Origin of the sequence: Streptomyces sp. NPDC058291 (assembly GCF_042880855.1) — a bacterium.
GTDB lineage: Bacteria > Actinomycetota > Actinomycetes > Streptomycetales > Streptomycetaceae > Streptomyces.
Genome location: NZ_JBHVYK010000033.1, coordinates 1 through 51,687, shown reverse-complemented (window position 1 = coordinate 51,687; position 51,687 = coordinate 1). Strand labels below are relative to the sequence as shown.

Genomic DNA, 51,687 nt, shown 5'->3' with positions numbered 1-51,687 from the left:
CTGCGGACCTGCGGACCGAACAGGGCTGACGCCGTTCGGGTCGGCGAGCCCCTCTACCCAGAGTCGTCGTGCCGGTCTCGACGGAGCCGGCGGGGCCGACGGACCTGCGGACCTGCGGACCGAACAGGGCTGACGCCGTTCGGGTCGGCGAGCCCCTCTCCCCAGAGTCGTCGTGCCGGTCGCGGGTCCCGTGCCCCCGCCTGCCGAACCGGTCGGGTCGGCTACCGGGGAACGGTGCCGGGGCACCTCGGGTCGACTCCCGGGGAACGGTGTCGGTGCCGGGGCCGCCGACCGGGCGGCCCCGGGCGGCGCGTCACGGCGTCATCAGGACCTTGACCGCCCCGTCCTGCTTGCGCTGGAACATCTCGTAGGCGTGCGGGGCGTCCGTCAGCGGCACGCGGTGAGTGGCGAAATCGTCGACGCCGAGGGGGTCCTCGTCGGTGAGGTACGGCAGGATCTCGTCGGTCCAGCGGCGCACATTGGCCTGACCCATGCGGATCTGGATCTGCTTGTCGAACAGCGTGAGCATCGGCAGCGGGTCGGCCATGCCGCCGTAGACGCCGACCAGGGAGAGGGTGCCGCCACGGCGCACCAGCTCGATGGCGGTGTACAGGGCGGCCAGACGGTCGACGCTGAAACGCTCCGCGAGCGGGCCGCTCAGCTTCCGCGGCAGCAGGGCCGAGGCGTTCTGGATCATGCGGGCGGCCGCGCTGCCGTGCGCCTCGGTGCCGACGGCGTCGATCACGGCGTCGGGGCCGCGGCCGTCGGTCTCGTCGCGGATCGCGGCGACGAGCTCCTTCTCGCTGTCGAAGCTGCGCAGGTCGAACGCCTCCACGCCCCGCGCGCGGGCCCGGCGCAGCCGGTCGCCCACGAGGTCCACGCCGAAGACCCGGCCCGCGCCGCGCAGCTGGGCGATCCGGCAGGCCATGTCGCCGATGGGTCCGAGGCCGAGCACGGCGACGCTGCCGCCCTCGGGGATGTCCGCGTAGGCGACCGCCTGCCAGGCGGTGGGAAGGACGTCGGAGAGGTACACGAACCGGTCGTCGGGCGGGCCCTCGGGCACCTTGATGGGGCCGAACTGGGCCTGCGGCACCCGCAGGTACTCGGCCTGCGCTCCGGGCACCGCGCCGTACAGGCGGGTGTAGCCGAAGAGGGCGGCGCCCATGCCCTCACCGGTGACCTGGGTCGTCTCGCACTGGGTGGGCAGCGCGTTCAGGCACATCCAGCAGGTGCCGCAGGCGATCTGGAACGGCACGACCACCCGGTCGCCGGCCCGGAGGTCGGGCACCCCGGCGCCGACCTCCTCGACGATGCCCATCGGCTCGTGACCGAGGATGTCGCCGGGCGTCATGAACGGGGTGAGCACCTCGTAGAGGTGCAGGTCGGAGCCGCACAGTCCGCTGGACGTGACGCGGATGACGGCGTCCGTCGGTTCCTGGATCGTCGGATCGGGAACGGTGTCCACCCGCACGTCGCGCTTGCCCTGCCAGGTCACTGCCTTCATCGCCGCGCTCCCTCCGCCGTCCGGCCGGTCCCGGCAGGTCCGGGGGTCCCGGATCGTCGCTGCGCCCCGGGTACCCGAGCGCCCGGTCCCGAACCCCCGGGCCCGCCGGACCGGCCACCGATGGCCACTCTCGAACGGACGAGCGCACAATCGAGACACGGAACGGGGGTGCCCATGACGGACACGAGTCGGTCGAGACGCGAGGCGCGCACGGGGCGCGCCCGACGTCAGCCCAGCACGACCACGGCGCTCGCCGCACTGGCCGCCGCACTGGCGGTATCCATCGCCGCCGCGGGCTGCACGTCGTCCGGCGGGTCCTCGCCGGACGACGGCCGCAGCGCGTCGCAGAGCCCGAGCCCGACGGGTACCGCTCCAGGCGCGGTCCCCGGCCCGGTGCTCGCGGTGAAGATCGACAACGCGCCGGACGCCCGGCCGCAGACGGGCCTCGACTCCGCGGACGTCGTGTACGCCGAGCAGGTCGAGGGCGGGCTGAGCCGTCTGATGGCGGTGTACGCGAGCCGACTGCCGAAGGCGGTGGGGCCGGTGCGCAGTGCCCGGGAGTCCGACCTGGAGCTGCTGCGCCAGTTCGACCGGCCGGTGCTCGCGTTCTCCGGGGCGCAGAGCAAGTTGCTGCCGCTGATCGACCGGGCGCCGCTGGACGCCGTGACGCCCGGGGACAAGTCCGACGCCTACTTCCGGGGCGGCGAGCGGCCCGCGCCGCACAACCTGTATCTGCGCCCGAGCCGTCTGCTGCCCGCCGCGCCGGGCGAGGAGGCGCTGACCACGGGGTTCCGCTTCGGTCCCGCGCCCTCCGGGGGCCGGACCGAGACCTCGCGGACCGTGCGCTACCCCGCGGCCCGCTTCACCTTCACCTGGTCCGCGGGCCCGGCCCGCTGGCTGGTCACGACGGACGGCGAGCCCACCGTGGCGACCGACGGCCGGCGGCTGGCCCCGGCCACGGTGGTCGTGCAGCACGTGCGGGTGCGCGCGTCGGGGTTCCACGACTTCCTCGGCAACAACACGCCGTACACCGAGACCGTGGGTTCGGGGAAGGCGGAGGTGCTGCGCGACGGGCGGGTCTACGACGTGCACTGGAAGCGGCCGACGGCCGCGGACGGCACGGAGTTCACCGCGGCCGACGGCCGGCCGGTCGCGTTCGCCGAGGGCCAGGTGTGGGTGGTGTTCACGGAATCCCCCTGAGCCGCCCCACCGGCCCCGCCCCGCCGCCGGGACGACGACGGCGACCGCGCCCGCACGACGTCGACTGCGCCGCACGACGTCGACCGCGCCCGCACGGCTTCGGCCGCCAGGACGGCCCGCGGTGGCGGTGCGGTCGCGGTGATGTCGGTGTCGGTATCGGTGTCGGTGTCGACGCCGGATCCGGGCGGGGCCGCCGCGCCGGATGGGGACCCCGGCGGCCGGATCCCCCGGTCAGCCCTGTCGGAACACGGGTTCGGCAGGGTTGCGCAGCCCCTCGGCCGCGTCCGACACCCGCTGGATCAGTTCGAGGAACACGGCCTGTTCGTCGGCCGACAGCGGGGACAGGAAGACCTGGTTCATCCGGGCCGTGCGCACCGTCAGCCTGCGGTGCGCGCGCAGCCCGTCCTCGGTGAGCGCCAGCAGGAAACGCCGTCCGTCCTGCGGGTCGCGGACCTTGTCCAGGAGTGCCCGCCGGATGAGCCGGCTGATCACCTCGGCGACGGTGGAACGGTCGAGCCCGACCCGCTCCCCCACCGTGCGCTGGTCGATGCCCGGCTCGGCTACGAGCGCGTTGAGGACCGCGAACTGCGGCGAGGTGATCTCTTCGGAGACCATCGTGTTCCACAGCAGGTAGTGCGCCTGCTGCAGCCGCCGGGCCAGATGCCCGGGGTGGCTGGTGAGATCCACCGCGGCCATGTGAACTCCTCCGCTGAGATCGATCGGTGCACTGAACGATACCCCGTGATCCCGGGTCCGTCCGGGCTTCGATTGACAGGCAAACGAGCAGCAGACTGGGCTCTTGACTGGCTCGATCGCCGATGGCAGCGTGGGGGAAGTCTGAACAGATACTCAGTGCCCTGACTATTTCCGCCCGGGGGCTGGTCGACGGGATCGGGGCGCGCCCGGAGAGGGGCTACACGGATGGACCAGGCGACGGCTCCCTCGGCCTCCCGCCCGGCACCATCGGAACCCGCCTCGCCCTGGGCCAGGGCCTCGTCCTCGACCTGGGCCAGTGCCAGTGCCAGGTCCTCGTCCTCGTCCTCGTCCTCGTCCTCGTCCTCGTCCTGGAACGATAGGAACCCGGGAACACCCATGACTCTCACGCAAGCCGACATCGACCAGGAGATCGCGGCCGCGCACGCCGCCTACGAGAAGCGGCTCGCCGACGGCGCCCCGGTCGAGCACCAGCCGCGCCGCGACTACGCGCCGTACCGCTCGTCCGTCCTGCGTCACCCGAAGCAGGCGCCGGTCACGGTCGAGGTCGGCCAGGATCCGGAGCTGGTGGAGCTGCACTCCCCCGCCTTCGGCGAGCGGGACGTCACCGAGACCGACAACGACCTCACCCGGCAGCACCACGGCGAGCCGATCGGCGAACGGATCACCGTCTCGGGCCGGCTGCTGGACCGCGAGGGCCGTCCGGTCCGCGGCCAGCTCGTCGAGATCTGGCAGGCCAACTCGGCCGGCCGGTACGCCCACCAGCGCGAGCAGCACGACGCGCCGCTGGACCCGAACTTCACCGGCGTCGGCCGCACGCTCACCGACGACACCGGTTCCTACCGGTTCACCACGATCCAGCCGGGCCCCTATCCGTGGCGTCAGCATCTGAACGCCTGGCGACCGGCCCACATCCACTTCTCCCTGTTCGGCACGGCCTTCACCCAGCGGCTCGTGACACAGATGTACTTCCCGAGCGACCCGCTCTTCCCCTACGACCCGATCATCCAGTCGGTGACGGACGACGCGGCCCGCCAGCGGCTGGTCGCCACCTACGACCACAGCCTGTCCGTCCCCGAGTTCTCGATGGGCTACCACTGGGACATCGTGCTCGACGGGCCGCAGGCCACCTGGATCGAAGAAGGACGCTGAGCCGCCATGACGAAGATCGACACGAGCCGTCCGCAGACCGTCCTCCCCACTCCGTCGCACACCGTCGGCCCCTTCTACGGCCACGCCCTGCCCTTCCCCGGCGGCGGCGACATCGCCCCGGTCGGCCACCCGGACGCCATCGCCGTGCAGGGGTACGTGTACGACGGCGCGGGCGTCCCGCTGCCGGACGCGTTCCTGGAACTGTGGGGAGCCGATCCCGAGGGCGAAGTGCCGCGGGTCGACGGGTCGATGCGGCGCGACCCGGCGTCCGGCGGCTTCCTCGGCCGTAACGGCGTGCAGTTCACCGGCTGGGGCCGGGTGCAGACGGACGCCGACGGGCACTGGTCCGCGCGGACCCTGCGACCCGGTGCGCGCGGGCGAAGCGCCCCGTACCTGAGCGTCTGCGTGTTCGCGCGCGGGCTGCTGGTGCACCTCTTCACCCGGATCTACCTGCCCGACGACGAAGCGGCGCTGGCCGCCGACCCACTGCTGCGGCGGGTGGACCCGGCGCGGCGCGACACGCTGATCGCGACGCGCGACCGGTCGGAGACCTACCGTTTCGACATCCGCCTTCAGGGCGAAGGCGAGACGGTCTTCCTGGAGTTCCAGTGACAACTGCTCAGCCCGACTCCGGTCTGCTCGCCCCGGGGTGGGCCGGCTCCCCCGCAGCCCGCGCGACCGGTGACGGCGCCTACCTGAGGGCGCTGCTGGACGCGGAGGCCGCGCTGACCCGCGCCCAGGAGGCCTTGGGCGCGGCCCCCGAGGGCGCCGGGGCGGCGGTCACCGCGGCCGCCCGTGGCGACTTCGACATCCGCTCCCTCGCCGAGCGCGCCCGCGGCGGCGGAAACCCGGTGATCCCGCTGGTCGCCGATCTGACCGAGGCGGCCGGTCCCCGGTACGGCCCGTACGTGCACCGGGGCGCGACCAGCCAGGACATCATGGACACGGCGACGATGCTGGTGGCGGCGCGGACGCTCGACCTGGTGCTGGCCGACCTCGATCGGGTCCAGCGGGCGCTGGCCCGGCTCGCCGCCGAGCACCGGAACTCGGCGATGCCCGGACGGACCCTCACCCAGCACGCCGTGCCGACCACCTTCGGGCTGAAGGCCGCCGGGTGGCGTTCCCTGGTGCTGGACGCCCGCGACCGCATCACGGCCGTACGGGACTCGCTGCCCGCCCAGCTCGGCGGCGCGGCCGGGACGGCGGCCGCCCTCATCGCGTACGGCGCCGAGGACGCGACCGCGCTGGCCGCCGCGTACGCCCGCGAACTCGGCCTGACCGCACCGCTGTTGCCGTGGCACACCCTGCGCACCCCCATCGCCGACCTCGCCTCGTGCCTGGCCTTCACGGCCGGCGCGCTGGGCAAGCCGGCGGCGGACGTCCTCACCCTGGCCCGCACCGAGATCGCCGAGGTCGCCGAGGGCGGCGGGGGCGGCTCCTCGGCCATGCCGCACAAGGCGAACCCGGTGCGCTCGACGCTGATCGCGGCGGCCGCCCGGCGGGCCCCGCAGCTCGCGGCGACGCTGTACGGCTCGCTGGTGGCCGAGGACGAGCGCCCCGCCGGGGCGTGGCACGCCGAGTGGGAGCCGCTCAGGGACCTGCTGCGGCTGGTCGGCGGGGCCGCCCGGGACGCGGCGGAACTGGCTGAGGAGCTGCGGGTGTACCCGGAACGGATGCGCTCCCACCTCGGTCTCACCCACGGGCTGATCGTCTCCGAGCGGCTCTCCGCCGAGCTGTCCGGCCTGCTCGGGCGAGCCCGCGCCAGGGAACTCCTCACCGAACTGGCCCGGCGCGCCTACGCCGAGGGCCGACCGCTGGGGGGACTCCTCGCCGAGCAGGCCGACGTGCGGGACGCCGACGTCGACCTGGGCGAACTCATCGACCCCGCCCGTTACACCGGCTCCGCCGGAGCCTTCACCGACCGTGCGCTGGAGCGACGTTGACCGAGAAACTGCTCAACCACCGTGTCGAGGGGCCGACTTGTGCGCCAGCGCTGCTGCTCGGCCCCTCACTGGGCGTGTCGTTCGCGCTGTGGGACGAGGTCGCGCCCGAACTGTCCCTCACCCACCGGGTGATCCGCTGGGACCTGCCCGGGCACGGCGGTTCGGCCGCCGACCTGATCGGGCCCGGCGCCACCGTCGGCGACCTGGCCGGCCTGGTGCTGACGCTGGCCGACTCCCTCGGCGTGGAGAGGTTCGCCTACGCGGGCGTGTCGCTGGGCGGCGCGGTGGGGCTGCATCTCGCGCTGCACCATCCCGAGCGGCTGTCGTCGCTGGCCGTGATCTGCTCCTCCGCCCACTTCGGCGGGTCGAAGCCGTGGCAGGAGCGGGCCGCGCTGGTCCGTCGCGGGGGGCTGGCGGAGCTCGCCGAGAACGCGAACGCCCGGTGGTTCACGCCGGGGTTCACCGCTCCGGAGCTGATCGCCGACCATCGCGCCGCCGATCCGCAGGCGTACGCGGCGTGCTGTGACGCGCTCGCCGGCTTCGATGTCCGCGAGCGGCTCCCGGAGATCGCCGTGCGCACCCTGGCGATCGCCGGCCGCCAGGATCCCGCGACGCCCCCGGCGCATCTGCGGGAGATCGCGGACGGAGTGGCGGACGCCACGCTGGTCGAGCTCCCGGGCGCCTCGCATCTCGCGCCGGCCGAGTGCCCCGAGGCCGTGCTGACCGTGCTGCGGGCCCATCTCGACGGCGAGGCCAAGCGGGGCATGCAGGTCAGGCGCGAGGTCCTCGGCGACGCGCACGTGGACCGGGCCCAGGCCCGGCAGACCGCGTTCACCGCCCGCTACCAGGACTTCATCTCCCGCTACGCCTGGGGGGAGATCTGGACCGACCCGACCCTCAGCCGCCGCGAGCGCAGCATGATCACCCTGACCGCGCTGGTGGCACACGGCCACCACGAGGAGCTGGCCATGCACGTGCGGGCGGCCCGACGCAACGGGCTGACCCCGGACGAGATCGGCGCCGTCCTCCTTCAGACGGCCGTCTACTGCGGAGTTCCGGCCGCCAACTCGGCGTTCGCCACAGCCCAGCGGGCCCTGGCCGACGAACCCGGGCCGGACGCCCCGGATGCCGCGCGGGACGGCGACGACTGAGCCGGGGTAGACGGTACCGGCCCCTGCCCGGCCGCTGGCCCGGAACCGGAGCGGCGGCCTGCCGGTGACCAGGGCGCCCGCTGCCGACCACGCCGGCACCGGGGCGCCTTACTCCGTCACCGGGGAGCGGGACACCGTCGCCGACGTCCGTCCGCCCGCCCGCGTCGACGTCACAGGCCCTCGTCGACGCGAGGTCGCCCCGGCCGCTCCGGCAGCAGCCCGTGGGGCGCCCCGGCCGCGGACCGCTGGAGGCGTCAGTCGTCAGGCGATCCCTCTCGGGGCGGGACCGGCGGGGACGGACGTTCCCTGGCAGGGCGGCCCGCCCGCCCCCTCGCGCTGCCCCCGCAGCCTCGCGCTCTCGCGCTGCTCCCGCGCCCTCGTGTCCCGCCCGCTCACGCTGCCCCCGCGCCCTCGCCTTCCGCCCCCTCGCGATGCTCCCGCGCCCTCGTGTTCCGTGCCCGCGTGCCCCCCTCGCTCCTCGTGCTTACCGGCGGGTCTGTCCGGGCACCAGGCCCGCCTGGGGAGCGCCCAGGCTCTGCAGGGCCTGCTGCGCCTTGGCGGTCAGGGCGTCCGCGCCGCAGGAACGCGCCAGCGTCAGGCCGCGGCTGAGCTCGGAGACGGAACGGGAGAGGATGCCGTACTCGACGCGGGCGGCCGCGTGTTCGTACTGGCAGGGCGAGGACTCCAGATAGGTGACCGCCTGCTGGGCGAGCCGCACCGCGCGCTGGCCGGTCTCCAGGGCGGCGGCGCAGCGCAGGGCCTCGCCGATCGCGGTGTCGGTGCCGAAGCGCTCGGCCTGGCGGCGCGCCTCGGTGGTGAGCCGGGCCGCGCGGGCCGGGTCCTGGACGGCCAGGGCGCGGGCGAGCTCGACGGCCCACGGGACCATCACCGGGTTGAGGTGGCCGCGCGCCGCGGCCGCCTTCTCGGCCTGCTCCAGTTCGTTGACGCCGTCCTGGACGCGGCCGACGGCCAGCAGCAGCCGGCCGCGCACCGAGCGGGGGTCGGGCAGCACGATGGTCGACGGGTAGGGCGGGACGAAGCCGTACTGTTCGGCCACCTCCCACGCCTTCCCGACATGGCCCCGCAGGAGCAGCGTGTCGACCAGGTTGCAGATGGCCGACCAGTACAGGGGCAGGCCGCGGCCGACGCGTTCGGCGAGTCGCACGGACTCCCGCAGGGACTCCTCCGCCTCCTTCAGACGACCCCGGCGACGCAGCCCCAGCCCGAGGTAGGCGTGGGCCAGCGCGAGGTGGCCGCCGCTCCAGCCGGCGGAGACGTAGGCGCGCAGCGCCTCGTTGAAGAGGGCGTCGGCGCGGTCGAGCCGGTCGGTGTAGGCGTAGGAGCTGGCGAGCATCATCAGCAGCTCGATGCCCCACTCCTGGTCGGTCCAGCCGAGCCCGGGGGCGAGGCGGCCGTTGACCAGGGCGCGGTCGCAGAACTCGACGACCTCCTCGGCGTTCTCGCCGTGGGTCATGGCGTCGAAGCCGCGCAGGATGAGCAGGGCGCGCTCGGCGTTGTCCCGGCCGGCGCAGGTGGCGGCGAGCGCGGCGAGCTTCTCCGAGCCGCGCGGCGAGGTCGGCTCGCCGGCGTTGACTCCCTCCCACATGAACTGCACGGCCTGCAGCCGCAGCCGCGCGGGCCCGGGGGCGAGCCGGGCGGCCTCCGCCTCGACCGTGCGGACGGCCTCCTCCAGCTGGTCGTTGTGCAGCAGCGCCTGGGAGAGGCGGTAGACGGCGTCGACGCGTTCGTCGCCGTCGAGGCCCTGCAGGGACAGGGCGGTGCGCAGGTGCTCGATGGTCTTGGCGGGCGCGGTGAGGAGAGTGGCGCAGCCCAGTTCGTGGAGCACTCGCGCGTGGACGTCGGGGACGGGCGGCTCGCGCAGGGCCCGTTCCAGACAACGGCGGGCCGCGTCGGGGGCGCCGACCGCCAGGTGCTCGCGGGCGGCCTCGCGCAGCTGCTCGACGAGTTCCTCGTCGCCCTCCGCATGGACCTGGAGCAGATGCCGGGAGGCGGCCGCCAGCCCCTTGCCGGCGTCGGTGACGACCTGGGCGGCGATGCCGTGCATCGCGGTGCGCAGACCGCCGGGGATCGAGTCGTAGACGGCGGTGGCGATCAGGGGGTGGACGAACTCCAGGTCGCCGTCGTCGGCGGGGACCGCGCCGGGGTCGGACTCGGTGAGGATGCGGGCGTTGCGCAGCAGTTCGGCGCAGCGCACCGCCTCGTCGCGGCCGAGGCCGGCGAGCCGGGCGGCCTGGGCGACGGAGATGTCGGCGCCGAGGATCGCGGCCGCCATGGCGAACTTGGTGGCGTCGACGCCCAGTTTCTCCAGGCGGTCGACGAGTCCGCCGCCCCGGGCGGCGCGGTTGAGGGGGCGCAGTTCGGTGGCGGAGGACTCGCTGGGCACCAGTTCGCTGTCGCGGACCTTGGCGAGGAGTTCGACGGTCTCGTACGGGTTGCCGTCGGTGACCGCCCACACCTCGCGGCAGAAGGCGGCGTCGGCGTGCGTGCCGAGGGTGGCGCGGGTGAGGCCGGCGACCGCGGCCGGCGTGAGCGCGCTGAGACTGGTGACGGCGCGGCCCGCGGCCTCGCCGATCGCGTCGAGGTGGTGGGCGGCGTCGCCCTTGACCTCGCCGGGCCTGCGGGCCACGACGACCAGGACGGAGAGCTCGTCGAGGCGTTCGGCGAACGCGGCGAGCCAGCGCAGGCTCTCCTGGTCGACCCAGTGCGCGTCGTCGATCAGCAGGACGAGCGGGTAGTCGCGGCGGGCCAGTCTGGTCACGGCGGCGACCAGGCCGTCGCACACGCCCTGCGGGTCGGCGTGGCCCTCGCCGGGCTCCGCGATGCCGAGGGCGGGGCCGGCGATGTCGTACCAGTCGCCGAGGTACTCGCGGGCCTCCTCGGGGTGCAGGGACAGCAGGGCGGGCTGCAGCAACTGGCGTACCACGTTGAAGGGGACGGACCGCAGCGTCTCACCGCCGCGGGCCGACCACACCGAGCAGCCGCGGGCCTCCGCGATGCGACGGGTCTCGGCCAGCAACGCGGTCTTGCCGAACCCGGCCTCGCCCCGGAGCACCAGCAGGTGACCCGAGGAGGACCGGTCGGCGCAGAGCGTCTCCACCGCCTGCCCGATGGCGGCGACTTCCTCGTCGCGCTCCCACAGGGAGGCCGAGGCGGCCGTCGTCGGCCTGACCTCCGTCATCCCGCTACCTCCCCAAGTCGCCCGAACGACGTACAGATGTCGAGCGTAGCCCTCCGCGGGTCCGTGTGGAGGGTGGTCCGGGCAGGTCCCGCTCGACGGGTGACGGGTGACGGGCCGGGTCGCCCCGGCGGGCCTGCGCACGAACCGCCCTGACGTCAACAGGGTGTGACGCACGCGTAATTGACGTCGAAATCACGCCATACGGACGATCGGCCTCCGCAAGCGGGTCCCCTTCGTCGGCCGCCCTCTCATCCGGCTTTCACCGACGCCTCATACGGTGGGGGCATGACGCAGGTGACTCCTCCCGGGTGGTACCCCGACCCGGGGCAGACGAATGACGGTCCCGCCACCGAACGCTGGTGGGACGGCAAGGCGTGGACGGACCAGACCCGTGCCGCGGGCTCGGCCGCCGCATGGGGTCCGCCGGCGCAGACCCCGGCCGACGCGACGCATCCCGCATACCCGGGCCAACCCGTGCATACGGGCCAGCCCGGTTTTCCCGGGTATCCGGGCTATCCGGGGCAGCCCGCGTCGCCGCCGGGCCCGGGCGGCCGGCGCGGGTTGCGCACAGGCATAGCCGTGGCCGTGGCCGTCGCGGTCCTGACCAGCATCGGGGTCGGCGTGTACGCGCTGGCCCGGGACGACGGCTCGGGCGGCGGCGGCACGGCCCAGGGGCCGGGCGGGCCCGGCGGCGCGGGCGGCCAAGGCGACGGCGGCCCCTTCGGCGGCTCGGGGGGCTCCGGCGGGCCGGGCGGGGGCTCCCCCTCTCCCGGGCAGTCCGAGGCTCCCAAGATCAAGAGCGGTTCGGTGACCGACGGGCTCAACGGCATCAGCATCCCCATCCCGGACGGCTGGACCGGCCAGGAGCTGAACGTGGGCGCGCAGGTCACCTCCGACTCCTCCTACAAGTGCCCGGGCGACGCCTCCAAGACCTGCACGAAGGGGGGTGTCTACTCGGCGCCCGTCGAGGTGCTGAAGACCAAGGGCGCGACGGCCGAGGAGGTCGCGAAGGCGGACATCGCGGCCAACGCCGAGGACTCCTACGGCGGCACGACCTACGGCGCGATCACCTCCCACCAGGTGCTCGCCTCGAAGGCGGTGACGGTGGCCGGGCAGAAGGGCTACCTGGTCCGCTGGAAGGCGGTCACCAGCAAGGGCGCGGACGGCTGGGTCGAGTCGCTGGCGTTCCCCGCCCCCGCCGACGCCAAGCGGCTGGTGGTGCTGCGCTTCGGCGTCGACGCCGACCAGAGCGCGTCCGTCATCGACACCATCACCCAGGGCATCAAGGTCTCGACGGGCGGCGGCAGCGGACAGCACGTCTGAGGCGGAACCCGGGACACGGCCGGGTCCCGGAACACGGTCGGGTCCCGGAACACCGCCGGGCCCGGGAACACGGTCGGCCGGGTGGGGCGCCCCTCCGCTCAAGGGGGGTCCCACCCGGCCGGGGGTGCGCGCCGCGCCCGTCCCCACGGTGCGGCGCGAGACAGGTCGCCGTCCGGTCATCCCGAGGACGGCGGCCTGAGTCCTGTGTCGGCCCGCGCGCGTCCGCGTCGGGCCTGCCGGTCCGCGCCGTTGCGCGCTGGTCTTCTTGTCGAGCCCGTGCGGACTCCGTCGCGCCTGCGGACTCCGTCGTGCCCCGGCCCGGTCCTCAGGTGAGGCCGAGCGCCGGCAGCACGGCGGCCTCCACGAAGCGGACCAGGTATTCCTGGTCGGCGTACTGCCCGTCCACGACGGGACGGGCCCGGATCACGCCGAACATCTGCGCCGGGACGTACTCCAGCGCGGGGTGGTCGCCCGCAACCTCGCCGCGTTCGACACCACGGCGCAGGATCTCGCGCAGTGCGGCGATCTCGGGGTCGATGAGAGCCTCGCGCAGGGCCTTCGCGAGCTCCTCGTCGCCGGTGACGGCGTGGCCGAGCGCCTGCAGCAGTTTGGAGTCGTGGGTCGACCAGCGGCCGGTGGCCCGTGCCGCCTCGCGCAGGTCCTCGGCGAGCGAGCCGGTGTCGATGCCGGCGAGCCGGGCCCGGCGGCGTGAGCGCAGGGCGGCGACCACGAACTGGGGCTTGGTCTTCCACTGCCGGTAGAGCGTGGACTTGCTGCAGCGGGTGCTGGCGGCGACGCCCTCCATGGTGACGGCCTCGTAGCCGCACTCGCGGACCTGGTTCAGGACGGCGTCGAAGAATTCCTGCTCACGCTCGGGCGTGAGCTTGGAGCGGCGCGTGGCGGCGACCGACTCCGGTCCGTCCGCGGCCTGCGACGTCATCTGCTCTTCCTCCCTGTTCCGCTTCCGCCCCGGCCTGTGCGCCGGGGGCCCGGGCGGGCCCGTCTCCAGTGTGGCGCACATCAATCGATACGCCAGTGTACCGGTACGCCTCCGTATCGGTACACTGGCGTATCGGTACGACATCGTATCGATGGTGCATGCACGCGTCACGCGTGCCTCAGCACCACCTCACCGCACCACCGTCAGCGAAGGGGCCGGGGGATGAATGCCCGCACCGAGCCTGCAGAAGCGGAGCCGGTCACACCGGCGCGGCCGCCGATAGTCCGCGAGCTCCTGCTTGTCGCAGGACTCTTCCTCGTCTACAAGTTCGGCCGGCAGCTCGTCGCCGGCCACACCGGCGAGGCCTTCCGCGACGCCCATGACGTGTGGCGCCTCGAACGGTGGCTGCGGCTGCCCGACGAAGGCACGGTGCAGTCACTGCTGCTGCACGGCGACGCCCTGGCCAAGGCCGCGAACACCTACTACGCGACCGTGCACTTCCCCGCCACGCTGGCGTTCCTGGTCTGGCTGTACCTGCGCCGGCCGGCGCACTACGTCTGGGCGCGCCGGGCGCTGGCCGCGGTCACCGCCGCCGCCCTGGTGCTGCACCTGGCGTTCCCGCTGGCCCCGCCTCGGATGCTGGCGGCGACCGGACTGGTCGACACCGCGCGCGTCTACGGGCCGTCGGTGTACGGCCCGCCGCGGACGGACCACCTGTCCAACCAGTTCGCGGCGATGCCCTCGCTGCACTTCGGCTGGGCCCTGATGGTCGCGATCGGACTGATCGTCGCCACCCGGTCACGCCGGCGTTGGCTGTGGCTGCTGCATCCGCTGCTGACCCTCCTGGTGATCGTGGGCACCGCGAACCACTACTGGCTCGACGCGATCGCAGCGGGCGTCCTGCTCGGCGCCGCGCTCACGCTGATCCACGCCCCCCGGCGCACGGCCACCACCGCCGGACGCGGGGCACGGGCCCTCGTCCCGGCCGAGGAGCCGCCGGTCCTGGTGGGAGCGGGCCGATGAACGCCAACCTGGTCGCCGTCGTCCTCTCCCTCTTCTCCGCCGTCGCCTACGCGGCCGCCGCCGTCGCCCAGGAGCGGCTGGCCTCCCGGCACCCCGGCGCCGGCCTGCTGCGGATGCTCGCCAACGGGGCCTGGTGGTGGTCGGTGGGGCTGAACGCCGCCGCCGCGCTGCTGCACGTCGTCGCCCTCAAGTACGGCCCGCTGACGGTGGTGCAGCCGCTCGGCGCGCTCACCCTGGTCGCGGCCGTGCCGATGGGCGCGCGGATGGCCGGACGCCGGGTCCTCGCCGCCGAGTGGCGGGGCACCGCCTTCACCCTGGCCGGACTGGCCGCGATCCTGGTCACCGCGTCGGGGCCGGCCCCACAGGACGTCCTGAGCATGCCGGAGGCGATCGCGGTGGCCGGGGCGACGGCGACGCTGATCGGGCTGCTGGCCCGGCGCGGCGCCAGGCCCGGGCTGCGGCACGCGACCGCGTCCGGCTTCGCCTCGGGCGTCGCCTCGGCGCTCACGCAGACGGTGACGGTGGCCGCGACGGACCGTTCGGGCTCGCTGCTGAGCGTGCAGGTGATCGGGGTGGCGCTGCTGGTCGCGGCCTTCGCCGCGGGCGGACTGCTGCTGTCGCAGACCGCCTACCGGGACGGTCTCGGCGCCCCGCTGGCGATGGTGACCCTGGCCAACCCGGTGGCCGCCGCGGCGATCGGGCTCGCGTTGCTGGGCGAACGCCTCCAGGGCGGGCCGGTCGGCGTGCTCCTCGCACTGGCCGGGGCGGGGCTGGCGGGCTGGGGCGTGGTGCTGCTGTCACGGGCCGCGCCGCACCCGGCGGCCCTCGACGACGAGGACCACCCGGTGGCGGCGGTGCTGGCCCTGCGTCCGGAGACGGCCTCGGCCGAACCGGCGCTGCTGCCCCGGCCGACGACCGGCCCGGAGCACCTGACGCCGCTGTGCCCGTGCGCGGCGGCTGCGCCTACGCCGGGACCGCGCACACCGCACCGACGGCCGCGTCCGTCAGGCCGGACCGCGTGTCAGTGCGGGCCGCGCGCGTCAGCCCAGTCCGCGCGCGTCCTGCTTGAGGGCGGTGTCCACGGTCAGGGCCGTGGCGAGGACCAGGCTCAGCAGCGGCTCGGGCAACTGGTAGTGGATCTGCAGCACATAGTTGTCCGCGGTGGTGAACATCGTCTTGGCGAGTCCCTCCCAGGTCTTGGTGATCCGGGCGACCTCGTTGTCGACGTGGTCGACGATCGCGAAGTTCCAGGCCCGCCAGTTCTCCGCCTTGATCGCGCCGACCTGTCGGCCGTCCGCGTTGATCGCGAAGTTGATCTTCCCGAAGACGTTCTGCTGGACGATCTCGCCGACCTGTTGTCCGTCCGGACGGGTCACCACCACGCGCGACTTGAGGATCTTCGCCGGGCGGGTCAGCAGCAGCACCGGCTGCCCCTGGGCGTCGCGGATCTCGAGCTTGTGCCTCAGGTACTGGTCGAAGTCGGAGAGGAAGCGCACGATCTTCCTGAGCACTCCCTGGCCGACCTGGACCACCGAGCCGAGCTGGTTGCCCTGCTGGTCCATGACCTTGTACTCGTTGGTCAGCTCGATGAGCTTGGCCTTCTGGTTCACCACCAGCACCGGCTCGCTGAACAACGTGCCGCCGCCGGGGCCGCTCGGTGCGACCCCGGCCTGCTGCTGCACCTGGTGCCGGACCCGCTGGTCCGGCCCCGGCTGCTGCGGAACCTGCGGCGCGTCCTGTCCCGTGCCCTCGGGCTGGGTCTGCTCGGTCCACTGGACGCCGTCCCAGTAGCGCATCGTCCGGGAAGCCCCGTGCGGATCCGGATACCAGCCTGCAGGTGTGTTCGATTGCGTGGTCACCGGGGCACACTATCCCGAGTCCACCGGGAGCTGGACAGCCCGCAAGCGCCGGTGCCGGACCGTGCGTTCACCGTCCTGACGGAGCCTGCGGGTCACTCCGTGACGATCGCCGGGTCGCTGACGCCGGGCCGCCCGTTCTCGACGTGTCCGGCGAACCGCCTGAGGAACGCCCGGTCGGCGCTGGAGGTGACCGTGAGGTCGTACCAGCGCCGGCTCGCGCGCAGGTCCACGGTGCGCTTGAGCACCGAGCCGGGCCGCAGCGTGACGGTCGTGGTCCGGCCGCCGTAGCCGTCGGACACCTTCAACTGCACCGTGCCCTTGCCCCGGTGCGTGAAGACCAGCTCGACGCCGTCGCCGACGTGCCGGGCGACCACCTCCGGTCCGGTCGTCCTTCCCGCCCCCTTGAACACGCGCAGGAAGCCGTTCGGGCCGTGCACGGTCAGATCGTGCGAGCCGCCGGAGTACGCCGAGTTCCAGGTGTCGGAGACGGTCGCGCCCGCTGCGGTCGTGTAACTCCACGGCCCGTCGGCGCGGTTGCCGGAGGTCACCAGGAAGGCGGCGCCGGCCTTGGCTCCTGAGGCGAAGGTGAGGGTCAGCTTCCCGGCCGTCGCGTCCACCGAACCGTCCACCTGGGGCGCGTACTTGAGCGGGCGGGTGGGGCGGGCGCCGCGCTCCTGCTTCGGCAGGACGGGCTGGGCCGGCGGGACGGGCACGTAGTCGGGGTGGCGTTCCCGGTCCGGCGGCCGGTAGCCGTCGGTGGCGGGCAGGGCGACCGGCCGCACGTCCGTGCGGGAGAAGTCGAACGCGGAGGTCAGATCGCCGCAGACCGCGCGCCGCCACGGCGAGATGTTCGGCTCGTGCACGCCGAAGCGGCGCTCCATGAACCGGATGACCGAACTGTGGTCGAGTGTCTCGGAGCAAACGTAACCGCCCTTGCTCCAGGGGGAGATGACCAGCATGGGCACCCGCTGCCCCAGTCCGTAGGGGCCCGCGGCGTGGCTGCTGTCGCCCGGGAAGAGGTCAGGCCCGACGTCGACGGTCGAACGGCCCTGTGCGGCCGAGCCCGGTGGGAACGGCGGGAGCAGGTGGTCGAAGAAGCCGTCGTTCTCGTCGTAGGTGACGAACAGGGCCGTCTTCGCCCACACCGCGGGGTCGGCGGTGAGCGCGTCCAGAACCTGGGAGACGTACCAGGCGCCGTAGTTGGCCGGCCAGTTGGGGTGCTCGGTGAATGCCTCGGGCGCGACGATCCAGGAGATCTGCGGCAGCCTGCCGCCCTTGACGTCCCGCTTCAGCTGCTCGAAGTAGCCCTCGCCGGTGCGGGCGTCGGTGCCGGTGCGGGCCTTGTCGTAGAGCGGGTCGCCGGGCACGGCGTTCTGGTACTGCTTGAAGTAGAGGAGCGAGTTGTCGCCGTAGTTGCCGCGGTAGGGGTCCTGGATCCAGCCCCAACCGCCCTTGGCGTCCAGACCGTCGCCGACGTCCTGGTAGATCTTCCAGGAGACCCCGGCCCGCTCCAGTCGCTCGGGGTACGTGGTCCAGCTGTAGCCGGCCTCGTCGTTGCCGAGGACCGGCCCGCCGCCCTGGCCGTCGTTCCCCGTGTACCCCGTCCACAGGTAGTAGCGATTGGGGTCGGTGGAGCCGATGAACGAGCAGTGGTAGGCGTCGCAGACGGTGAAGGCGTCGGCCAGCGCGTAGTGGAAGGGGATGTCCTCGCGGGTCAGGTACGCCATCGTGGTGGCGCTCTTGGCGGGCACCCACCGGTCGTACCTGCCGCCGTTGAAGGCCACATGGCCGTCGTTCCAGCCGTGCGGCAGGTCCTGCACGAACGCGAGGCCCAGGTCGTCGGCGTCGGGGCGGAAGGGGAGGACGTCCTTGCCGGCGGCGTCCGCCTGGTGCCAGACCGACCTGCCGTTCGCGAGGGTGACCGGACGCGGGTCGCCGAACCCTCTGACGCCCCGCAGCTTGCCGAAGTAGTGGTCGAAGGACCGGTTCTCCTGCATCAGGACGACGATGTGCTCGACGTCCTCGATCGACCCCGTGCGGTGGTTCGCGGGCAGCGCGGCAGCGCGTTCCACGCTGCTCGCCAGCGCGGTGAACGCCGTCGTGGCTCCCGCCAGTTGGAGAAAGCGTCGCCGGTTGACTTCGGGCATGGGTGAGGCACCTCTCGTGCAGAAGGGTTCTGCCGGCCGGGTCGTGACGGGATGCGCGCGCTGAGAGTTTCGCAAGGGCAGCGAACGTCAGGGAAGGGCCGGATGACGCCCGCGTGAAAGTCACCGGTACGCGCGACGAGCGGGAGGCCGGGCGCCCGGCCTTCCGTGAGACGGAAGCCCTGTTGCGCCCGGCTGACGCCCGTTCGGACGATGTGGCCACCACACAGAGACGGGAGCCGCAACGATGCCGCACACCACCGCCTTCGCCAGGAACCAGTGGTACGTCGCCGCCTACGGCGACGAGGTCGGGCGCGAGGAGTTGCTCGGACGGACGATCCTGGGTGAGCCGCTGGTCTTCTACCGGACGGAGGAGGACGGCACGCCCGTCGCGCTGCACGACCGGTGCGTGCACCGCAGGTTCCCGCTGTCCGAGAGCCGGCTCGACGGCGACCGCATCGTGTGCGGCTACCACGGCTTCACCTACGACACCAGCGGCGCGTGCGTGTACGTGCCGGGCCAGAAGCGCATCCCGCGCACCGCCCGGGTGACCGCCTACCCGGTCGTGGAGCAGGATTCCCTGGTGTGGGTGTGGATCGGCGACCCGGCGCTCGCCGATCCGCAGACCGTGCCGCGCGCCCGGCACCTCGACTCCCCCGGCTGGACGACCGTCCGCGGGATGGAGCCCATCGAAGCCGACTACGGGCTGCTCGTCGACAACCTCCTCGACCTCTCCCACGAGACGTATCTGCACGGCGGTTACATAGGCACCCCCGAGGTCGCCGAGACGCCGATCAGCACGGAGGTCGACGAGGGCGCGGGCATCGTGCGGGTCAGCCGCCACATGGACGACGCCGCGTGCCCGCCGTTCTACGCCCGCTCCACCGGCATCGAGGGGCGGATCACCCGCTGGCAGGACATCGAGTACCACGCGCCCTGTCTGTACCTGCTGCACAGCCGCATCGCACCGGTGGGCGTCCTGCCCGAGGCCGACGGCAGCGACCCGAACGGCTTCCACACCGAGATCACCTACGCCATCACGCCGTCCGCCGACGGCAAGGTCTACGACTTCTGGATGGTCTCGCGGGACTGGGCGACGGACGACGACGAGGTCACCGAGTTCCTGCGGGGCAACAACCACACCGTGGTCATGCAGGACGTCGACGCGCTCAACCTCCTGCAGCGCACGCTCGGTTCGGAACGCTCCGGCTACCAGGAGCTGAGCATCAACATCGACACCGGCGGCCTGGCCGCCCGCCGCATCCTCGCCCGGCTGGCGGAGGAGGGCGACAAGCCGGTGGAGCAGGTCCTGTGAGCACCGGCGACACCGGCGAGATCTACCGCGTCGACTGGCTGCCGGGCACGGACGTCCTGCACGGCACCTGCCACTGCGGCGCCGAGCACGCCTCGCAGGACCCGATCGAGATGTGGGAGTGGATGCTCGGCCACCCCGACGGTCACCGGCAACCGGGAGGCGCCTCATGAACGACGTCCACGAGGCCGAACTCGTCGTCGCGCAACGCGAGTTGGTGGCCGAGGGAGTGCTCGCCCTCACCCTGCGCCACCCGCTGGGCGAACCGTTGCCGGGCTGGGAACCCGGCGCCCACGTCGACGTCGTCCTCGGGCCGGGCCTGGAACGGCAGTACTCGCTGTGCGGCGACCCGGCCGACCACGCCGCCTGGCGGATCGCCGTGCTGCGCGAGCCCGCCGGGCGAGGCGGGTCCGCCCAGGTGCACGAGCAGGTGAGACAGGGGGACAAAATCCGGGTGCGCGGGCCCCGCAACCATTTCGCGTTGCGCCCGGCGCCGCGTTACCGCTTCATCGCGGGCGGCATCGGGATCACCCCCGTCCTGCCGATGCTGGCGGCGGCCGAGGCGGCCGGCGCCGACTGGAGCCTGCTCTACGGCGGTCGCACCCGCGCGTCCATGGCGTTCACCGGGGAGCTGGCGGCCTACGGCGACCGGGTCACCGTCGCCCCGCAGGACGAGGTGGGGCTGCTCGACCTCGGCCCGGTGCTCGACGCGCTGCCCGAGGACGCCCTCGTCTACTGCTGCGGCCCGGGCCCGCTCCTCGACGCCGCGGTCGAGCGCTGCCCGGCCGGCGCGCTCCGCATCGAGCGGTTCCAGGCGGAGGAACGACCGACGGGCCCGGACGCCGCGTTCGAGGTCGAGCTCGCACGGAGCGGCCGCACGCTCACCGTCGCGCCGGGCGTCTCCGTGCTGGACGCCGTGCGCGCGGCGGGCGTCGAGGTGCTCTACTCGTGCGCCGAGGGCACCTGCGGCACCTGTGAGACCGACGTGCTGGAGGGCACGCCGGAGCACCGGGACTGCGTGCTCAGCCCGCAGGAGCGAGAGGCCGGGGAGACGATGATGATCTGCGTGTCGCGGTGCCGGGGCAAGCGGCTCGTGCTGGACCTGTGAGCCGGCGCGAGGCGCTCCCGGGGAACGGGCGCGGATGCCGCTTCGAGCGGTGGTGCGGACACCGGGGCGCGTGCGGGCAACCGTCGGTCTGCCCCCGCGCGACGACCGTCCCGGCGCCGCGCACGGTCGCCCCCGGGACCTGGACGGTCCTGACGGGGTGGCCCTGGCCTCCGCCGGAGACGAAGTCGCAGGCGCTGGAAGGACTGTCGGTGACGGTGACGCCGGTGATGCTCACGGTGGCGTTGATCGGGCTGTCGTAGGAGTCGACCCGCGGCGCGCCCATAGGAGCGGCCTCGGAGGAGCGGCCTCGGCGGGCGATCTTGGGGGGCGATCCCTCAGGGGCGGACCCGGGGTGATCAGCCCCGGGTCCGGTCAGTCCTGCGGGCTCGGGACCACGCTGAGGTGGTTCGCGCCGCGGCGGGCGCCGCGCGCCCTGCGGGAGGCGGCCGCCGGACGGGCCTCGCGCAGCACCATGGTCAGCCGCGTGTAGCCCAGGTCCTGCAGCGTTCTGGGGGTGTCGCCGACGATCCGGCACTCGGTGGCGCCCCAGCGCGGGTCGGGATGCAGCAGCGGGCGGACCGCCCCGTCGTGCTCGACGGCATCCCTGCCGACCGCCCGGATCCAGTGCGGCAGCCCGTGCCGGTAGGCGGCCTCCATGATGGGGTCCTGGGCGATGTCGCGGCGGATCGTCTGCAACGCGTGGTCGTGTCCGTGCCGCTCCACGGCGGCGGCGAAGCCGGCGAGCATCGGCAGGCACCAGCCGGCCTCGTGGTCGCCGAGGACCGAGGGCGCGTCGGGATGGAACAGGACGAACCGGAGGAAGTTGTCGCTCGGCAGTGCCGTGGGATGCGGACTCACGTCGCGGAAAAGTGACGCGAAAGCGGCGTTGGACAGGACGACGTCCCAGCGGTGGTCGAGGACGACGGACGGGAAGGGGACGGCCTCCAGATAGGCGGCGTAGTCCTGCAGATACGCCTGGGCCTCGGGACTCTCGGGGACGGGCCGCGGCGCGGACCGCTGCCCTCCTGCCTGATATGCCATCGGGAGGTCACCCCTCTTGCCTCTGCGGCCTTCACGCGGCGCCCCGATCCTGCTGCCGGACGCGAGGCATGTCAACTATCGTGGCATTCCGCGGTCGTTGACGGCTGAAATTGGCCACAGTTGTGGCGAGACCTGGATGTGAGTTCGAAAGACCCGCTACTCTCCACGCAGTTCACGGCGACCGTCCGTGTCGGCGATCGTGTGCCTGTGAGAAGGACGTGAGAGACCTAGGAGACCTGTCGGTGTCGGAGGATGGCTTCGAGGTTCCGGGCGCCGCGGCGACGGTGCTGCTGTCGGCCGTCGTCGCCCGTGTCGCCGCGCTCGCCGACCGGCTGGGCGTACCGCACGCCGAGGTCTTCGGCTCGGCGCGGCTGTCCGTCGCCTCCGGGGTACCCGAGTCCGTGGTCAAGGCCCTGCTGAGCGGTCGGCCCGCCGGGGAGCCCGACGTCCAGGCCCGTTTCCTGCAGCGCCTGGACCTGCTGCGCCGTACGCGGCTGAAGCCCAACGGCCGCAAGTACACCCAGCAGGAGATCGCCGACGGCGCCGGCATGTCGCGCCAGCAGGCGGGCGCCCTCATCAACGGCGACCGGCGCCCCACGATGGAGCACTGCGACGCCCTGCAGCGGTTCTTCCGCGTGCACGCGGGGTTCCTCACGGCCGAGGACCCGGAGGCCCTCGCCGGAGCCCTGCAGCACACCGAGCAGGAGCTGCTGCAGAAGCTCGCCGCGCGCGAGGCGGCCGCGGCCGCCGAGGACCCGCTGGAGCGGCTGCTGCAGGACCACGGCGTGCGCGGGATCGCGTGGCGGGCGGCCCAGCTGCCCACCGACCAGCACCGCGACAAGGTCGCCGAGTGGCTGGACATGCTCCTGGAGAGCGTGAAGCGGCCCGAGTCGTGATCCGGGGGAGAAGCGTGAACATCGCCAAGGAAATGCGCCGTCTCAGCGGTGAGCTGGTCGCGGAGCTGACCCTCCCGGCCCCCGCGGCGCCGGCCGACCTGTACACCGCCCTGTGCGACGGGATGAGCAGACGGCGCGGCCGGCCCGTCCACTTCCGCATGGCGTCCTTCCCCGCCGACACGGCGAGCGGGCTGTGGCTCGACATGGCCGACCAGGACCTGGTCGTCATCGAGGAACGCACCGCCCCCGACCACCAGTTGGTGATCCTGGGACACGAGCTGTGGCACATGAAGGCGGGGCACTGCAGCCACCACGTCGAGGGGGCCGCGGTCGCCGCCCGTTTACTCAGCGACGGGGCGGACCTCCAGGCGACCGTGCGCAGCGTCGCCGCGCGCACCCGTTTCGACCTGGCCGACGAGCGACAGGCCGAGACGTTCGGACTGCTGCTGGCCAGCAAGTGCCGTGCCTGGCTGCCGGGTTCGGCCCCCCGCGGGCGCGGGCAGCGGGACCACCTCGCGGGCCGGATCGAGGCGTCACTGGGGTACCTCGGACCACAGAACTGACCCGCGACCGGCGCCCGGGGCACAGCCGTCAGGCGCCGCTGCGTTCGCTCGCCTCGCGCACGTCCCGCGCCGTGCCGTCCGACAGTCCCGCCGGGACCGAGCGGGGGCGGCCGGCGCGCAGGAGCGCGCGCCAGCGGTCCCGGCTCCAGTCGGCCGGGGCCGTGGTGCGGGTGAACTCCTCGACCAGGAAGCGGAACCGGGCCGGATCGCTGTGGAACGGGAAGTGGCCGGCGCCCTCGAAGATCTCCAGCCGGCTGCCCGGCATCGCCTCGTGCGCGCTGAAGGCGTGCCGCACCGGCACGACGCTGTCCCGGTCGCCCCACAGCAGCATCGTCGGCATCCCGGCCGTCAGATAGCAGCGGTCGAGCATCGTCACGACCTGCCCGCGCCAGTCGACGACCGCGCGCAGGGTGCGGACGAAGGCGTTGCGCGAGGTGGCGTCCGGCAGGGCGTCGACGAGCTGGAGCAGTTCGGGAGCGTCCTGGCCGAGGTCGGTGTCCAGCAGCCTCATCAGACGGATGACGAGGCCGACCTGGAGGCGGGCGCCGGGCAACCGCAGGGCGGACAGCGCCAGCTGGGCGCCCGGCAGGGACGCCAGCCGCAGCGCGGGGTTGACCTCGCGGCCGACTCCGCCCGCGCTGACCAGGATCAGCCGTTCGGTGCGTTCGGGGAACTGGTAGGCGAACTGCATCGCCACTCCCCCGCCGAGCGAGTGTCCGACCAGCGTCGCCGACTCGACGCCGAGGGCGCTGAGCAGATCACGCAGCCCGTTGGCGTACGCGGCCACCGAGTAGTCGGCGCGGGGTTTGTCGGAGTCGCCGTGGCCGAGGAGGTCGGGGGCGATGACGGTGTGGGTGCGGGCCAGGGCGGGGATCAGCCCGGCCCAGGTCGCCGAGGAGTCGCCGATGCCGTGGACGAGGACCAGCGCCGGACCCTCGCCCGCCATGCGGAAGGCCCGCCGGTGCCCGTGCAGGAACCGGTGGCACAGCTGCGGTTCTCGCTCGGGCGAACGCAACTGCGCTTGTCCGTGGGGCGTCGGACGGGGCGGTGCGCTGCGCGCCGGGCGCCGCCGGGGGATGTCGACCACCCGCTCGCCTCCTGTCCTCGCCGGCCGTCGGGGCTCCGCCGAAAGCCCTTCACCCCAGCGTAGAGGCCTTTTCCCGCAGGGGATTTCCGGGAGGTTTCACCTCCGCTAAGCGGGCGAACCGACGCGGTGCGCGGCCGCATTGTCAGTGGTGGGCGGCAAGCTGGGGAGTGCGCCACCGCACGGAGGCGTACGCGCCGTCGGGCGCGTGGGAGACGACGCCGACACGGGGAGAGCCGACCGATGCCCACAGCCGTACTGACCGATCGCGAGCGCACCGCCGTGCAGGCCTACCTGAGGCTGCTGCACACCGTCCGAGCGGCCTTGGGCGACGAGGGGGGCGGCGGCCGGGACGCCGGCTCCTCCGGACCGCCGCACGACCGGCTGCCTCCCGTGGTCCCGCCCGCTGTGCTGGCCGAGGCGGAGCGGGCGCTGGCGGACGCCGGGCTCACGGGCAACGAGGAGGAGTTCTTCCGGCTGCTGCACAGCTGGTGCCCCGGGGCGTGACCGGGGGCCGGGCCGGCGGCCTCAGTCGTGCCGGACCGTCACGGCCGTCGCCACCAGGCCCCGCCGGACGGTCCAACGGCCCTCGAAGTGCCCGAGCCGCCGGCCGCCCACCACCGGCCCGGGCACCAGCAGCCGGGCACGGAAGGCCCCCGGCGCGCCGGGGCCGGGGGCCTCGGCCGTGAGGTCGATGTCGGCCTCGCTGAAGTCCAGCCACGTGCGGGTGAGGGGGAACCACGCCTTGTAGACGGACTCCTTGGCGCTGAACAACAGCCGGTCCCAGTGCACGTCGGGGCGCTCCGAGGTCAGGCGTTCGTGCCGGGCCGTCTCGGCGGGCAGGGCGACGGCGGCCAGCACGCCCTCGGGGAGCGGGGCGTGCGGTTCGGCGTCGATGCCGAGGGACGCCAGGTCGTCGGCCCGGACCAGCGCGGCGGCGCAGTAGCCCTCGCAGTGCGTCATGCTGCCCGTCAGGCCGTCGGGCCACTGCGGCGCGCCGCGCTCGCCGGGCAGCACGGGCTGCGGGGGCACGCCGAGCTTCTCCATCGCCCGCCGGGCGCAGGCGCGCACGGCGGTGAACTCGCGACGGCGTTTGTCCACCGCCCGCGTCAGCAGCGCCTGCTCCTCGGGGTACAGCGGCGCGTCCGCGAACTCGCGCGCGCCCGCCTCGCCGAAGGCCTCCACCGCCACCACGGACCCGGGCAACAGGTCCTCGATCACCGGGTCTCCGTCTCCCCGGTCCGGCCGGGCTGTTTCGTGGGCGCTCGGGACGCCTCGGACTCCGTGGGCAGGATGCGTCGCAGCCGGCCCGGCGGCTGGGGGCGCCCCCGCCATTCGCGCGGGTAGCCCACCGACACCTCCTCGAAGCGGACGCCGTCCTGCCAGGTGGTCCGCGGGATGTGCAGATGGCCGTAGACCATGGCGGCGACGCGGAACCGGCGGTGCCAGTTGGCGGTCAGTCCGGTGCCGCACCACATGGCGAACTCCGGGTGCCACAGCACGTCCATGGGGTGCCGGTGCAGCGGATAGTGGTTGACGGGGACGACGGGCAGGTCGTCCGGGATCTCGGCGAGCCGGCGCTCGGTCTCGGCGACCCGGGCCCGGCACCAGGCCTCGCGGGTCGGATACGGGTCGGGGTGCAGCAGGTACTCGTCGTTGCAGACGATGCCGGTGCCCTGCGCGTAGGCCAGCCCCTCCTCCTTGGTGGCGCAGCCGGCCGGGAGGAAGGAGTAGTCGTACAGCAGGAACAGCGGCGCCACGGCCACCGGGCCGCCGGGGCCCTCCCACACCGGGTAGGGGTCCTCCGGCGTCGTCACGCCCAGGTCGCGGCAGACGTCCACGAGGTGCTCGTAGCGGGCGACTCCGCGCAGCGCGACCGGGTCGCCGGGATGGGACCACAGCTCGTGGTTGCCGGGGGCCCAGACGACCTTGCGGAAGCGGCCCGCGAGGGTCTTCAGGGCCCAGCGGACGTCGGCCACCTTCTCCGAGACGTCGCCCGCGACCAGCAGCCAGTCCTCGTCCGTCTCCGGGGCCATCGCCTCGACCAGCGCCCGGTTCTCCGGGTAGCCGATGTGCAGATCGCTGATGGCCAGCAGTCGCCCGGCGCCGCCGGCCGTCGTCGTCACCACGAGCCCCCGCTCACTAGACCACGCTCCGCGTTCTCACGAACACATTCGTGCCCCCACAAGAACACATGCGCGCCCGCGGTTCAAGGTCGAATCCGGTCGCCCGCGACACGGCACCCACTCCCACCTGCGCCGCAGCGCCCCACTACCCGACCGGGCGCCGTTCGGGAACAAGATCGGAAATTCCGTAACACGCGTGTTGCACGCGGCACCCCCGAGACCCCGTATGATCGCCCCAACACCACCGCCATGGACGTCCCTTCACGCAGGGCGGTTTGGTGATCCACCATTTTCCCTGCCCGGGCCGGGCCTGCTTCGCCCTGCCCGCACACCGTGAAAGGCGGCCTCGCATGGTCTCTCGCGTACGCGTCTGGCTCAACCGCACGTACGCGGAGAACGTGTTCTTCACGGATCAGCTGCGACGAAATCCCAGCGACCGGGCCGTCGAGATCCACGCCACCCACGGTGACGCCGACTCCCCCGTGCTGGCCGCCGCCGACACCGCCGAGCTGGAGCCGGAGGGGCTCTCGCCGGCCGCGTACGTCGAGTACGCCCTCGCGCAGTGCAGGCGCCGCGGCATCGACGTGTTCGTGCCGCGCCTGCACCAGGCGGCCGTCGTGGCGCACCGCGCCGACTTCGAGGCGGTCGGCACGGCGCTGCTGGCGCCGCCGCCCGAGGCGGTCGCCGTCTTCCACGACAAGGTGATCGCCTACGAGGCCGTGCAGGCGATCGGGGTGCCGGTGCCGCCGTGGCACCGGGTCCGGTCGGCCGACGAACTCCTGGCCGCTGTCGAGGAGTTGGAGGAGGCGGGACACAAGGCCTGCTTCAAGCCGGCGTCCGGCGCGGGCGGAGTGGGCTTCCGGGTGATCACCCGCGCGCCCTTCTCGCTCGCGCACCTCACCGGCTTCCCCGGCCCCTATGTCCACCTCGACCTGGTCGTCGAGGCGTTGCGGCGGGCCGAGGAGCAGGGCGAGGAGCAGGTCGACTGGCTGGTCATGCCGCGCCTGGAGCAGCCGGAGGTGTCCGTGGACTGCCTCACCGGACCCGACAACGTGCTGCGGATGGCCGTCGGCCGGACCAAGAACGGCCGCCGCCGCGGTTTCACCCTGCACGAGCAGTGGCTGGAGCCCGCGCGGCTCATCGCCGAGGGTTTCGGGCTGCACTACCTGTCCAACATCCAGTTCCGGATGTTCGGCGACCGGCCGGTCCTGATGGACGTCAACACCCGCCCGGCCGGCGGCCTGCACCAGCTGGCGCTGTGCGGCGTCAACGCGCCCTGGGCGGCCGTGCAGTTGGCGCTGGGCGAGGACCCGGGGGAGATCGTGCCGCCGTTCCTGGGACAGGACTACACGGTGGTGTCCGGCCCCCGGCCGCTCCGCGCGGTCACGCTGCCGCACCAGCGGCTGGAGGAGGCCGCCGAACCGCTGCTGCCGGCCGTTCCGGCGCCCGCCGGGTCCACCGAGCCCGTCGCGTCGGCCGCGGTGCCGTCCGCTTCGGTCGCGGTGTCGTCCGCGGGTGCGGCGGAGGCCCTGCAGCTGTAGTCGACCGGGGGCGGCGGCCTGCCGCCGCCAACCCCGGCCTGCACGGCCCGTGGCCACGGCCCACAGAGGACAGAACACAGCAAACAACCCACCGGTATGGACCAATTCCGTCGCTCTCCTTGACAGGCGGATTGGTCCATACCAACTTTGGTGCGCACCCCTTGCACAGCTCTGCACTCCCCTGCACTCCCGAACACCCCCATTCCTTCAGGGAGATCGCGTGCGCACCACACCCCTCGGACGCCCCTGGCGTCGTTTCCTCGCCCTGGTCGGCACCGCCGGCCTCGCCCTGGCCGGAGCCGTGGCCCTGCCGGGCACCGCTCAGGCGGCCAACGTCCTCACCAACCCCGGGTTCGAGTCGGGCGCCGTCTCGCCCTGGACCTGCTCCGGCAACCTCGGCTCCGTCGTCTCCTCGCCCGTCCACAGCGGCTCCAAGGCCCTCACGGGGGCGGTGAGTTCGAGCGACATCGCCCAGTGCGGCCAGACCGTCTCCGTCCAGCCGAACACCACGTACGCGCTGACCGGCTGGGTGCGCGGCTCCTACGTCTACTTGGGCGTCGAAGGCGGCGCCTCCACGTGGACGTCGTCGCCGTCGGCGTACAGCCGGCTGTCGGTGTCGTTCACCACCGGGGCCTCGCAGACCAGCGCCACGATCTATGTGCACGGCTGGTACGCCCAGGGCGCCTACTACGCCGACGACGTCAGCCTCGACGGACCCGGCGGAGGCGGCGGCTCGGACACGCAGGCGCCGACCGCGCCCGGCGGGCTGACCTCGACCGGCAAGACGTCCTCCAGCGTGTCGCTGTCCTGGAACGCCGCGAGCGACAACGTCGGCGTCACCGGCTATGACGTCTACAGCGGGTCGGCGAAGGTGCTCACCGTCTCCGGGACGTCCGCCACGGTGAGCGGGCTGTCCGCGAGCACCGCGTACTCCTTCTCCGTGCGGGCGCGCGACGCCGCCGGGAACACCTCGGCGGCCTCCAACTCCGTGAGCGTCACGACGAACGCCGGCGGCGGGGGCGGCACCGGGTTCAAGCAGGCCGCGCCCTATCTGTTCGAGGGCTGGGGCGACCCGCCCAACGTGACCACCGTGATGAACGCGACCGGCGTCAAGTGGTTCACGATGGCCTTCGTGCTGGACGGCGGCGGCTGCAACCCCCTGTGGGACAGCGCCCGGCCGCTGACCGGCGGGGTCGACCAGAGCGTCATCAACCAGGTCCGATCGGCGGGCGGGGACATCGTGCCCTCGTTCGGCGGCTGGCAGGGGAGCAAACTCGGCGCCAACTGCTCGTCGGCGAGCGCGCTGGCGGGCGCCCTGCAGAAGGTGATCGACGCCTACTCGCTCAAGGCGATCGACATGGACATCGAGAACTCGGACGAGTTCGAGAACGAGGCCGTGCAGGCGCGGATCCTCACCGCGCTCAAGACGGTGAAGGCCAACAACCCCGGCCTGAAGACCATCGTCACCTTCGGGACGTCCACCACCGGACCGACCTACTACGGCAACCGGCTGATCGAGCAGGCCAAGTCGCTCGGCGCCGACGTCGACGTCTTCACCATCATGCCGTTCGACTTCGGGGGCGGCTCGGACATGTACGGCAGCACCGTGAACGCCACGGAGGGGCTGAAGAACAAGCTGAAGTCGACCTTCGGCTGGGACGACGCGACCGCCTACGCCCACATCGGCATCTCCGGCATGAACGGCCTCTCCGACCAGCAGGAGAACACCACCCCGGCGATCTGGACGTCCATCCGCGACTGGGCCGACTCCCATCACATCGCCCGGCTCGCCTACTGGGCCGTCAACCGGGACCGGCCGTGCCCGGGCGGCGGCGTGGTGAGCAACTGCTCCGGCATCAGCCAGAGCACCTGGCAGTTCACCTCCATCACGGCGGGCTTCACCGGCTGACCTCCCCGGACGCCGCCGAGAATCCCCCGGACCGCGGTCCGGGGGATTTTATTTCCGGGAAGGGTGTATCAGGAGCCGGGCCGCTCGCTCCTAAGAGGGAAGGACCCCACGGGGGAGCCGGGGGGCGCCGGGGTCCCGGGGGGAAGCAAGGAGATCCACGGGGGAGGAACGGGAACCGACGGGGGGTTCCCGGGCAACGGGGGATCGGGTCGGTCGGCCGCTGTCACGGGGAGCGGCCGGCCGGCCTGAGCACATGTCGTCCCCCGTCCGCCGCTCCCCGGCCGCGGTGCCGGGGGCGCCGCGGCCCGAGCCGCCGGATCAGAAGCGCCCGGATCCCCGGTACAGCTCCGGTTCGCCGTCCAGCTCCCCCGCGAGGACCGGGGCGTACGGGTCGACGTCGGAGCCGGCCGGCGGGTCGGTCCACAGCACGCCGACCGCCTCGTGCAGACCACCGACGACCCGGTGGGCGAGCTCCGCCCCGGACCCGAGCACCGTGACCCGGCGCACCCGGGTGACCGGCCCCCGGACGCCGATCTCGGCGCGGAGCGGATCGAACAGGACGAGGTAGAGGGTACGGCCGTCCGCCGCGAGCGTGCTCGGTCCGTAGTGGTGGCCGGCCGGGAGCCCGCGCACCGTCCAACTTGGCTGCGGTGAACCAGGGTTGCATCCGCGCGGCTGAACTCTCTGCGGAAGAAGGGTACTTCCGGACGGCACGGGGGCCGGGGCGGGCGGGACGCCGGGTCGCGCCCGCCCCGGGCGACCCGCGTCAGCGGCCCCCGGCGGCGCGTCCCAGACGGAGCGTCAGGATCTGGAAGGGGCGCAGCGAGACGGCGACCGCGCCGTCGGCCTGGACGGTGGCCGGCTCCAGCGGCCGCTCCAGCAGGTCGGTGACCTGGGCCTGCGCGAGCGGGAAGCCCGTGCGCAGGACGCCGACGGCCCGGCCGCCGCGCGACTCGTAGAGCCGGACGACGACGTCTCCGGACTCGTCGTCGGCGAGCTTGACCGCCTCCACGGTGATGCCGTCGCCGTCCACGGAGACGACCGGGCCGGGGGCCTCGGCCGCGTCCGCCACGCGCAGTGGGAGGTTGAGGGCGTAGCCCTCGGCGACCGCGTCCTCGATGCTCGCGCCGGGGAGCAGCGCGTAGCGCAGGCGGTGCCGGCCCTGGTCGGCCTCGGGGTCGGGCACCCGGGGGGCGCGGACCAGGCTGAGGCGGACGGTGGTGGTGGTGCCGCCGTCCTCGCGGACGGTGCGCGAGACGTCGTGGCCGTAGGTGGAGTCGTTGACGACGGCGACGCCGTAGCCGGGTTCGCCGATGTGCACCCAGCGATGGCCGGAGACCTCGAACCGGGCCGCCTCCCAGCTGGTGTTGGTGTGGGTGGGGCGCTGGATGTGGCCGAACTGGATCTCGGCGGAGGAGTGCGCGGCGCGGACGTCCACCGGGAAGGCGGCCTTGAGGATCTTCTCCGCCTCGTGCCAGTCGATGTCGGTCTCGAAGTCGATCCGCGGACTGCCGGCCCGCAGGGTGACGGTCTGGGTGATCGTCGAGCCCTTGCCGAAGGAGCGCGTGATCCGGATGGCGCCGACCAGCGGGCCCTCCTCGACGACCGTCACCGCGTCCGGCTCCAGCAGGTCGGTGTAGCGGTTTTGGTAGTGCTTGTCGATGTCCCAGGCGTCCCAGTAGTTGGGGAGGTCGGTGTGCAGGCGGAGCAGGTTGCCGGCGTCGGCCAGGACCTCGCGGTCGGCCCGCAGGTCGTACACGGAGGACAGGGTGCCCTCGTCCGCGACCCGCACCCGGACCAGCCCGTTGTCGAGCACCCGGCCCGAGACCGTCACCGGCTGCGGCGGCTGAGCGCCGGCCAGCGGCGCGCTGCCGTTCGCGGGCGTCTCGACGTACACCGGCCGGCCCTCGGGCGTGCGGATCACCTCGGCGCGGGCGTAGGGGCTGGTGTTGAAGACCCGCGGCGAGCCGTCCGGCCGCTCGCCGCCGCCCAGCGCGGCCAGCGCCTCGGCCGTCAGCGCCTCCAACTCCTCGGCGACGCGCGCGTATTCGGCCTCGGCCTCCCGGTGCACCCAGGCGATGGAGGACCCCGGCAGGATGTCGTGGAACTGGTGCAGCAGCACCGTCTTCCACAGCCGGTCCAGCTTCTCGTACGGGTAGGCGTAGCCCGGCGCGTGCAGCGCGGCCGTCGTCGCCCACAACTCGGCCTCGCGCAGCAGGTGTTCACTGCGCCGGTTGCCCTGCTTGGTGCGGGCCTGGGTGGTGTAGGTGGCGCGGTGCAGCTCCAGGTAGAGCTCGCCCACCCAGACGGGCGCGTCCGGGTACTCGGCGCGGGCCTTGGCGAAGAAGGCGTCGGGGTGTTCGACGACGACCCTGGGCGAGCCTTCCAGGTCGGCGAGCCGGCGCGCCCGTTCCATGATCTCGCGGGTGGGGCCGCCGCCGCCGTCGCCCCAGCCGAAGGGGGCCAGCGAACGCGTGCCGCCGCCCTTCTCCGAGTAGTTGCGGACCGCGCGGTCCATCTCCTCGCCGCTGAAGCGGGCGTTGTAGGTGTCGATGGGCGGGAAGTGCGTGAAGATGCGGGTTCCGTCGATGCCCTCCCACCAGAACGTGTGGTGGGGGAACTTGTTGGTCTGGTTCCAGGAGATCTTCTGGGTGAGGAACCACTCGTTGCCGGCGAGCTTCGCCAGCTGCGGGTAGGCGGCGTTGTAGCCGAAGGAGTCCGGCAGCCAGACGCCCTTGGTCTCGATGCCGAAGTGCTCGATGAAGAACCGCTTGCCGTGCACCAGTTGGCGGGCGATGGCCTCGCCGCCGGGCAGGTTGCCGTCGGATTCGACCCACATGCCGCCGACCGGCGCCCACTGCCCCTTCTTCACCGACTCCTGGATGCGCGCCCACACCTGCGGGTAGTGGTCGCGCACCCACTCGTACTGCTGGGCCTGGGAGCAGGCGAAGATGAAGTCGTCGTACTCCTCGGCGAGCGAGGTGACGTTGGAGAAGGTGCGGGAGGTCTTGCGCTTGGTCTCCCGGATCGGCCACAGCCAGGCGGAGTCGATGTGCGCGTGGCCGACGCCGGAGATGGTGTGGGCGCTGGCGTGGGCGGGGCGGGCCAGGACGGGGGCGAGCACCTCGCGCACGGCGCGGGCGCTGCCGGAGACGTCGTCCAGGTCGAGGGCGTCCATGGCCCGGTCCAGGGCGTGCATGATCTCGTGGCGGCGCGGCTCGTGCTCGCCGAGGTGGACCATCAGCTCGCGCAGCACCTGCAGGTCGAGGTCGAGGTGCCAGACCTCCTCGTCGAGGACGGCGATGTCGGCGCGCCGGAAGGTGTAGAGCGGGCGGTCGCCCGCGGTCAGGACGTCGCCCAGCAGGGTCGGCGTGGCGAAGCCGCCCGCCAGGATGTCCGGGTTGGAGGCGGCCTCGACGAGGTAGTCGACGCTCTCCCCGCCCGTCGCCGGGTTGCCGACGGGCACGTACTGGTTGAGCGGGTTGACCGCCTTCAGCGGCGTCCCGTCGGTGCGGTGGACGAGGGCCTCGGCCTGGTTGCCGGGCCAGTCGCCGACGAAGCCGAGGTCGATGACGGCCTCGACGCGCTTGCCGGCCCACTCGGCGGGCACCTGCCCGCGCATCCGGAACCAGGTGGTGCCCCAGGGCGGGCCCCACGGGGTGTCCATCGCGAAGGGCTCGTAGGCGGCGGCCGCGGCCTCAGCGAACGGCACGGGCTCCCCCGGGGCCTGCCAGGCCTCCACCTCGAAGGGGACGGTGGCCGCGTAGATCGCGGGCTTGACGCGCTGGTGGTGGACGCGCTCGACGCGCTCCTCGATGCGGCGGCGTTCGTCATGCATGGGCTGTCTCCAACGAAGGGACCACGGGGGGCGGGGAGGCCGGAGGGCCGGGGGCTGGGCGCACCGGAGGGGACGGCGGAGGGAAAGCCAGTGGAGAAAGCGCTTTCCCTCCGGTGCTCACCTAAGGTACGCCAGCCCCGGGTGGACGTCGGTGTAGCCCTCGACCAGCCTGCGGGCCACGTTCACCGAGTCGACGAGGGGATGCAGCGCGAACGCCTTCACGGCCGTCGTGCGCGAGCCGGACTCGGCGGCGGCCAGCACCTCGCGTTCGACGCCCTTGACCGCGCAGACCAGCCCGGTGGCGTGGTCGGGCAGCGGATCGACGCAGACCGGGTGCGCGCCGTTGGCGTCGACCAGGCAGGGCACCTCGATGACGGCGTCCGTGTCGAGCACCGAGAGGGTGCCCTGGTTGCGGACGTTGAGGATCAGGGTCGTGCGCTCGTCCCGGGCGATCGCCCGCATCAGGGCCAGGGCGACCTTCTCGTAGCCGCCGGAGAGGTCGTCGGCGTCGCGCTCGCCGGCGCCGGCGCTCTCCCGGTTCTCGGCCATGTAGGTGGCCTCGCGTTCGGCGCGGGTGCGGTCCCAGGCGGTCAGGGCCGCCGCGCCGGGACGCCGCATCTCGTCGTAGAAGCGGGCCTGCTGCTCGGCCAGGAACGCGCCACGGGTCTTCTCGACCTGCTGGTAGGCCCGTACGGTCTCCCGGTTGAAGTAGTAGTAGTGCAGGTACTCGTTGGGGACCGCGCCGAGGGAGCGCAGCCAGTCGGCGCCGAAGAGCTTGCCCTCCTCGAAGGAGCCGAGCAGGTCGGGGTCGGCGAGCAGCCGCGGCAGCTCGTCGCGGCCGGCCACCCGCAGACCGCGCACCCAGCCGAGGTGGTTGAGGCCGACGTAGTCGATCCACGCCTGCTTCGGGTCCGCGCCGAGCACCCGGGCGATGCGGCGGCCGAGCCCGACCGGGGAGTCGCAGATGCCGATCACGCGGTCGCCGAGATGGCGGGACATGGCCTCGGTGACGAGTCCCGCCGGGTTGGTGAAGTTGATGACCCAGGCGTCGGGGGCGAGCCGGGCCACCCGCCGGGCGATGTCGACGGCGACGGGCACGGTCCGCAGGCCGTAGGCGATGCCGCCGGCGCCGACCGTCTCCTGACCGAGGACGCCCTGCGCGAGGGCCACCCGCTCGTCGTTCGCCCGGCCTTCGAGACCGCCGACCCGGATCGCGGAGAAGACGAAGTCGGCGCCACGCAGGGCCTCGTCGAGGTCGGTGGTGGCGGTCACCTCGGGTGCGTCGGGGGCGGCGGCCGCCTGCTCGTCGAGCACGCGGGCGACGGCGTTCAGCCGGCTGTCGTCCAGATCGTGCAGGACGACCTGCGTGACCCGGCCCTCGCCGCGATCCGCCAGGAGCGCCCCGTACACGAGCGGCACCCGGAACCCGCCGCCGCCCAGAATCGTCAGTTTCACGCTTGCGCCTTTCCTGCCACGACCACCTCGACGCCCGCCTCCTCGAAGGAGGACCGGGTCGCCGGATCGACCGGCGTGTCCGTCACCACCACGTCCAGCTCCTCGGGACCGCAGACCTTCGCCATACCGGTACCCGGGAACTTCGCCGAGTCGGCGAGCAGGACGACCTTGCCGCCGGCCTTGATCATGGCTCGCTTCACCGGCACCTCGACGACCGTCGTGTCCATCACCTGCCCGCCCGGACGCACTCCGCTGGTGCCGAGGAACAGCCAGTCGGCGTGCAGCTGGCGCAGGTTGTCCTCGGTGAGGAAGCCGACCAGCGAGCGGTACGCGCGGCGGACCATCCCGCCGAGCAGCACCAGTTCGATGCCCTCGTCGTCGGCGAGTTCCTCGTAGACCACCAGGTTGCTGGTGATCACCGTGATCCGGCGGCCGTGCAGCTGCCGGGCCAGGCGGTAGGCGGTGGTGCCGATGTCGAGGAGCACCGACTGGCCGTCCGCGACCATCGCCGCGGCCCGGACGGCTATGGCGTCCTTCTCCGCCACGCGCACCTCGGCGACCTCGGCGAAGGGCTGGTCGCCCTCCTCCGCGACGGCTCCGCCGTGCACCCGGGTGAGCAGGCCGTCCTCCTCCAGTTTGAGCAGGTCGCGCCGGACCGTGGCGGGGCTCACCCCCAACTGCTCGGAGAGATCGGTCACGGCCGCGGGACCGCCGGAGCGCAGGGCCCGCAGGATGAGTTGATGTCGTCGTTCTGCCAGCACGACGTGAACACTACTCGTCATCTTCAATCATATCCATGCTCACTTCTGCTGAGGTATTGACCGATCTCGCCGAGGCGCGCACGATTCCGGTCACGAAATGAAGGGTTCTGACGAGCTCCTCCGACGGGACGGGGTCCGTCGGCTCCTGCGACGAGGGGATCCGCGGTGGACGAGACCGGCCCGAGGTGCTGCTCACCGGGCTGCTCTTCTACGACCTCGTCCTCACGGGGCTCGGCGGACCGCCGACGCCCGGCGAGGAGATCTGGACCACGGGCATGGGCTGCGGCCCCGGCGGCATCGCCAACCCCGCGGTGGCCGCCTCCCGCTTCGGCCTGCGGACCTCCCTGGCCACGGTCTTCGGCGACGACTTCTACGGCGCCCACTGCCACGACGTCCTCGCCGCTCAGGAGGGCGTCGACCTCGCCCTCTCCCGCACGGCGCCCGGCCGGCCCACGCCGGTCACCGTCGCCCTGGCGCTCCCCGCCCCCGGCCCCGGCCGGGCGGGGGGGGAGCCCCGCCCACGACCGGGCGCTCGTCACCCACGGGCAGGAACCGCCGTACTCGCAGGACGTGCTGATGGGCGACCCGCCCGAGGCGCGCACGGCCCTGGTGCACCTGGAGGCCGAACCGCGCGGCTGGCTCGCCGAGGCGGCCGCGAACGGCACGCGGATCTACGCCGACGTCGGCTGGGACCCCACCGAGGAGTGGTCCCCCCCGCCTGCTCGACCAGCTCGCCCTGTGTCACGCCTTCCCCCCCAACGAGACCGGGCCATGGCGTACACCCACACACCGCGGTCGCCGCGCTCGGCACGCTCGGCACGCTCGCGGAGCTGGTGCCGGTGGCCGTGGTCACCCGGGGCGCCGACCCTGCTACGCGCGCGGGCCCGGCCGGCACGGCCGCCACGGCGCTCGGCGGCCTGGCGACCGGCTGCGCCGTCCCGCCCGGCTCCACCGGCCGGAACATGGTCCTGTGGTGCTGGGACGGCGGCCTCGGCGACACCGTCGTCAAGAACGCCAGGGCCCGCTAGACAACTCGGTGGACCTGCGGGCCGTCAAGATCGGCGGTTACTACCGTTCCAAGCTGATCACCACCATGGCGGGCCCTCCAGGTCGCCCTGTCCCAGCTCAACGGCACCCACGGAACCACCGACCACGGAATGGTCATGACCGGCGCACTCCTCGCCCTCGCCCCCCTGCACTTCGGCGCCGCGTTCGCCCTGGGCGGTGCGGCCGCCCCGGCCGTCACCGCCCCGGCCGTCACCGCCGCCGGCCGGGGCCACGGCGGCGAGGACCCCGCCCCTCGCCCACCTCGTCGGGGCCCACCACGTGCACTCCGTGTACACAAGCCCTGACGGCCGGCGGCGGAGCCCTACGCGTAGAACCGCGACAGACTCTGCAGCACCGCCGCGGGCTTCGCACCGCCCTCGATCTCGATCGTCCCGTCGACGGTGATCTGCACCCCTCCGGGCACCTCCTGGACCTCGGTCAGCTCGGCCACCAGGCGGATGCGCGAGCCGACCTTGACCGGCGAGGGGAAACGGACCTTGTTCAGGCCGTAGTTGACCTTCGTCGTCACGCCCTGGACGTCCAACAGCTCGGTGAACAGCGGGATGAACAGGGAGAGGGTGAGGTAACCGTGGGCGATCGGCGCGCCGAAGGGACCTTCGGCGGCCTTCTCCGGGTCCACGTGGATCCACTGGTGATCCCCGGTCGCGTCGGCGAACGTGTCGATGCGCTCCTGGGTGACCTCGATCCACTCGCCGGCGCCCAGCTCGCTTCCGGCCAGCTTCTTCAGTTCGTCGAGACCGTTGACGGTGATGCTCATATGCCGTTCCTCACAGGAGAGTCGTTCAGGAGTCGGTGCCGAACCGGGAGCGCACCCGGGACTTCAGCAGCTTTCCGGAGGCGGTGCGCGGAAGGGCGTCCGCCACCACCACCGACTTGGGGATCTTGTACTTGGCGAGCCGTCCGGCCAGCGAGGCCAGTACCTCGTCGGGGTCGAGCGAGGCGCCCTCGCGGGGCACGACCACGGCGCGCGGCACCTCGCCCCACTTGTCGTCGGACACGCCGATGACCGCGCACTCCACGATGTCGGGGTGGGCGAGGAGCAGGTCCTCGATCTCGGCGGGGTAGACGTTCTCCCCGCCGGAGATGATCATGTCCTTGATGCGGTCGACGATGTGCACGTAGCCGTCCTCGTCGACCCGGGCCGCGTCCCCGCTGCGGAACCAGCCGTCGGTGAAGGAGGCGGCCGTCTCCTCGGGCAGCCCCCAGTAGCCGGGCATCACGTGCGGCCCGCGGACCACGACCTCGCCGGTCTCGCCGACGTCGACCGGCGTGAGGTCGGGGCGCAGGACACGTACGTCGCTGAAGAAGTGCGGGACGCCCGCCGAGCCCGCCTTGGCCGTCGCGTGCTCGGCGTCCAGGAAGAGCGTGCCGGGCGACGCCTCGGTCATGCCGTACCCCTGCAGGAAGGTGAGTCCGCGTTCCTGGTAGGCGGCGATCAGCGGCCTGGACACCGGGGAGCCTCCGCAGGTCAGGATCCGCAGCGACGACAGGTCGGCGTCCGCCCAGCGCGGGTGCCGGGCCACCTGCTCGAACATGGTCGGCACCCCGAACATGAAGGTGATCCGGTGCCGCTCGATCAGGTCGAAGGTGGCCGCCGGGTCGAAGGCCTCGACCAGGACGCAGCAGCCGCCCTTGAGGAGCACCGGCAGCGTCAGCATGTTCAGCCCGGCCGTGTGGAACAACGGCGCGGAGACGAGGGCGCGTTCGTCGGCGATCAGGTCGGTGTCGACGAGGACGTTGACCGCGTTCCAGGTGAGGTTGCCGTGCGTGAGCATGGCGCCCTTGGGGCGGCCGGTCGTGCCCGAGGTGTACATGATGATGCAGGTGTCGTCGGGGGTGACCGGGGTGTCGATCGGCTCGTCCGAAGCCGCGCCGAGCGCTTCCTCGTACTCGGCGCCGACTTCGACGTACGTCCGGACGTCCGTGTGCCCGGGCAGTCCGGCGACCAGGCCCGCGTGCGAGGGACCGTGGACGAGCGCCCTGGCGCCGGAGTCGGCGAGCTGGTAGGCGATCTCGGGGGCGGCCAGCCGGGTGTTCAGGGGGACGAAGACCGCGCCGAGGACGCCGGCGGCGAACAGCGTCTCCAGGTAGGCGGGGTGGTTCGGGCCGAGGTAGGCGATGCGGTCGCCGCGCCGTACGCCCCGGGCGCGCAGGGCGTGCGCCAGGCGGTTGGTGCGGGTGTGCAGTGTGCGGTAGTCCGTCGACCGTCCACCGTGGACCAGGGCGGTGCGGTGCGGGGTCTTGCGGGCCCGGCGCGCGGGCCAGGACCCCAGTCCCTCGTTGCGCATCTTCCACGCCCCCTACGGTGTGGTCAGCCCGAGCAGCCGGGCGGCGTTCTCCTTGAGGATCTTCGGCTTCACCTCGTCCTTGATCGTCAGCTTGCCGAAGTCGGCGAGCCAGCGGTCGGGGGTGAGGACGGGGAAGTCGGAGCCGAAGAGGACCTTGTCCTTGAGCAGCGTGTTCGCGTACTGCACGAGCTGCGGCGGGAAGTACTTCGGCGACCAGCCGGACAGGTCGATGTGCACGCCCGGCTTGTGGGTGGCGACGGCGAGGGCCTCGTCCTGCCAGGGGAAGGACGGGTGCGCCAGGATGATCTTGAGGTGTGGGAAGTCGGCCGCCACGTCGTCCACGTGCAGCGGGTTGGAGTACTTGAGCCTGATCCCGCCGCCGCCCGGGACGCCCGCGCCGATGCCGGTCTGACCGGTGTGGAACAGGGCGATGGTCCCGGTCTCCTGGATCACCTCGTACAGGTCGTACGCGACCGAGCGGTCGTTGGGGAAGAAGCCCTGGATGCTGGGGTGGAACTTGAAGCCCTTCACCCCGTACTCCTCGACCAGGCGCCGGGCCTGCTTCACGCCCGCCCTCCCCCGGAAGGGGTCGATGGAGGCGAAGGGGATGAGGACGTCGGCGTTGGCGGCGGCCGCCTCGGCGACCTCCTCGTTGGGGACCGGCGCGGTGCCGGTCGCGGACTCGGCGTCCACCGTGAAGATCACGGCGGCCATCTTCCGCTCCCGGTAGTAGCGGGCCGTCTCCTCCAGGGTGGGCTTCCGCTTGCCCTCGACCTTGAAGTAGGCGGCGGAGGCGTCGTGCAGGTCGTCGTCCAGCGAGGAATGGCCCCGGGAGGACACCTCCGCGTGGGTGTGGACGTCGATCGCGACGAGATCCTCGACGTTCAGGGTCGCCATGGTCACGCCTCCGGGAACGTCGGGGCCGGGATGCCGACCGTCTGGAGCTCGGCGCCGACCGAGGTCGAGAAGACGTCGGCCAGACTCTCCGGCGTCCAGCCGCCGTCGGCGTAGGCCGCGCGGATCTCCTGCGGATGAGACCAGAGTGTCACCTTGTCGCCGCCGATGCCGATGGCCTGGCCGGTGATGCCCCGGGCGGCCTCGGAGGCCAGGAAGGGCACCAGGGCCGCGCAGTCCTCGGGGGTGCCGAAGCCCTCGCCCTTGCGCAGGAAGTCCGGGAAGGGCCGCCCGTTCTTCAGCGCTTCGACGTACGGGGCGAAGGCGGGGATCGTCTCGGTCATGGCGGTGGCGGCCACCGGGACGATCGCGTTGACGGTGATGTTCGCGCGGCCCAGCTCCATCGCCCAGGTGCGGGCGAACGCGGCGATGCCGGCCTTGGCGGCGGCGTAGTTCGTCTGGCCGAAGTTGCCGCGCTGGCCGGCCGGCGAGCCGACGAGGATCAGCGTGCCGCCCTCGCCCTGCTCGCGCATCCGCACGGCGGCGGCGCGGGCGCAGGTGAAGGTGCCCTTGAGGTGGGTGGCGATCACCGCGTCGAAGTCGTCGTCGGTCATCTTCCACAGCACCTTGTCGCGCAGGATGCCCGCGTTGGTGACCAGGACGTCGAGCCGGCCGAACTCCTGCACGGCCCGGTTCACCAGCCGGTCGGCGGCCTCGGCGGCGCCGACCGGGACCACCTCGGCGACGGCCCTGCCGCCGGCCTCGACGAGGGACTTCACGGCCTGTTCGGCGACCGCCTCGTCGACGTCGTTGACGACCACGGCGGCGCCGCGGGCGGCCAGGGCGTGGGCGTAGGCGAGGCCGAGGCCCCGGCCGCTGCCGGTGACGACGGCGACCTTGCCGGTGAGATCGATGCTGGGCACGACGGTGTCCCTTCACATGGGTGTCACATGGGTGCGACGGCGCGTCGCTCGGAGCGCGGCTCCGAGATCGAAGCTAAGAGCAATAATTGTCGTCGTCAATAGTTGTTGTCGACCTTCGGGTACGCCATGCTGCAATCTGTACGGAGAACCGCCCCGACAGGGGACCTGACCCAGGGAGCCCGCCATCGCCCGCCACGACAACGCCGTGAACGCCGCCCCGATCGACGGGGACGAGCCGTGGATGCGCGGGCTGCACGCGGACACCGGCTACCTGCTCTACCGCCTGGGACTGCGCTCGGGCCAGTTGTTCAACACGTTCCTCCAGGAGTCCGGGCTGCGCCTGCGCCACTACGCGGTGCTGCGGTTCCTCGCCACCTGCGAGGGGGCGCTCCAGCGCGAGCTGAGCACCCGCCTCGGCTACGACCCCAGTGCGATCGTCGGCCTGGTCGACGACCTGGAGAAGCTGGGGTTCGCCGAACGCCGGCCCGCACCCGACGACCGGCGCAGCCGGATCGTCGTCCTCACCGAGCACGGCCGCGCGTTCCTGCGCGGCACCGACGAGGCGGGCCTGCGGGTGACGAACGAGCTGCTGAACCCGCTCGACGCCGCCGAACGCGAGACGCTGCACACGCTGCTGCTGCGGATCGCCGGGGACGGACTGGCCTGACGCCGTGAGGAGGACCTGATGGACCGGGGCGCCCTCGCCGCACACGCCCGTTCCGCGCCCGAGCGCCTGCTGTCGGTGCTCGCCGCGTTCGACCACACGCATGCCGCGCTCTCCCTGAGCGACATCAGCCGGCGTGCCGGGCTCACCCTCACCACCGCGCACCGGCTGGTGGGCGCCCTGACCGAGTGGGGCGCCCTGGAGCGGGACCCGGCCGGCGTCTACCACGTGGGGCTGCGCCTGTGGGAGGTCGCGGCGCTGGCCCCGCGCGGCCTGGCGCTGCGGCAGGCGGCACTGCCCTTCCTGGAGGACCTGTACGAGGCCACGCACGAGAACGTGCAGCTCGCGGTGCGGGACGGGTCCGAGGTCGTCTACACCGAGTGGCTCTCCGGGCGTTCGGCCGTCGGGGTACTCGTCCGGGTGGGCGCCCGCTGGCCCCTGCACGTCACCGGCGTCGGACTGGCACTGCTGGCGCACAGCGAAGCGGAACTGCAAGAGGCCTACTGCGCAGGGCCGTTGGCGGCGTACACCTCCCACACCATCACCGATCCGACGCGATTGCGCCGGACCCTGGCCGACGTGCGGCGCAGCGGAGTCGCGGTGAGCAGCCGTCAGGTCACGGACGACGCACTGTCGGTGGCCGCCCCGGTGCGCGGGCCGGGCGGCGCGGTGGCGGCCGCGGTCTCGGTCGTCGTCCCCTACGCCGACGCGCAGGTGCCGGTACTGGCGCCGGCGGTGCGTCTCGCCGCCCGCGGCATCTCCCGCGCGCTGGGCTGGCGACCGCAGAGCCGAGGCGACCGGCCCGCCCAAGGGGCGGCAGGCCGGGATGTTCACGGGGAGAATGCGGGACCATGATCGAGATCGGTCCGCTGCGCCCGGGTGATCGCGCCGCCTGGGAAGCACTGGCACGCGGCTACAAGAGGTTCTACCGCGCGGAGGTGCCCGACGAGGGGTACGAGGAGATGTGGCGCCGCCTGCGCCGGGGCGACGAAGTGCACGCCGTCGGCGCGCGCGTGGACGGGGAGTTGGCGGGCATCGCGCACTACCTGTTCCACGCCACGTGCTGGGCGGCGGACAGCTGCTACCTGCAGGACCTCTACGTCGCCGAGGCCGCGCGCGGCCGGGGCGCGGCCCGGGCGCTGATCGAACGGGTCGCCGAGGCGGCGCGCGAGCGGGGGGCGCCCGGATGTACTGGATGACCAGGGAGGACAACGTGACCGCCCGCGCCCTGTACGACAAGGTGGCGGCTTTCCACGGGTTCGTCCGCTACGACCATCCGCTCGCCTGGCCAGGTCCGCCGGCCCCCACCATCGCGTCGCCCCGCCCGACGGATCCCGCCCCGCCCGACGGATCCCGCCCCGCCCGACGGATCCCGCGCCGGGGGACCGTCCCGGGCAACTGGGGTGCAAGCGGGGCGCTTTCGCACGTTCGGGTGGTTCAAGCCATGAACTTCCGGGCCCCTGAAGGACTTTCCTTGCTTTGAGTCTTGACGGCCCCAGTGGCGGGGAGCACATTGGGCCCACTTTGAGAGCGCTCTCAGAGTGCTCTCGACGTCACCCGCGCACCTCACCCCGTACCGAGAGGCCCCCATGAGTGCACCCTCCGGCATCCCCAGAAGGCGACGCGCCCTGATCGCCGTCCTCAGCACGCTCGGGTTGGCGGCCGCCGCGGCGGCGGCCGCCACCCTGCCCGCGAACGCCTCCGCGCCCGCCCCGCCGACCGGTTGGTCGCAGGTCTTCCTGGACGACTTCACCGGCGCGGCCGGCACCGGCGTGAACACCGCGGACTGGCAGTACAGCACCGGGACCTCCTACCCCGGCGGGCCCGCCAACTGGGGCACCGGCGAGGTCGAGACGATGACGAACAGCACCGCGAACGTCTCCCTCGACGGCAGCGGCAACCTGCGCATCACCCCGCTGCGCGACTCCGCGGGCCGCTGGACCTCGGGCCGCGTCGAGACCCGGCGGACCGACTTCCAGCCCCCGTCCGGCGGCAAGCTGCGGGTGGAGGCCCGCATCCAGATGCCGAACGTGACCGGCACCGCCGCCGAGGGCTACTGGCCGGCGTTCTGGGCGCTCGGCGCGCCCTACCGGGGCAACTACCAGAACTGGCCCGGCGTCGGCGAGCTGGACATCATGGAGAACGTCCAGGGCCTGAACAAGGTCTGGGCCACGATGCACTGCGGCACCAGCCCGGGCGGGCCGTGCAACGAGACCACCGGCATCGGCAACTCCGTCGCGTGCCCGAACACCACCTGCCAGTCGGGCTTCCACACCTACGCCACGGAGTGGGACCGCTCGGTGAGCCCCGAGGCGATCCGCTTCTCCGTCGACGGCGTCACTTACCACACCGTCACCGCGAACCAGGTCGACGCGACGACCTGGGCCAACGCCACGAACCACGGCTACTTCGTGATCCTGAACGTCGCGATGGGCGGCGGCTTCCCGGACGCCTTCGGCGGCGGTCTGGACGGCGACACCGTGCCGGGCCGCCCGATGGTGGTGGACTACGTGCAGGTGCTCCAGGCCGCAGGCGGTGGGAGCGGTACCACGCCCCCGCCCTCCGGCAGCCGTGACGCCTACGGCACGATCCAGGCGGAGTCCTACGACAGCCAGTCGGGGACGATCACCGAGACGACGACCGACACCGGCGGCGGCCAGAACATCGGCGCCCTGGCGAACGGCGACTGGGCGCTGTACAAGGGCGTCACGTTCGGCTCCACCGCGGCCACCCAGTTCAGCGCACGGGTCGCCGGCGGCGCGGCCGGCGGGGTCAGCGGACTGGTCGAGGTGCGCCTCGACAGCCGCAGCGCCGCGCCCGTCGGCAGCTTCGCCGTCGCCAACACCGGCGGCTGGCAGTCCTGGCGGACGATCCCGGCCAACATCGGCGCCGTCACCGGCACCCATGACGTGTATCTGACCTTCACCAGCGGTCAGCCGGCGGACTTCGTCAACGTCAACTGGTTCTCCTTCGGCCGCTGACCGCCTCCGCGGTAGGGCCCTCGGGCGCGGGCCGCACCGGCCCGGCGCCCGCACCGGCGGGACGCACCCCGGCCGGCCTCAGCGCAGTTCCGCGCGGAAGGCCACCGGGGTGTGTCCCGTGTGCAGGTGGAAGAACTTGGAGAAGTTGGCCGCGTCGGGGAAGCCCACGGCGGCGCCGACGCGGCCGATCGGCACATCCGTGTGGGCCAGCAGCCGCTTCGCCTCCAGGACGACCCGCTTGTCGATGAACCCCTTCGGCGTCTCGCCGGTGGCCGCGCGGACCGCGCGCACGAGGGTGCGGCGGGAGTAGCCGAGCGCGTCGGCGTAGGCGCTCACGCTGTGGTTGGCGGCGAAGTCCCGCTCCACGGCGTCCCGGAAGAGCATGAAGGTGGTGTCGGCCTGCCGCCGGGCGGCCTCCGCGCCACTGGCCGCGAGGTGCGCCAACCGCAGCAGGAACGCGCTCAGCGAGTGCCGCAGCACCGCGGTGTGCAGACTCGGCGGCAGCGTTTCGTCGTCGTACTCCCCGCGCAGATGCGCCAGCGCCGCGCGCAGACCCGCCAGCTGCGCCGCGTCGGGGCGCAGTTGCGGCGGCAGGTCGTAGCGGTAGAGGCCGGCGGCCTCGACGGTGGCGCGCGGCAGGAAGCCGGGCTGCATGGTCAGCACGGTCCCGCGGTACTCGCTCGACGTCGAGAAGCGGTGGACCTGGCCCGGGCGGATCCAGAGCAGCTCGCCCGCGGCCGCCTCGTGCTCGGCGAAATCGATCATGTGGCGGACCGGGCCGTCGTCGAAGAGCATCACGACGTGGAAGTCGATGCGGTGGACGCGGTCCAGCGGGGCATCCGTGTGCCAGGTGCGTCCGACGCCCATCGGCCCGATCTGCATGCCGACGCCGCCGACGCTGTGCTCGACGGGGAAAGGAAAGGTTCTGATGCCCTCACCGACGCCGTCCTGGGTACTTGTGTCCACCATGTCCTTCTCGTGCGTGTCCTTCTCGTGTCGCCCCCGTGCCGCCCGGTGCCGCTCGGACGGGGTGCGGCGCTGTCCCACTTTCACCACAGGCTGACACAGGGAGACCTTCCCCCGTAAAAGTCAGACTTTTAAGTTTGAACACGCCAGACCAGCTGACCCGCTCCGATCGAGGATTTCTTGAAGATGAGCACCCAGACAACGAACAGCGTCGAGTGGACCGACCTCGACCGTCGTGCCGTCGACACGGCGCGTCTTCTGGCGGCGGACGCCGTGCAGCAGGTGGGCAACGGCCATCCCGGGACGGCGATGAGCCTGGCCCCGGTCGCCTACACGATCTTTCAGAAGGTGATGCGGCACGACCCCGCGGACCCGGAGTGGACCGGACGCGACCGCTTCGTCCTGTCCCCCGGCCACACCTCGCTGACGCTCTACACCCAGCTCTACCTCTCCGGTTACGAGCTGGAGCTCGACGACCTCAAGCGCTTCCGCACCCACGGTTCGAAGACGCCGGGCCACCCCGAGTACGGGCACACGGCCGGCGTCGAGACCACCACCGGCCCGCTGGGCCAGGGCGTCGCCAACGCCGTGGGCATGGCGATGGCGGCCCGTTACGAGCGCGGCCTGTTCGACCCCGACGCCCCGGCCGGCGAATCGCCGTTCGACCACACGATCTGGGGGATCGTCTCCGACGGCGACCTCCAGGAGGGCGTCTCGGCCGAGGCCTCCTCCCTGGCCGGCCACCAGAAGCTCGGCAACCTCGTCCTGGTCTACGACGACAACCACATCTCCATCGAGGGCGACACCGCCACCGCGTTCTCCGAGGACGTGCTCGGGCGTTACGCGGCCTACGGCTGGCACACCCAGCGCGTCGAGCCGGCCGAGGACGGCGACGTCGACGTCGAGGCCCTGTACGCGGCCCTGACGGCGGCGCGGGCCGAGACCGGACGGCCCTCGATCATCTCCCTGCGCACGATCATCGCCTGGCCCGCGCCCAACGCGCGGGGCACCGGGGCCGCGCACGGCTCCGCCCTCGGCGCGGACGAGGTCGCCGCCACCAAGCGGGTCCTCGGTTTCGACCCGGAGCGCACCTTCCAGGTCGGCGACGAGGTCCTCGCCCACACCCGGGCGGCCCTCGACCGGGGCGCCGAGGCGCACGCCGTGTGGGACAAGCAGCTCGACGCCTGGCGCGGCACGGCCCCCGAGCGGGCCGAGCTGTTCGACCGGGTGGTGGCGGGTCAGCTCCCCGAAGGCTGGCAGGACGCGCTGCCGCAGTTCGAGCCCGGCAAGTCCGTCGCCACGCGGGCCGCGTCCGGCAAGGTGCTCCAGGCGCTCGGCGACGTGCTGCCCGAGCTGTGGGGCGGCTCCGCCGACCTCGCCGGCTCGAACAACACCACGATCGACAAGACGTCGTCGTTCCTGCCCGAGGGCAACCCGCTGCCCGAGGCCAGCCCGTACGGGCGCACCGTGCACTTCGGCATCCGCGAGTTCTCGATGGCCGCGGAGATGAACGGCATCGCGCTGCACGGCAACACCCGCGTCTACGGCGGCACGTTCCTGGTGTTCTCCGACTACATGCGCAACGCCGTCCGGCTGTCGGCGCTGATGCAGCTGCCGGTGACGTACGTGTGGACGCACGACTCCATCGGCCTCGGCGAGGACGGCCCCACCCACCAGCCGGTCGAGCACCTCGCCTCGCTGCGCGCGATCCCGGGCCTGAACGTGGTCCGCCCCGCCGACGCCAACGAGACAGCCATCGCCTGGGCCGAGATCCTCAAGCGGCACGCCACCCGCCCGGCACCGCACGGACTGGCCCTCACCCGGCAGGGCGTGCCCACCTACGAGCCCGACCCCGATGCGGCGAAGGGCGGTTACGTCCTGCGGGACTCCTCGTCCGGGACGCCCGACGTCGTGCTCATCGCCACCGGCTCCGAGGTACAGCTCGCCGTGGCGGCGCGGGAGGCGCTGGAGGCCGAGGGCATCGGGACCCGCGTGGTGTCGATGCCGTCCGTGGAGTGGTTCGAGGAGCAGTCGCGGGAGTACCGCGACAGCGTGCTGCCTCCGGCGGTGAAGGCCCGGGTGGCGGTCGAGGCGGGCATCGGCCTGACCTGGCACCGCTTCGTGGGCGACGCCGGACGCATCGTCTCCCTGGAGCACTTCGGCGCCTCCGCCGACGCCGAGACCCTGTTCGCCGCCTACGGTTTCACCGCCGAGAACGTCGCCGCCGCAGCCAGGGAATCGCTGGCCGCCGCGCGCGGTTGATCGGACCGCGAGAAAGAAGATGATCGAAGTGACCCAAGCGACCGCGACCGCGGGAGCCCTCAAGCGCCTGTCCGACGAAGGCGTCTCCATCTGGCTGGACGACCTGTCGCGTCAGCGGATCCGGTCCGGCGACCTCGCCCGGCTCGTCGAGACGAGCGACGTCGTCGGCGTCACCACCAACCCGTCCATCTTCCAGGCGGCCATCGGCTCCGGCGAGGGCTACGAGGAGCAGCTCGCCGACCTCGCGGTGCGGGGCGTCACGGTCGACGAGGCCGTACGGATGATGACGACCGCCGACGTGCGGGCCGCGGCCGACGTCCTGCGTCCCGTGTTCGTGGCCACGGACGGCGTCGACGGCCGGGTCTCCATCGAGGTCGACCCCCGGCTGGCCCACGACACGGCCGCCACCGTCGCCGAGGCCAAGCAGCTGGCCTGGCTCGTCGACCGCCCCAACGTCATGATCAAGATCCCGGCGACGAAGGCCGGACTGCCCGCGATCACCGAGGTCGTCGGCCTCGGAATCAGCGTCAACGTCACGCTGATCTTCTCCCTGGAGCGCTACCGCGAGGTCATGGACGCTTACCTGGCGGGCCTGGAGAAGGCGCGGGCCGCGGGCCTGGACCTGACGCTGATCCAGTCCGTGGCGTCCTTCTTCGTCTCCCGCGTCGACGCCGAGGTCGACAAGCGGCTGACCGCCCTCGGCACCGACGCCGCCCTCGCGCTCAAGGGCCGGGCGGCGCTCGCCAACGCGCGGCTGGCCTACCAGGCGTACGAGGAGGTCTTCGGTCCGGTCGGCTCCTCGCCGCGCGCCGGCGCCCGCTGGGCGGCGCTCGCCGGGGCGGGGGCGAACCGGCAGCGTCCGCTGTGGGCGTCCACCGGTGTGAAGGATCCTGCCTACAAGGACACGCTGTACGTGGACGAGCTGGTCGCCCCGGGCACGGTCAACACCATGCCCGAGGCCACGCTGAACGCCGCCGCCGACCACGGCGACATCACCGGCGACACGGTCACCGGCGGTTACGCCGCGGCGCGCGCCGACCTCGCCGCGGTGGAGGCGCTCGGCGTCTCCTACGACGAGGTCGTCACCCGGTTGGAGGACGAGGGCGTCGCCAAGTTCGCGGCGGCGTGGCAGGACCTTCTGGACGCGGTCACGAGGTCGCTGACGAGCAAGGGAGTTGACGCGGAATGAGCACCAGCAGTCTCGGCGCGGCCTGGGAGAACCCCCTGCGGGACCCACGCGACCGGCGCCTGCCCCACATCGCGGGCCCCTCCGGTCTCGTCATCTTCGGGGTGACCGGCGACCTGTCCCGCAAGAAGCTGATGCCGGCGGTCTACGACCTCGCCAACCGCGGACTGCTCCCGCCGGGCTTCTCGCTCGTCGGGTTCGCCCGCCGCGACTGGGAGGACCAGGACTTCGCGCAGGTCGTCCACGACGCGGTGCGCGAGCACGCCCGCACGCCGTTCCGCGAGGAGGTCTGGCAGCAGCTCGCCGAGGGCATGCGGTTCGTCCCCGGCGACTTCGACGACGACACCGCGTTCAAGCAGCTCAAGAACGCGGTGGAGGAGCTGGACTCCTCCCGCGGGACGGGCGGCAACTTCGCCTTCTACCTGTCCGTGCCGCCGAAGTTCTTCCCCAAGGTGGCCGAGCAGCTCAAGAAGCACGGGCTGGCGAAGGCGCGCAAGGGCTCCTGGCGGCGGGCGGTCATCGAGAAGCCGTTCGGGCACGACCTGGCCAGCGCACAGGAGCTGAACGCCGTCGTGCACGACGTGTTCGAACCGGACCAGGTCTTCCGCATCGACCACTACCTGGGCAAGGAGACCGTCCAGAACATCCTGGCGCTGCGCTTCGCCAACACCATGTTCGAGCCGATCTGGAACCGCTCGTACGTCGACCACATCCAGATCACGATGGCCGAGGACATCGGCATCGGCGGGCGGGCCGGATACTACGACGGCATCGGCTCGGCCCGTGACGTCATCCAGAACCACCTGCTGCAGCTCATGGCGCTCACCGCGATGGAGGAGCCGGCCTCCTTCGACGCGGCCTCGCTGCTCACCGAGAAGCTCAAGGTGCTCAAGGCGGTGAAGCTGCCGGAGGATTTGGGCCGGCACACCGTGCGGGCGCAGTACGCGGGCGCCTGGCAGGGCGGCGAGAAGGTGCGCGGTTATCTGGAGGAGGACGGCATCGACCCCGCCTCCACGACGGACACCTTCGCCGCCGTGAAGCTGGGCGTCGACAACCGCCGCTGGGCGGGCGTCCCGTTCTATCTGCGCACCGGCAAGCGCCTGGGCCGCCGGGTCACCGAGATCGCGGTCGTCTTCCAGCGCGCGCCGCACTCCCCCTTCGACTCCACCGCCACCGAGGAGCTCGGGGCCAACGCGATCGTCATCCGCGTCCAGCCGGACGAGGGCATCACGGTCCGCTTCGGCTCCAAGGTCCCCGGCACCTCCATGGAGATCCGGGACGTCACGATGGACTTCGCCTACGGAGAGTCCTTCACCGAGTCCAGTCCCGAGGCGTACGAGCGGCTCATCCTGGACGTGCTGCTCGGCGACGCCAACCTGTTCCCGCGCCATCAGGAAGTGGAAGAGTCCTGGAGGATCCTCGACCCGATCGAGGAGTACTGGGCACGGCACGGCAGGCCCGCGCAGTACGCCTCGGGCAGCTGGGGGCCCGAGGAAGCCGACGAGATGCTCGCACGAGACGGACGGAGCTGGCGCAGGCCATGAAGATCGACCTGACCGACACCACTGCAAGCCAGATCAACAAAGCGCTGGTCAAGGGACGCCGCGCGATCGGCACACCGGCCGTGGGCATGGTCCTGACGATGGTCATCGTCACGGACGAGGAGAACGCCTACGACTCGATCAAGGCGGCCGAGGAGGCCTCGCACGAGCACCCCTCGCGCACCCTGGTCGTCATCAAGCGGCACGCGCGCAGCCCGCGCGACCGCACCAACCCCCACCTCGACGCCGAGGTGCGGCTGGGCGCCGACGCGGGCACCGGCGAGACGGTCGTCCTGCGGACGTACGGCGAGGTGTCCGACCACGCCGACTCCGTCGTCCTTCCGCTGCTGCTGCCGGACGCGCCCGTCGTCGTGTGGTGGCCGATGGACGCGCCGGACAACCCCGGCAAGGACCCGCTGGGCGCGCTGGCCCAGCGCCGGATCACCGACCTGTACGCCGTGGAGAACCCGCTGGCGACCCTGGAGGCCCGGATCCGCTCCTACGCCCCCGGCGACACCGACCTCGCCTGGACCCGGCTGACCCCGTGGCGTTCGATGCTGGCGGCCGCCCTGGACCAGGCCCGGGTGCCGATCGTGTCCGGCGCGGTGGAGGCCGAGGCCGACAACCCCGCCGCCGAGCTGCTGGCCCGCTGGCTGGAGGCGCGGCTGCAGGTCACGATCGACCGCGTCGTCACCGCCGGGCCGGTCGTCACGGCCGTGCGCCTGGGCACCGCGGACGGCGACATCGTCATCGACCGCCCCGAGGGCCCGCTGGCCACGCTCTCGCTGCCGGGCCAGCCCTCGCGCACCCTCGCGCTGAAGGTCCGCACCACCTCCGAACTGATCGCCGAGGAGCTCAGGCGCCTCGACGCGGACGAGATGTACGCCGTCGCCCTGCGGGGCGAGGCCACCAAGGAGACCCCCTCTCATGTCTGACACCCCCCGTCTCGACCGGCGGCCCGAGTGGACCGCCCTCACGGACCACCGCGCCCGGTGGCAGGACCACCTGCGCGACCTGTTCGCCGCGGACCCCGAGCGCGCCCGGCGTCACGTGGTGCGCGTCGGGGACCTGCGCATCGACTACTCCAAGCACCTCGTCACCGATGAGACGCTCCGGCTCCTGCGGGAG

42 protein-coding genes and 6 pseudogenes are annotated in these 51,687 nt (G+C 72.8%); 28 read left to right on the top strand and 20 right to left on the bottom strand.

Annotated features, from left to right (window positions below):
* Positions 1 to 313: 313 nt before the first annotated feature.
* On the bottom strand, positions 314 to 1,504 hold the full coding sequence (locus ACFVYK_RS18725; RefSeq protein ID WP_389774991.1) for a zinc-dependent alcohol dehydrogenase: 1,191 nt from the start codon (positions 1,502 to 1,504) through the stop codon (positions 314 to 316).
* 174 nt (positions 1,505 to 1,678) lie between these two features.
* Between ACFVYK_RS18725 and ACFVYK_RS18720 the strand changes: the two genes are divergently transcribed.
* A complete protein-coding gene (locus ACFVYK_RS18720; RefSeq protein ID WP_389774988.1) occupies positions 1,679 to 2,704 on the top strand; it encodes a DUF3048 domain-containing protein in 1,026 nt (341 codons plus the stop codon).
* Between the two features lie 231 nt (positions 2,705 to 2,935).
* Here ACFVYK_RS18720 and ACFVYK_RS18715 read toward each other — a convergent pair whose 3' ends face one another.
* Complete coding sequence (locus tag ACFVYK_RS18715; RefSeq protein WP_389774985.1) at positions 2,936 to 3,400, bottom strand: MarR family winged helix-turn-helix transcriptional regulator; 465 nt, start codon at positions 3,398 to 3,400, stop codon at positions 2,936 to 2,938.
* 122 nt (positions 3,401 to 3,522) lie between these two features.
* Here ACFVYK_RS18715 and ACFVYK_RS18710 point away from each other — a divergent pair, with 122 nt between their 5' ends.
* The 5 genes from ACFVYK_RS18710 to pcaD are packed head-to-tail and all read left to right on the top strand — an operon-like array spanning position 3,523 to position 7,664.
* Complete coding sequence (locus tag ACFVYK_RS18710) at positions 3,523 to 3,780, top strand: hypothetical protein (protein WP_389774982.1); 258 nt, start codon at positions 3,523 to 3,525, stop codon at positions 3,778 to 3,780.
* A gap of 16 nt (positions 3,781 to 3,796) precedes the next feature.
* On the top strand, positions 3,797 to 4,570 hold the full coding sequence (gene pcaH, locus ACFVYK_RS18705; RefSeq protein ID WP_389774979.1) for a protocatechuate 3,4-dioxygenase subunit beta: 774 nt from the start codon (positions 3,797 to 3,799) through the stop codon (positions 4,568 to 4,570).
* Between the two features lie 6 nt (positions 4,571 to 4,576).
* Positions 4,577 to 5,182, top strand: coding sequence for a protocatechuate 3,4-dioxygenase subunit alpha (gene pcaG, locus ACFVYK_RS18700; protein WP_389774977.1), 606 nt, complete (start codon positions 4,577 to 4,579; stop codon positions 5,180 to 5,182).
* The gene (gene pcaB, locus ACFVYK_RS18695; RefSeq protein ID WP_389774974.1) at positions 5,179 to 6,513 is read left to right on the top strand and encodes a 3-carboxy-cis,cis-muconate cycloisomerase; all 1,335 of its coding nucleotides are present in this window, start codon (positions 5,179 to 5,181) and stop codon (positions 6,511 to 6,513) included. Before pcaG ends, pcaB begins: the two co-directional genes overlap by 4 nt.
* Positions 6,510 to 7,664 (top strand): 3-oxoadipate enol-lactonase, encoded by a 1,155-nt coding sequence (gene pcaD / locus ACFVYK_RS18690; protein WP_389774971.1) that lies wholly within the window; start codon positions 6,510 to 6,512, stop codon positions 7,662 to 7,664. The genes pcaB and pcaD overlap by 4 nt, the downstream gene beginning before the upstream one ends.
* Before the next feature lie 484 nt (positions 7,665 to 8,148).
* Here the strand turns inward: pcaD and ACFVYK_RS18685 are convergent, their stop codons facing one another.
* Entirely contained in the window at positions 8,149 to 10,863 is a 2,715-nt protein-coding gene (locus tag ACFVYK_RS18685; protein WP_389774968.1) for an ATP-binding protein, read from the bottom strand.
* 285 nt (positions 10,864 to 11,148) lie between these two features.
* On the opposite strand from ACFVYK_RS18685, the gene ACFVYK_RS18680 reads away from it, so the two are divergent.
* A complete protein-coding gene (locus ACFVYK_RS18680) occupies positions 11,149 to 12,186 on the top strand; it encodes a DUF2510 domain-containing protein (RefSeq protein ID WP_389774965.1) in 1,038 nt (345 codons plus the stop codon).
* Between the two features lie 325 nt (positions 12,187 to 12,511).
* Here ACFVYK_RS18680 and ACFVYK_RS18675 read toward each other — a convergent pair whose 3' ends face one another.
* The gene (locus ACFVYK_RS18675; RefSeq protein ID WP_389774962.1) at positions 12,512 to 13,126 is read right to left on the bottom strand and encodes a TetR-like C-terminal domain-containing protein; all 615 of its coding nucleotides are present in this window, start codon (positions 13,124 to 13,126) and stop codon (positions 12,512 to 12,514) included.
* Positions 13,127 to 13,348: 222 nt separating this feature from the next.
* Here ACFVYK_RS18675 and ACFVYK_RS18670 point away from each other — a divergent pair, with 222 nt between their 5' ends.
* Positions 13,349 to 14,149: a phosphatase PAP2 family protein gene (locus tag ACFVYK_RS18670; protein WP_389774960.1), complete on the top strand. Its 801-nt coding sequence runs from the start codon at positions 13,349 to 13,351 to the stop codon at positions 14,147 to 14,149.
* Positions 14,146 to 15,090, top strand: a pseudogene (locus ACFVYK_RS18665) (hypothetical protein); the annotation flags it as partial. The gene ACFVYK_RS18670 and the pseudogene ACFVYK_RS18665, both read left to right, overlap by 4 nt.
* A 99-nt stretch (positions 15,091 to 15,189) precedes the next feature.
* Here ACFVYK_RS18665 and ACFVYK_RS18660 read toward each other — a convergent pair.
* Together ACFVYK_RS18660 and ACFVYK_RS18655 are read right to left on the bottom strand one after the other, a co-directional pair.
* Positions 15,190 to 16,008 carry a phospholipid scramblase-related protein gene (locus tag ACFVYK_RS18660; protein ID WP_389774957.1) on the bottom strand — a complete coding sequence of 273 codons (819 nt, stop codon included), beginning with the start codon at positions 16,006 to 16,008 and terminating at the stop codon, positions 15,190 to 15,192.
* Between the two features lie 92 nt (positions 16,009 to 16,100).
* Positions 16,101 to 18,155, bottom strand: a complete 2,055-nt coding sequence (locus ACFVYK_RS18655; RefSeq protein ID WP_389774954.1) for a phosphocholine-specific phospholipase C — start codon at positions 18,153 to 18,155, stop codon at positions 16,101 to 16,103.
* A gap of 244 nt (positions 18,156 to 18,399) precedes the next feature.
* Here ACFVYK_RS18655 and ACFVYK_RS18650 point away from each other — a divergent pair, with 244 nt between their 5' ends.
* From ACFVYK_RS18650 to ACFVYK_RS18640, 3 genes are read left to right on the top strand one after another with little or no spacing between them, the layout of a single operon-like run.
* Entirely contained in the window at positions 18,400 to 19,467 is a 1,068-nt protein-coding gene (locus ACFVYK_RS18650) for a Rieske 2Fe-2S domain-containing protein (RefSeq protein ID WP_389774951.1), read from the top strand.
* On the top strand, positions 19,464 to 19,637 hold the full coding sequence (locus ACFVYK_RS18645) for a hypothetical protein (protein ID WP_389774949.1): 174 nt from the start codon (positions 19,464 to 19,466) through the stop codon (positions 19,635 to 19,637). Before ACFVYK_RS18650 ends, ACFVYK_RS18645 begins: the two co-directional genes overlap by 4 nt.
* Positions 19,634 to 20,572, top strand: coding sequence for a PDR/VanB family oxidoreductase (locus tag ACFVYK_RS18640; protein ID WP_389774946.1), 939 nt, complete (start codon positions 19,634 to 19,636; stop codon positions 20,570 to 20,572). Before ACFVYK_RS18645 ends, ACFVYK_RS18640 begins: the two co-directional genes overlap by 4 nt.
* 79 nt (positions 20,573 to 20,651) lie before the next feature.
* Here the strand turns inward: ACFVYK_RS18640 and ACFVYK_RS18635 are convergent.
* Positions 20,652 to 20,858, bottom strand: a pseudogene (locus ACFVYK_RS18635) (hypothetical protein); the annotation flags it as partial.
* An 86-nt stretch (positions 20,859 to 20,944) separates the two neighbouring features.
* On the bottom strand, positions 20,945 to 21,613 hold the full coding sequence (locus tag ACFVYK_RS18630) for a hypothetical protein (RefSeq protein ID WP_389774943.1): 669 nt from the start codon (positions 21,611 to 21,613) through the stop codon (positions 20,945 to 20,947).
* A gap of 242 nt (positions 21,614 to 21,855) precedes the next feature.
* Here ACFVYK_RS18630 and ACFVYK_RS18625 point away from each other — a divergent pair, with 242 nt between their 5' ends.
* Together ACFVYK_RS18625 and ACFVYK_RS18620 are read left to right on the top strand one after the other, a co-directional pair.
* On the top strand, positions 21,856 to 22,509 hold the full coding sequence (locus tag ACFVYK_RS18625; protein WP_389774940.1) for a helix-turn-helix domain-containing protein: 654 nt from the start codon (positions 21,856 to 21,858) through the stop codon (positions 22,507 to 22,509).
* Between the two features lie 32 nt (positions 22,510 to 22,541).
* On the top strand, positions 22,542 to 23,072 hold the full coding sequence (locus tag ACFVYK_RS18620) for a toxin-antitoxin system, toxin component (protein WP_389775058.1): 531 nt from the start codon (positions 22,542 to 22,544) through the stop codon (positions 23,070 to 23,072).
* Between the two features lie 28 nt (positions 23,073 to 23,100).
* Here the strand turns inward: ACFVYK_RS18620 and ACFVYK_RS18615 are convergent, their stop codons facing one another.
* Positions 23,101 to 24,159: an alpha/beta fold hydrolase gene (locus ACFVYK_RS18615; RefSeq protein ID WP_389774937.1), complete on the bottom strand. Its 1,059-nt coding sequence runs from the start codon at positions 24,157 to 24,159 to the stop codon at positions 23,101 to 23,103.
* A gap of 240 nt (positions 24,160 to 24,399) precedes the next feature.
* On the opposite strand from ACFVYK_RS18615, the gene ACFVYK_RS18610 reads away from it, so the two are divergent.
* Positions 24,400 to 24,663 (top strand): hypothetical protein, encoded by a 264-nt coding sequence (locus tag ACFVYK_RS18610; RefSeq protein WP_389774935.1) that lies wholly within the window; start codon positions 24,400 to 24,402, stop codon positions 24,661 to 24,663.
* Positions 24,664 to 24,684: 21 nt separating this feature from the next.
* On the opposite strand, the gene ACFVYK_RS18605 is transcribed toward ACFVYK_RS18610, so the two are convergent.
* Positions 24,685 to 25,377, bottom strand: a complete 693-nt coding sequence (locus ACFVYK_RS18605) for a 4'-phosphopantetheinyl transferase (protein WP_389774933.1) — start codon at positions 25,375 to 25,377, stop codon at positions 24,685 to 24,687.
* Entirely contained in the window at positions 25,374 to 26,282 is a 909-nt protein-coding gene (locus ACFVYK_RS18600; RefSeq protein WP_389775055.1) for a metallophosphoesterase family protein, read from the bottom strand. The genes ACFVYK_RS18605 and ACFVYK_RS18600 overlap by 4 nt, the downstream gene beginning before the upstream one ends.
* Before the next feature lie 350 nt (positions 26,283 to 26,632).
* On the opposite strand from ACFVYK_RS18600, the gene ACFVYK_RS18595 reads away from it, so the two are divergent.
* Complete coding sequence (locus ACFVYK_RS18595; RefSeq protein WP_389774931.1) at positions 26,633 to 27,823, top strand: ATP-grasp domain-containing protein; 1,191 nt, start codon at positions 26,633 to 26,635, stop codon at positions 27,821 to 27,823.
* Between the two features lie 220 nt (positions 27,824 to 28,043).
* On the top strand, positions 28,044 to 29,732 hold the full coding sequence (locus ACFVYK_RS18590) for a carbohydrate binding domain-containing protein (protein WP_389774928.1): 1,689 nt from the start codon (positions 28,044 to 28,046) through the stop codon (positions 29,730 to 29,732).
* Positions 29,733 to 30,050: 318 nt separating this feature from the next.
* Here ACFVYK_RS18590 and ACFVYK_RS18585 read toward each other — a convergent pair.
* The 4 genes and pseudogenes from ACFVYK_RS18585 to ACFVYK_RS18570 all read right to left on the bottom strand — a co-directional run.
* Positions 30,051 to 30,368 (bottom strand): annotated as a pseudogene (locus tag ACFVYK_RS18585) (alpha-L-fucosidase); the annotation flags it as partial.
* 130 nt (positions 30,369 to 30,498) lie between these two features.
* A complete protein-coding gene (locus ACFVYK_RS18580) occupies positions 30,499 to 33,570 on the bottom strand; it encodes an alpha-mannosidase (RefSeq protein ID WP_389774925.1) in 3,072 nt (1,023 codons plus the stop codon).
* A 117-nt stretch (positions 33,571 to 33,687) separates the two neighbouring features.
* Positions 33,688 to 35,025 (bottom strand): 6-phospho-beta-glucosidase, encoded by a 1,338-nt coding sequence (locus ACFVYK_RS18575; RefSeq protein ID WP_389774922.1) that lies wholly within the window; start codon positions 35,023 to 35,025, stop codon positions 33,688 to 33,690.
* Positions 35,022 to 35,786 (bottom strand): DeoR/GlpR family DNA-binding transcription regulator, encoded by a 765-nt coding sequence (locus tag ACFVYK_RS18570; protein WP_389775052.1) that lies wholly within the window; start codon positions 35,784 to 35,786, stop codon positions 35,022 to 35,024. Before ACFVYK_RS18570 ends, ACFVYK_RS18575 begins: the two co-directional genes overlap by 4 nt.
* A 158-nt stretch (positions 35,787 to 35,944) precedes the next feature.
* Between ACFVYK_RS18570 and ACFVYK_RS18565 the strand changes: the two are divergent.
* Positions 35,945 to 36,658, top strand: a pseudogene (locus ACFVYK_RS18565) (PfkB family carbohydrate kinase); the annotation flags it as partial.
* A 231-nt stretch (positions 36,659 to 36,889) separates the two neighbouring features.
* Positions 36,890 to 37,009, top strand: a pseudogene (locus ACFVYK_RS18560) (carbohydrate ABC transporter permease); the annotation flags it as partial.
* A 146-nt stretch (positions 37,010 to 37,155) separates the two neighbouring features.
* On the opposite strand, the gene ACFVYK_RS18555 reads toward ACFVYK_RS18560, so the two are convergent.
* From ACFVYK_RS18555 to ACFVYK_RS18540, 4 genes are read right to left on the bottom strand one after another with little or no spacing between them, the layout of a single operon-like run.
* On the bottom strand, positions 37,156 to 37,611 hold the full coding sequence (locus ACFVYK_RS18555) for a MaoC family dehydratase (protein ID WP_389774920.1): 456 nt from the start codon (positions 37,609 to 37,611) through the stop codon (positions 37,156 to 37,158).
* A gap of 25 nt (positions 37,612 to 37,636) precedes the next feature.
* The gene (locus ACFVYK_RS18550) at positions 37,637 to 39,142 is read right to left on the bottom strand and encodes a long-chain fatty acid--CoA ligase (RefSeq protein WP_389774917.1); all 1,506 of its coding nucleotides are present in this window, start codon (positions 39,140 to 39,142) and stop codon (positions 37,637 to 37,639) included.
* A gap of 12 nt (positions 39,143 to 39,154) precedes the next feature.
* Positions 39,155 to 40,039, bottom strand: coding sequence for an amidohydrolase family protein (locus tag ACFVYK_RS18545; RefSeq protein WP_389774914.1), 885 nt, complete (start codon positions 40,037 to 40,039; stop codon positions 39,155 to 39,157).
* A gap of 2 nt (positions 40,040 to 40,041) precedes the next feature.
* Entirely contained in the window at positions 40,042 to 40,959 is a 918-nt protein-coding gene (locus ACFVYK_RS18540) for an SDR family NAD(P)-dependent oxidoreductase (RefSeq protein ID WP_389774912.1), read from the bottom strand.
* A gap of 241 nt (positions 40,960 to 41,200) precedes the next feature.
* Between ACFVYK_RS18540 and ACFVYK_RS18535 the strand changes: the two genes are divergently transcribed.
* The 4 genes from ACFVYK_RS18535 to ACFVYK_RS18520 all read left to right on the top strand — a co-directional run bounded on the left by ACFVYK_RS18535 (position 41,201) and on the right by ACFVYK_RS18520 (position 44,604).
* Positions 41,201 to 41,626 carry a MarR family winged helix-turn-helix transcriptional regulator gene (locus ACFVYK_RS18535; protein WP_389775049.1) on the top strand — a complete coding sequence of 142 codons (426 nt, stop codon included), beginning with the start codon at positions 41,201 to 41,203 and terminating at the stop codon, positions 41,624 to 41,626.
* A gap of 18 nt (positions 41,627 to 41,644) precedes the next feature.
* Positions 41,645 to 42,478: an IclR family transcriptional regulator gene (locus ACFVYK_RS18530; protein WP_389774909.1), complete on the top strand. Its 834-nt coding sequence runs from the start codon at positions 41,645 to 41,647 to the stop codon at positions 42,476 to 42,478.
* Positions 42,475 to 42,822: a GNAT family N-acetyltransferase gene (locus ACFVYK_RS18525; protein WP_389774906.1), complete on the top strand. Its 348-nt coding sequence runs from the start codon at positions 42,475 to 42,477 to the stop codon at positions 42,820 to 42,822. Before ACFVYK_RS18530 ends, ACFVYK_RS18525 begins: the two co-directional genes overlap by 4 nt.
* Positions 42,823 to 43,212: 390 nt before the next feature.
* Complete coding sequence (locus ACFVYK_RS18520) at positions 43,213 to 44,604, top strand: glycoside hydrolase family 16 protein (protein ID WP_389774905.1); 1,392 nt, start codon at positions 43,213 to 43,215, stop codon at positions 44,602 to 44,604.
* 78 nt (positions 44,605 to 44,682) lie between these two features.
* On the opposite strand, the gene ACFVYK_RS18515 is transcribed toward ACFVYK_RS18520, so the two are convergent.
* On the bottom strand, positions 44,683 to 45,573 hold the full coding sequence (locus ACFVYK_RS18515) for a helix-turn-helix domain-containing protein (RefSeq protein ID WP_389774902.1): 891 nt from the start codon (positions 45,571 to 45,573) through the stop codon (positions 44,683 to 44,685).
* Between the two features lie 183 nt (positions 45,574 to 45,756).
* Here ACFVYK_RS18515 and tkt point away from each other — a divergent pair, with 183 nt between their 5' ends.
* The 5 genes and pseudogenes from tkt to ACFVYK_RS18490 form a co-directional block, all read left to right on the top strand.
* Complete coding sequence (gene tkt / locus ACFVYK_RS18510) at positions 45,757 to 47,832, top strand: transketolase (protein WP_389774899.1); 2,076 nt, start codon at positions 45,757 to 45,759, stop codon at positions 47,830 to 47,832.
* A gap of 19 nt (positions 47,833 to 47,851) precedes the next feature.
* Positions 47,852 to 49,021 (top strand): transaldolase, encoded by a 1,170-nt coding sequence (gene tal / locus ACFVYK_RS18505; protein ID WP_389774897.1) that lies wholly within the window; start codon positions 47,852 to 47,854, stop codon positions 49,019 to 49,021.
* Entirely contained in the window at positions 49,018 to 50,562 is a 1,545-nt protein-coding gene (gene zwf / locus ACFVYK_RS18500; RefSeq protein WP_389774894.1) for a glucose-6-phosphate dehydrogenase, read from the top strand. The genes tal and zwf overlap by 4 nt, the downstream gene beginning before the upstream one ends.
* Positions 50,559 to 51,494 (top strand): glucose-6-phosphate dehydrogenase assembly protein OpcA, encoded by a 936-nt coding sequence (opcA, locus tag ACFVYK_RS18495; RefSeq protein WP_389774891.1) that lies wholly within the window; start codon positions 50,559 to 50,561, stop codon positions 51,492 to 51,494. The genes zwf and opcA overlap by 4 nt, the downstream gene beginning before the upstream one ends.
* Positions 51,487 to 51,687: pseudogene (locus ACFVYK_RS18490) on the top strand (glucose-6-phosphate isomerase); the annotation flags it as partial. The gene opcA and the pseudogene ACFVYK_RS18490, both read left to right, overlap by 8 nt.

Excerpts from the sequence above, each read along its gene's own strand:
- ACFVYK_RS18725 (WP_389774991.1), bottom strand. The coding sequence starts at position 1,504 with ATGAAGGCAGTGACCTGGCAGGGCAAGCGCGACGTGCGGGTGGACACC.
- ACFVYK_RS18720 (WP_389774988.1), top strand. The coding sequence starts at position 1,679 with ATGACGGACACGAGTCGGTCGAGACGCGAGGCGCGCACGGGGCGCGCC.
- ACFVYK_RS18715 (WP_389774985.1), bottom strand. The coding sequence starts at position 3,400 with ATGGCCGCGGTGGATCTCACCAGCCACCCCGGGCATCTGGCCCGGCGG.
- ACFVYK_RS18710 (WP_389774982.1), top strand. The coding sequence starts at position 3,523 with ATGGCAGCGTGGGGGAAGTCTGAACAGATACTCAGTGCCCTGACTATT.
- pcaH (WP_389774979.1), top strand. The coding sequence starts at position 3,797 with ATGACTCTCACGCAAGCCGACATCGACCAGGAGATCGCGGCCGCGCAC.
- pcaG (WP_389774977.1), top strand. The coding sequence starts at position 4,577 with ATGACGAAGATCGACACGAGCCGTCCGCAGACCGTCCTCCCCACTCCG.
- ACFVYK_RS18685 (WP_389774968.1), bottom strand. The coding sequence starts at position 10,863 with ATGACGGAGGTCAGGCCGACGACGGCCGCCTCGGCCTCCCTGTGGGAG.
- ACFVYK_RS18680 (WP_389774965.1), top strand. The coding sequence starts at position 11,149 with ATGACGCAGGTGACTCCTCCCGGGTGGTACCCCGACCCGGGGCAGACG.
- ACFVYK_RS18675 (WP_389774962.1), bottom strand. The coding sequence starts at position 13,126 with ATGACGTCGCAGGCCGCGGACGGACCGGAGTCGGTCGCCGCCACGCGC.
- ACFVYK_RS18670 (WP_389774960.1), top strand. The coding sequence starts at position 13,349 with ATGAATGCCCGCACCGAGCCTGCAGAAGCGGAGCCGGTCACACCGGCG.
- ACFVYK_RS18655 (WP_389774954.1), bottom strand. The coding sequence starts at position 18,155 with ATGCCCGAAGTCAACCGGCGACGCTTTCTCCAACTGGCGGGAGCCACG.
- ACFVYK_RS18650 (WP_389774951.1), top strand. The coding sequence starts at position 18,400 with ATGCCGCACACCACCGCCTTCGCCAGGAACCAGTGGTACGTCGCCGCC.
- ACFVYK_RS18640 (WP_389774946.1), top strand. The coding sequence starts at position 19,634 with ATGAACGACGTCCACGAGGCCGAACTCGTCGTCGCGCAACGCGAGTTG.
- ACFVYK_RS18630 (WP_389774943.1), bottom strand. The coding sequence starts at position 21,613 with ATGGCATATCAGGCAGGAGGGCAGCGGTCCGCGCCGCGGCCCGTCCCC.
- ACFVYK_RS18620 (WP_389775058.1), top strand. The coding sequence starts at position 22,542 with ATGCGCCGTCTCAGCGGTGAGCTGGTCGCGGAGCTGACCCTCCCGGCC.
- ACFVYK_RS18610 (WP_389774935.1), top strand. The coding sequence starts at position 24,400 with ATGCCCACAGCCGTACTGACCGATCGCGAGCGCACCGCCGTGCAGGCC.
- ACFVYK_RS18595 (WP_389774931.1), top strand. The coding sequence starts at position 26,633 with ATGGTCTCTCGCGTACGCGTCTGGCTCAACCGCACGTACGCGGAGAAC.
- ACFVYK_RS18580 (WP_389774925.1), bottom strand. The coding sequence starts at position 33,570 with ATGCATGACGAACGCCGCCGCATCGAGGAGCGCGTCGAGCGCGTCCAC.
- ACFVYK_RS18555 (WP_389774920.1), bottom strand. The coding sequence starts at position 37,611 with ATGAGCATCACCGTCAACGGTCTCGACGAACTGAAGAAGCTGGCCGGA.
- ACFVYK_RS18550 (WP_389774917.1), bottom strand. The coding sequence starts at position 39,142 with ATGCGCAACGAGGGACTGGGGTCCTGGCCCGCGCGCCGGGCCCGCAAG.
- ACFVYK_RS18545 (WP_389774914.1), bottom strand. The coding sequence starts at position 40,039 with ATGGCGACCCTGAACGTCGAGGATCTCGTCGCGATCGACGTCCACACC.
- ACFVYK_RS18535 (WP_389775049.1), top strand. The coding sequence starts at position 41,201 with ATGCGCGGGCTGCACGCGGACACCGGCTACCTGCTCTACCGCCTGGGA.
- ACFVYK_RS18530 (WP_389774909.1), top strand. The coding sequence starts at position 41,645 with ATGGACCGGGGCGCCCTCGCCGCACACGCCCGTTCCGCGCCCGAGCGC.
- ACFVYK_RS18525 (WP_389774906.1), top strand. The coding sequence starts at position 42,475 with ATGATCGAGATCGGTCCGCTGCGCCCGGGTGATCGCGCCGCCTGGGAA.
- ACFVYK_RS18520 (WP_389774905.1), top strand. The coding sequence starts at position 43,213 with ATGAGTGCACCCTCCGGCATCCCCAGAAGGCGACGCGCCCTGATCGCC.
- ACFVYK_RS18515 (WP_389774902.1), bottom strand. The coding sequence starts at position 45,573 with ATGGTGGACACAAGTACCCAGGACGGCGTCGGTGAGGGCATCAGAACC.
- tkt (WP_389774899.1), top strand. The coding sequence starts at position 45,757 with ATGAGCACCCAGACAACGAACAGCGTCGAGTGGACCGACCTCGACCGT.
- tal (WP_389774897.1), top strand. The coding sequence starts at position 47,852 with ATGATCGAAGTGACCCAAGCGACCGCGACCGCGGGAGCCCTCAAGCGC.
- zwf (WP_389774894.1), top strand. The coding sequence starts at position 49,018 with ATGAGCACCAGCAGTCTCGGCGCGGCCTGGGAGAACCCCCTGCGGGAC.
- opcA (WP_389774891.1), top strand. The coding sequence starts at position 50,559 with ATGAAGATCGACCTGACCGACACCACTGCAAGCCAGATCAACAAAGCG.